Source organism: Chamaesiphon sp., assembly GCF_041737865.1.
Taxonomy (GTDB): Bacteria; Cyanobacteriota; Cyanobacteriia; order Cyanobacteriales; family Chamaesiphonaceae; genus Chamaesiphon.
On record NZ_JBGSQZ010000265.1, the window covers coordinates 1 to 57317 of the forward strand.

A 57317-nucleotide genomic window follows, 5' to 3' on the forward strand; every position below is an offset into this window, starting at 1 on the left:
ATTCTCACTCGATCGCCAGATTCAAGCGATCGAGTGCAACGGTTCTGAGCCTTTCAACGTCAAAACCTTGCACTTAATTTCTGAAAAAAGGCTCAAAACCCTTGCAGTGATTGGCTTGCTGAGATCTTCAGCAAGCCCTAAATAGACGATCCATTTTTCACGACCACAAACACTTATAGATTGTAGGCAAGAGCCATTCGATCGACAGCGAACCCGAACCGCAAGTAGGATCGCAAATCCGCTCTCCTGGCTGGGGTGCGACGAGTTCCGCCATCAATTCGACACTTCCCCAGACGTGTAAAATTCCCCCGCTTTCTTCCCCGCTCCGGCGGCGAATTTGGCAATCAGGTATTCGTAGGCGTTGCCGATGATATCCAGATTGCCGATCCGTGATGGGCGCAAATCTAGTTTAGGATTGGCAAAATCTTCGAGCAGCATCTTCAATCGCGTATTCCGCTCCCGTGTCTACCCTAGATTCGCCTCACTATTAAAATCAATATTCCGAAACACCCCCGCCAGCTTCTGTTTATTAGCCTCCTCAATCTGCTCTAATGCCTTGTTAATTACCTCGCCGAGATTAGTATCATTCCGCTTGGTATAGACATCATCAAACCGACAATCAGGCGGCAATACAAACCGCTCTCGCTCCAACCGCCGCAGAATTCGCTCCCGATCGTCGCCATACTGCTCTTGCAATTGCGCGTAATGTTCCGTCCATGAATCACTTACGTACTTAACGAACAACATCACCAGCAGATAGTTCTTGTACTCACTAGCATCGATCGTCCCCCGAAAGGTATCACAAGCCCGCCAGAGGATATTATTGCTCTCATCCTGACTGACTGCGAGAATTGGGGTTGTAGCTTTGTCCATGAAGAATCCACGCTGGCATTTCTAGCATTCTCCCACATCCCACCATGAGGATCGGGATTTTTAGGATTTGAGGATTAATAGGATTAGGTCATTTAGAGGATGCAGGAGTGGTTATAATTTCCGAACAGCGATGACCGAAGATCGCGATCGACTTTACAGCACTTCCGGCAGCTATGAGGTATAGCCTAGTTCATGAAAGCTATTCAGCAAGTAGGCTAAGGATAAAAAAGTGTACCTCCTGACAGCCGGAAGTGCTGTATGCAAGATTGAACCGAACTATTCAACTCTAGCAGCCGATCGACGCAGTTTTACCATAAAAAAGCCATCCATCTGTTGACGGTGCAGCCAGACTTTAATCCAACCGTCGCCAGTGACTAAACTAGCGAGTGGAGAATCAGTAGGTGGTAGCTCGATTTGCCAGTCGGGATGAGTTTTTAAAAACGGCAAGATAATATCCTCGTTCTCGATCGAACATACCGTACAAGTGGCATATACTAATACTCCTCCAGGTTTTACCCAAGTAGCTGTATTGGCGAGTAACTTTGCTTGTAAGATGGCTAACTCATGAATTTGGGCGGGTGTTTTTTGCCATCTGGCATCAGCCCGACGGTGGAGAGTACCCAATCCCGAACATGGTGCATCTAACAATACTCGATCGGCAGTATCAGTTAATTCACTAAATCCACAACTATCTCCAGTTAAAATTTTAACTGTATTCAATTGCAATCGATCGAGATTTTGCTGCAATTTCTTCAACCGTGAAGCTGTTTTGTCTAATGCTAAAACTTGTCCGGTATTGCCCATCAATTCAGCGATATGGGTAGTCTTTCCGCCTGGGGCAGCACAAGCATCAATGACTATTTCATGTGGCTGAGGATCGAGTAAATGAGTGACAAGTTGGGCACTACTATCTTGAATCGTCCACCATCCTTCTTGATAACCAGGTAATTGACTAATCGCCCCAGCATTTCCGACAAATCTCAATCCTTGCGGGAGATTGGGAATAGGAATAGCTTCAATTCCCACAGTTTGAAACAGTTCGATTAATTTGGTGCGGTGTTGTTGCAGTCTTTCTGTCAGCGGAGCATCTGGTAAAATGCTTTTATCGATTGTCAGTAGATTGATACGGAGATCGATACTCGGTACTTGATTAAAAGCTTGACATAATTGCTCGGTCTCGATCGCACCCAATTCTGCCAACCACTGTGCGACGAGCCAGTCAGGAAAGCTGTATAAAGTGCCCAAACGACCGATCGGATCTTCAGGTAGATTTAGTACCTCTTCCCCCCGATCTTCGAGCCGAATATATTGCCGCAAGATTCCATTTACTACTCCAGCTAAACCAGTCAGATCGTTAGCTTTGGCTAAATCTACAGTGGTATTGACAGCAGCAGAATCAGGGATGCGATCGAGATATCTGAGTTGATATAGTCCCAGTCGTAGTAATTGTCTGAGATTGGGTGGTTGACGATGAGCGGGTTGTTTGGCTAATCGATCGATAATCGCATCTAGCGATCGTTTGCGTCTGACAATGCCATTGACTAATTCTGTAAACAAATGTCGATCGACATCTGATAATTGAAACTTAGTTAATAATCGATCGACTACGATATCTGTAAAGCTACCAGTCTCCAGATCTTTGAGTGCAAATAAAGCTAGTTGGCGAGGATTCATAAAGACAAACTAAACAATCGGCTCATTTTTGGGTTGGGTGTGTAACGCACCAGGGTTCTAGTCAGGTAATGAGGATGCTAAAATTTCGATGTAACTCCATCCCAATTAAAATCATTTAATCTGAACCCGATCGAACCTAAGCCTAGAACTGGATTATAACGAATAATAAAATTATAAGTACGACGACTATATTCTAAATAATAGTCCGTACTAAGTTGTCGTCCGCTATCGAGATTGACAGATGACTGGATGCCTAATTTAAGTGGGCCGATAATTTGCTGGTTGATTCCTGCTGATAGGACACGATTGTCTACGAACCGATCGAATAGAAATGGTGAGCTACTGCCTGGAAATTGTTGGTAGTAGTTTAAATTAAACCCCGTATAGTCAAAACTCGATTTGGAGAAATTACCAAATTGTCCTTGGAGTCCAACGTTGTAACCTAAAAATGTTTGATTCTCACCATTACTATAACTATTATATCCGCCCCTAATTCCGGTATTGACCTGGAGATAGGGAACGACAGGAGTAGGACTATAGTTATAGGTTTCCTTGAGATCTGCGGGTAACGCTTTCCCCTCCCAAATTCGGAAACTTTTATTCAGATTTCCTAATGTCTGATAGCGATTTAGTGTCACCAATCCCACAGGGGTATTTGCAGCGAGCAAATTTAGTCGATCGGTATTAGCACTGATAGCTTGTGCGCCAACGAGATAATCAAAATTAACACCTGTATTGCCGACCGGAATCCGACTAGAAGTTAAGATAGCACCAAAGCTAGATTGGACATCTAGGTATCCCAAAGAACTATTAAAAACCTGTTGTCGATAGGCAGCCTGTCCGACTAGTAGATGAGGATAACCGAGTAAACTCAAATTTTGTTTGACATCAACTTGTCCCCGAAAATTATTATTAAAATTATTGAGATCGAAGCCTGATAGTGCTGCGGAAGCTTGAATATTTGTATCCTGACCGAGATTTCCGGCTAGAGTTGTAGTAACTCCAAATACTGAAGGATCGAAAAATTTCAACCCAGTAACTGCACGTTGGAGAAAGTATTGAGGGGTAATCGTCAGTTGAAATCTCGGATCGAAAACTGGGTAGAATTTATTTTGAATATAGACGCCACCACGATCGGTCGCATCAAATCCGATATTAAAAGGATTGGCATCTTTGCCAAGTTTATTGAAGACAAATCGATCGCGTGGGAACGGCAAATCTAAGTTATTTTCCACCAACACCCGTGGATTATTCAGCGTTAGCTCATTCTCTTCAGTAGTCAGGGTTTTGAACTGCGCTCGATCGGCTTTGACTTGCAGTTCTGGTGGCGAAAATGGGTCGTTGGTAATTCTAATTTTTTCAGCGATTACCCGTTCATCGCTAAAAAAGTCAACTTTCTCAGCCTGGAAGCGCAAACGGGTAATCGTACCACTAGGTTTGAGCGTTGGCTGATAGTCAATATCTCGATTGTCTGTGCTAGCACCGATACTACCAGTATTTTTGATATCGGTAAATGGTTGGTCGTTGCGTAATCGATCGCTCAATAGCGGCTCGGTAAAAGTTTTTTCGCCTGCGGTGGTGGTGGTAGGTGTAGTCGTCGTCGGGACTATATTGAGATCGGATACCAATGTGGGTTGATAAATATCTCCCCTGGCTTCTAAAATACTTCCACGATCGTCTTCAAAGTTATAGTCAAACTGCGCCCCATAGAGGATTTGTTTACCGCGTATCAGTGAGACATTACCTTCGGCGGTGGCTAGTTTGGTTTTGAGATTGACGCGCAATCGATCGGCTCTAAGTAGTGCTTTATTGAAGCGGACAACTATTTTACCGTTAGCGGTAATGACTTGAGTACTTTGGTCGAATTCTTGTTGCTCGGCATTTAGCTCGATCGTTCCAGATGGAGCCGCTATATTAGTAGTCGGCGGCTGGCTGCCATTTTGGACGACTGTATAAGTTAATGGTGCCTTCGGTGGTACTGGCGGTTGGGCTAGGACAGGACGTAGAGAAATGCCGATCGCGCAGTAGGACAATAGTAATAAATACCGAGCGAATTTCCAGGTTCGCCGACCTACATACTGACATGACTTTTTCTCCACGCTGTTACTCCCGATGTTTGGCTATATGTCTGACTATATTATTCAGACAGATCGCGGCTGTTGGGGTTCCGTGAAGGGTCATTGGATAAGAAACCAAAGATGAATACTAGCAGAAATGCTGCCACGATAATATTAACAACAATTTTTAATGTTCCCATCGATCGATTAGCTCCGTGAGTTTATATAATACTGCTCTCTATCATAACTGATGACACCCATCTTGCGATCTGTTTCCCTCGCTGTAAGGGTTTGATGTGATGATTTTGTCATTGGCGTTGCTAATTTGCAGCCGCTACCAACCATTGAGTAATCCCGTCAGCGATCGATTTCGCCATCTTCTGCTGCTCTTGGGGATTGGAGATCTGCTCAAACTCACTCGGATTGCTCATGAAACCCCACTCTAGCAACACCGAGGGAGCCGATACTGGACGCGCGAGGGCGAGGTTATCCCAAAATACACCATAAGCATTACGACCCGTATCTTTGACCACATAATTGTGGAGATACATGGCCAAACTCTGAGCTTGAGCGTGGTACCAGTAGGTAGAAAAACCTTTAGTATCGGGATTGCCACCGTCAGGAAGCGAGTTGTGATGAACCGATAGAGCGAGGGTAGGTTCTAGGTTATCAATAATTGTCTGGCGATCGCTCAGTTCGACAAATTTATCGGATTCCCGTGATAGATATACCAACGCACCGCGCATCGATAGCTCATTTGCTAGCAATTTGGCTGCGTAGAGATTAGCCTCTTTTTCGGTATAACCATTTGGCCCGACTGCACCGGAATCTTTCCCGCCATGTCCGGGATCTAGTAAAATTTTGGTGCCAGCTAGGGGTTTGCTGAAGTTACTTTTATCGAGTTTGGGGGGATGACGGAGCGACAAAACTAGGTTGCTACCTTGGTATCTGAGCTTATAACCCCACTGTTGTCTCGATTTGAGGTTAAATACATATTGCACCACTCCAGGGCTGCTCTGCTTCCAATCTAGCCGCGAAACGGTAGGGTTATCATTGAAGCGGATAATGTCTGTCTGGGCGGTGGTATTGTACAACGTTAGGGTGAGGGTATTTGTGCCTTGCTCTAGGGTAATGGGTACTGGTACTTGGAGCGGAATAATTACATCAGTAGATCCTTCCCGCTCTTTACTCATGACACTTTTAACGATCGTTGTGGGAGGTACTGTCACACCACTAGTTACCTGCACCTGACTGGCGAGAATCCAGCCACCATAATCAAGCCGTACCCAATTGGCTGGCGTGCCATTACTATTGCCTGTCTGACGAGCGGTAATCGTTGCCTTTGTGCCCTTAGGTAGCGGCGTGAGCCGACTAAAATCCGAACCTGCACCCGTGCGAGTAATACCGCTTTCGACAGTTACTTCGGCAACGTCTAAGTTCGATGGTGATAAGATCTGGACTTTTCCAGGTGCGGCTTGAGAGACAGTAATTGGGGGATTGCCCACTTCTAGTTTATAGGTAGGATTGCCCAAATCCGCAGCGGCTGAAGCGATCGCACACCCCAAATATTGCCCGGCACCATACATCGCTTGGGGTTGATTTTTATCGATTAAGGCGGCTTTATTATCAGGTAAATCTATCTGATTAATTTGTTCTTGGAGCTTGATATCTTGTCCAGCTACATTGACATTAACTTTAGCTTTAGTTGGTGCATTTGCCCCAAAACATACCAGTTCTCCAGGCATCAGCGCGATGTCTCCTTGAGGCTCTAGCGAATTTGGTGCAAAATTGTCTTTAGGGGTAGCGGTTTTAGCGGCGGAGCGAGTAACGACAATAGTTTTAGACTGTCCTTGATAATTAACCTCGAAGGTATTTTTGCCAACTTTGAGATCGAACACAGGTGCAAAATGTCCCTGTTGACTGCGAGGCACAAACTTGTTATTTACAGATACTTTGCCGACACTGGGCGCACTACCAATCAGAAAAATTCGATCGGCAGCAGTCTGATAATCGGCTGGAGGATATGAGACATATAGTGATTTTGAGGTGGCTTGTTGTGGTGAAACCAGTTGTGCGGTGACTACTAGCACCACAATCGCACATGAAACGATCGCACCACCTAAAATTCCTAAATGCGAATACTTGCCGAGCATGATTTTTGGGTAGTTTATTTGGTTGGGAATAAAACTATTTTCTAGCACCCGATCGGTGTTGATATGCCAACCGCCGATCGAGCTAGATTTATTAAGTGTTTATACTTATTCTTGAGCCAGATTATAGCATTTCTATCGATCGCCAAAATGTATTCTAGCGATCGACTACCAAGCATCTCGATCTCTAGCACTTGTAGAAAAACTAAGATCGTTGTCTCCACCAGAGATGAGCATGTTCCGCGTCTCGATCGAGCAGCTATTCACTTTGCACTTCAAATCCACTAGCCACTACAATTGCTAAAATATGCGTCACCATCCACTAATTTCATTCAGAAATTGCCTCTCTGACTACAATAACCGTGCAATCGGAACCCTGCGCGATCGCTTCGGGAATATTACCTTGGATCGTCTGTTGGAGTAAACCCTCCCGACTCGCTCCCAAGATAATCACATCACATCGTTTTTCGGCGGCAAGATCGATCGCCGTAGCAGCGACCGCATCAGAATAGAGTGCCAAAATAGTGGTAGGGATACCTAAATGCTCCCGCACAAAATTAGCGGTTGTATTCAAGTTATTCAGATCTGGTTGAGTCTGATGAGGGTCGAAAAATTGACAGAGGTAAATCTCAGGATCGCGACTGAAAGAAACTAAAGCTGGCAATAACTTTAGAGCATACTGCATGTTGGGGCCGCCAGAAATCGGCACTAACCACCGATTGAGATTAGTCAGGCGTAACAGAGCTTCTACCGCACTCTGCGGAGTTAGAAGCTCTGTTACTGATAATTGGCTGATATTTTGTAAATTTTTACCCAATTTAATTAATACTACCGGACAAGGAGCTTGTCTAATTGCCGTATCCACGGTATTCCCAAAAATCCGACCTGGAGTAGCGGTTTTACCCTGCCACCCCATGCAGAGTAGATCGATATGTCGCTCTTTAATTGTTTCTAGAATAGTGCTAGCCGGATCGTGAGCGACGCGGATTTGAGTATGTACCGGAATATCCCAGATTTTGCCTTGGGCGGTGGCTCGTTCTAACAGTTGACGACTAAATGTAATGTCTACAGCGGTTTCAGTGGGGGAACTGGCATGAGGGATGACGATCGCACAGAGGCATTCTAACTCGTAGTCGTGTTCTTTGGCGATCGCCGCAGCCAGTCGAAGTAGGCTATCGGCAGTGTGGGGATTGGTCAGGGGTACCAGTAACCGCCCCTTACCCGTAGCTGGCGATCGAGTTTGATAGACGATATAGGAGGGATTGGGCTGGGGTTTGAGGAAGTGGTTACTACTTACCCGCTCGGCTTCACAGCGAATAATATCGGCACGGGTAATGATTCCCACCAGTTTACGCCCCTCAATGACTGGTAAACGACTGACTTGATGGCAATCTAATAGATGCAAGATAGAGGTGAGCGGATCTTGGGGCGTAACCGTAATTATCCGCCTCGTCATAATTTTGCTCAAGGGGGTCTTGCGATCCCAAAGCTGGGAAGTGAGGACACCCAGATCGCTCTGAGTGAGGATGCCGACTAATATACCCCGATCTAAAATCGGAAATCCGCGATGGTGAGAACGCGCAAAGGCTTCTATGGCATCATCGATCGTCATTTGACTAGCAAGTGTCTCCACCCGTCGTTGCATGATGTCAGCGGCGATTAAACCTTCCCAGCGTCGATCTGCTAAATTTGGACGTTCGATATTAATCCCCTTGCGGGTGAGTAAATGTTGATAAATAGAGTCGGGAAATAACTGTTCGGCGACTAGATAGGCAACCACCGAGCCAATCATGAGGGGTAATATTAGATTGAACTTAGCACTCATTTCCCAGACGATCGCGACTGCTATCATCGGGCGGCGGGTAATGGCACTGAATACAGCACTCATCCCCGTTAAAGCGTACACTGTCGGCGAACTCAGAATCGGATTAAAGGGCAGTAGATCGCTGTAATAGCCACTTTGAATGCTTGTAGCTACTAAATTTCCCAAGGCGGCACCCAAAACTAAACTCGGTGATAATAACCCCCCTGGAGCCGTCGAACCAAATGCGACTAAGCACATCAAAAATTGACTCGCCAAAATCCAGGCTGCGGTTTGCCATTGGATATCACCAATCACTAAAAAATCTTTTAAATCTCTACTGCCTTGTAAGGCATCTGGTAATATAGCAGTAATAATCCCAGTCATACCGCCAGCTCCAGCGATTTTGACGGCTAACGATCGACCGTGAAATCGATCGTGATAGAACTGCAAACTTGCCAGCAAACTGCGATTGCAAATCGCGCCCACCAATCCACCCAGAATACCAACAACAATTAGTAACGGAATCTCAGCTACAGCAAACTGGAGCTGGATATTGCTCAAGTCAGGAATCATCCCGCGCCCACCCAGCCCCAAGGAAACTACCCCACCCACTACGGCAGCGATGATTGCCGTTCCCAAAGTTAGATCGGGCAAATCTTGCAAGAGTTCTTCAATGACAAACATTACCCCCGCCAGCGGCGCATTAAAACTCGCAGCTAGCCCCGCCGCCGCTCCTGCGGCAATTAATTGACGTTGATAGGTGGGAGAAGTATTCGTCCAATAGCTCAATTGAGCGGCTAGGGCTGCACCAATCTGCACTGTAGGGCCTTGTCGCCCCAAAACTAATCCAGAACCAAGCGAGAGAAAGGTACTCAGCCATTTTACCACCGCCACCCGCAGATCTAAGGCGATGGGGACATACCCCAGCGCAGCTTTGACTTGAGGTATACCACTGCCTGTCGCTTCTGGAGCGCATCTTTCCACCAGTAAGCCACTCAAACCCCCGCTAACAATCCCAATCATCGGGAGTACCAGCCAAGCCGGATAGATTTCCGTCAAACCAACCCGCCAGCCTTCCAACCACAATACCGACTGTTTGAGACTAACCGCAGCCAGAGCGGAGATTAACCCGATCGCACAGGCTTCAAAAATCGCGATTTGTTTTGGGCGTAATACTCGATCGCATTGTCGAGCCAACCAGGACATCCACATCGGGGGTAAATGCTGATAGCATAACGCGATCGAGTAATTCTTGTCTTGGAGCCAATCGATAATTGCAGTTCGCTCCTCTGGTCAACTGTCAACGGTTTACACCCGATTAGTCGATCGATAAAATGGTTTTTTGACTACTGTAGCGGGGTGAAGTTTGCCCCTGATTTCGACATCTACGACCTGCCCGATTTTAGCAAATTCTGTCGGAACATAGGCAAGCGCGATCGCTTGACCGAGTGTCGGCGACATGGTACCACTAGTGACAATTCCGGCTGCTCGACCATCGATCGCGATCGGATAATCATGCCGCGCAATGTATCTACCCTGCATATTCAGCCCGACTAATTTCCGGCTGACTCCTGCTGCTTTTTGGCGCACCAAGACATCGCGCCCGATAAAATCACCCTTCGTATCGAGATGAACGATCCACCCTAAGCCAGCTTCTAAGGGCGTAGTTGTATCGCTAATCTCTTGAGAGTACAAACACATCCCTGCTTCCAATCGGAGGGTGTCTCGCGCTCCCAAGCCGCAAGGAGTCACCCCAGATGCGAGTAGCGCATCCCATAGTTGTACTCCAATTTCGGGAGCGACCATGATTTCAAATCCATCCTCGCCAGTGTAGCCAGTCCGAGCGATAAAGGCGGGGTTTTTAAAAATAAGAGCTACGGAATGACCGAAATTGGTTAACTGAGTCAGATCGATATCGATTAAGGGCTGGAGATGGCGGACTGTTTCTGGCCCCTGAACGGCGATTAAAGCTTGCTTTGCAGATAGATCCTCAAACTCGACCCGATTTAGATCTAAATGAGCCAATAACCACTCTTTATCCTTATCTTTCGTCCCCGCATTGACAATTAAAACTACATTTCCTGCTTCCTCTTGATAAACAATGATGTCATCAATAATTCCGGCTTGCGGATTTAATAACACCGTATACTGAGCTTGCCCAGGTTGGAGCCGACTCAAATCAGACGGAACTAAACCCTGAAGTTGCTCGATCGCATCTTTACCCCGTAGCGTAAATTTACCCATATGGGAAATATCGAACATCCCCGCACCATTGCGAACAGCCTCATGTTCGGGGACAATCCCGCTAAACTGGACGGGCATTTCCCAGCCAGAGAAGGCAGTCATTCTCGCGTTGAGTGCGATCGCGCGATCGTATAAAGGCGTGCGGAGCGGGGAATTCGGTTCTAATGTAGCCACTATGTTTATTTACCGTGAATAAACAAGAATTATAGACATATATCCGATCGCGGGAGTGTCGAACTCGAAATATTTACCAATTTACATAACCCATTTGAGATCTTTGAGGCGATCTTGATGTAGGGTGTGTTAGGCTGCCGCATGAGCACCAATGTTTAATACCAAGGATTTTAGCTCGATCGTTATGTTAAACGCATTCAAAATTTAAACATTTTAAATAGAATAGCTATGAAAGAATAATCTCTGCCAAGATGTTACTCTTAAATGAATTAAGTTTCTCTTTCGATCGATTCATCAGTGGCAAAATTACCCGATCCCGCCATTGCTAATATTTTCACACTGCAACGCAGCCTAGTTGAGTGCTTGAGTGCCTTGACTCCTGCACAGCAATGGAATTTAGCTTAATTCATCAAATCGGTGAAACAGCCGAAACATTACCCGAATTAGAAGAACTCCAGAATATCCGAGAAAGGTTGGTATCATCTTGTTCTCGGCTACACAACTTGCTCATGAGAATTTACCAATCTCAACCAACTGCTCCAGATGATATACTAGAGCTAGTGTATCGATCGATCGCCCAAACTCAAGCATCGTTAAATGTGAGTATCGCTAGTTTGCTAGATATTCAACGTAATTGGAATTAGTCATGAATAACGAGTTTAAAATTCCCGATCCTGAAACTAGAGCCAGAGATATTGCTAACTTGAGAGCAGCCTGTCGTCAGTTAGATCTAACAAACTTACTGTTAGATGAGGCGATTGCCCTAGTAGATGCACACTTACTCAAACAACGCTACCCACGAATATCGTCCGAATCCAATTATCTACCCACACAGAGCCAGAGCTGACGATCGCGAGCTTACAGGTAATTTATGAGCGAAGATGTTAAGACACCAAATAATTGTGTTAAAACAGAAGTTTGCTCAATTGTGAACTACCAGCTCGATCCCTATGGCTTCAAATGACCGAGACACCATTCGCATCCGTGGTGCCAAACAGCATAATCTCAAAAATATTAGTTTAGAGCTACCGCGCGATCGATTGATTGTGTTTACGGGGGTGTCTGGTTCGGGCAAATCGTCCCTCGCCTTCGATACGATCTTTGCCGAGGGACAACGGCGGTATGTGGAGTCGCTGAGTGCCTATGCGCGGCAATTCCTGGGACAGTTGGATAAGCCGGAGGTGGATGCGATCGAGGGTTTGAGTCCAGCGATCTCGATCGATCAAAAGTCTACTTCTAATAATCCGCGATCGACTGTCGGGACTGTGACCGAAATTTATGACTATTTCCGGTTATTATATGGTCGCGCGGGTACTCCTCATTGTCCGCAGTGCGATCGATCGATCGCACCCCAAACGATCGATGAAATGAGCGACAGGATCCGCAATCTCCCCGATCGAACTAAGTTTCAGATCCTAGCACCGATCGTCCGTGGTAAAAAAGGTACTCATCAAAAAGTCTTATCCAGCCTTGCATCTGAAGGATTTGTCCGAGTCAGAATCAATGGAGAAATTCGCGAATTAGCAGATCGAATTGTCTTGGATAAAAATCAACACCATACGGTGGAAATTGTCGTCGATCGATTGGTTAATAAGGAAGGGATCGAATCTCGCTTATCAGATTCTCTCACTACTTGTTTGCGTCATGGCGATGGGATTGCCAATATTTCACTAATTACCGACGAAGGTGCAGAAGTCAATCCAGATCTACCTTCAGAATTAGTCTTTTCCGAGAAATTTGCTTGTCCCGAACACGGTGCAGTAATGGAAGAATTATCACCGCGATTATTCTCTTTCAACTCGCCCTATGGTGCTTGTACCGCTTGTCATGGGATTGGTAGTTCGCGGACATTTGACCCAACATTAATTATTCCCGATCCACAAGCTGCGGTCTATCATGCGATCGCACCTTGGTCGGAAAAAGATAATTCCTATTATTTATCCCTATTATATAGTTTAGGACAAGCCGCCGGATTTGCATTAGATACACCGTGGAATAAACTCACTCCCGAACAGGAATCATTAATTTTATTCGGTCGAGATGAACCGATTTGGATGGAAGATTTAGACCAGCATCGCAAGTTTAAGGGAGTAGTAAAAATACTCGATCGGCAGTACAATGATGCCTCAGAACTGCAAAAACAAAAGCTCGAACAATACCTCACCAATCAACCCTGCGAAGCTTGCGGCGGGAATCGCTTAAAAGCTGAAGCTCAATCGGTAAAACTCGGACAGTATGGCATCCTTGATTTTACCAGTGTAGCGATCGATGAATGTTTGGAGCGACTCGAAAAATTAGAACTCACGCCCAAGCAGACTAAAATTGGCGAATTAGTGCTCAAAGAGATCGTCGCCAGACTGCAATTTTTGCTCAATGTTGGTCTAGATTATCTCACACTCGATCGAGCCGCGATGACGCTCTCCGGTGGTGAAGCGCAACGGATTCGGCTCGCTACCCAAATCGGTTCGGGTTTGACAGGAGTATTATACGTCCTCGACGAACCGAGTATTGGCTTACATCAGCGAGACAACGGAAGGCTATTACAAACCCTTACCAAACTCCGCGACTTGGGAAATACCCTAATTGTCGTCGAACATGATGAGGATACCATTCGCGCCGCCGATCATCTCGTCGATATCGGCCCAGGTGCGGGCGTACATGGTGGTAATATCGTCGTCGAGGGAGATTTGAACGCGCTCCTGAGTGCTGAAGATTCGATTACAGGTGCGTATTTATCGGGACGCTTGGGAATTGAGACACCAGCCGAACGTCGAGAAGGAAATGGACGCAGTTTAATCCTCACAAACGCCAACCGGAATAACCTCAAACACCTTGATGTCGAGTTTCCCTTAGGCAAATTAGTCGCAATTACGGGAGTATCTGGTTCGGGAAAATCTACCCTAATTAATGAACTCCTGCACCCCGCACTCCAACACCATCTCACCAGACGAGTACCATTCCCCAAAGATGTCGATGAATTGAAAGGGATAAGTGCGATCGATAAAGTCATTATCATCGATCAATCGCCGATCGGTCGCACGCCGCGATCGAATCCCGTCACCTATACAGGCGTATTCGACACCATCCGCGAAGTCTTCACCCAAACCCTCGAAGCCAAAACACGCGGCTATAAAGCGGGACAATTTTCCTTCAACGTCAAAGGCGGACGCTGTGAAGCCTGTAGCGGACAAGGGGTAAACATCATCGAGATGAACTTCCTCCCCGATGTCTACGTCCAATGCGATGTCTGTAAAGGCGAACGCTACAACCGCGAAACCCTCCAAGTTAAATATAAGGGTAAATCGATCGCCGATGTCCTCAATATGACCGTCGAAGAAGGATTAGAATTCTTCCAAAATATCCCCCGCGCCGCCACCCGCTTGCAAACCCTCGTCGATGTCGGACTTGGCTACGTCAAACTCGGACAAACCGCCCCCACCCTCTCCGGCGGCGAAGCCCAACGCGTCAAACTCGCCACAGAACTCTCCAAACGCGCCACCGGAAAAACCTTGTATCTCATCGACGAACCGACCACCGGATTGTCATTCTACGATGTCCACAAGCTCCTCGACGTGCTGCAAAGACTAGTGGATAAGGGGAACTCTATCATCGTCATCGAACACAACCTCGACGTGATTCGCTGCTCCGACTGGACGATCGATCTCGGCCCCGAAGGTGGTAATAAAGGGGGAGAATTAGTCGCAGTGGGCACACCCGAACAAGTGGCGAAGAATCCTAAGTCTCATACTGGGAAGTATTTGAAGCAGGTGCTCAAACAACACGCTCGATCTGGAAAAAAATAGTAATCATCGATCTCGCTCCAGCATATACAAAGCAGTTGATGGATGAAAAAGCTCAATCTCTGAGCTAGGATATTAGAAACACTGGATGAATAGATATACCCATTAACTTCAGGAATGCAAATATGTTGCAATCAATCGCTGGAACTTATGAAAATGGAATTATTCAACTAACGGAAATTCCGCCAAATATTCGCTCGAGTAAAGTGATAGTTACATTCTTGGATTCCATAGAGGCCAATCCGATGAATCGATTTATCACATTAGGTATGTTCTCCGGCAAAAACCAATCTACTGCTGAAGATTTTACAATTGCTGAGTTTCACGGAGATTTAGACGATCTCGACTTGATTTGAAATGCAATACATCGTTGATACTCATGCGTTGATTTGGTTTCTAGAAGGTAATTCTCGTCTAGGCATTTCGGCAAAGCAGGTTTTGGAAAACTCAGAAAGTAAATTAATTTTACCAGCGATTGCTTTAGCCCAAGCAGCCTTTATTGTCGAACGAGGAAAAACGTCTATCCCTTCAGTCACCGCTCTACATACCGCAGTGAATGGAGATCCTCGAATTGTTGTTTATCCACTCGATCGAGCAATCGTTGAAATTACAAATACTTTGCTCAGTATCAATGAAATGCACGATCGACAGATTGTAGCTACTGCGATAATCCTGAAAAATCAGGGAGCAGAGGCTAGTGTTCTGACTTGCGATCGAAATATTACAGCATCGGGAGTAGTTCCAATTATTTGGTAATCATCTCCAATGTGACTGGACGATTACCTCCGGTAGGCTACGCCAACGATCTCGGCCCCGAAGGTGGTAATAAAGCGGAAGAATTAGTCGCTGTTGGCACACCCGAACAGGTGGCGCAAAATCCCAAGTCTCATCCAAGGAAGTATTTGAAGCAGGTGCTAAAACAACATACTCGATAGGACTACATCAGGTTCCTACTTTTCTTCAATACTTGTTTTTAGGATTTGCATTATTTTCATTCTTTGAACGAGCGAACTTTTACAAATTTCGGATCTACCCACCCAACTTTATAACTCAAATCATTCCCGTCAACGTCACGTCCGCGCAGCTCAACCTTCACCAAATTCACCTTGGTCTCCAATACATTGACAAAATATCCGCCTTGCACCATGACAGATACTCCATCGATCGTAACTGGTACTGGTGTCTCGGAGCCTGAATCATCAACGGAAAGATGAGCTAACTTAGTTAGTTTTGGTGCAGCCAACGTCTCAACACAAATAGGCTCCTTTTTGTACTGTGGTAAATCCTGACAGACGTTCAGAAGACGATTCTTCAACATTTCGGGATCGGCGGTTTTGAAAGCTTTGGGGTGCTTGACACCAGCAGCCACAAATTCATCAACCGATCGGCACAAGGTTACATACTCTTCTCCAGCAGTGAAAGCATTTCGTGTGACATTCGGATCTTTGCTACTGGCATCGATCATATACTGTTCACAGCCTTCTCCAATTTTGACTACTAAAGGACTTGGTAATTGGTTAGAAGTAGGTAAAACAGCAATTGAACTTGTTGCGGGTTGTCGGGTTTTATTCTGTGGTAACGACTTAGGTACTTCTGGATTGATTGGTGATGGGGAAACACTTACAGTACTTGATACTGGCTGATAACCACCGATCGCAGCCATCGTGATGGAGATAATCGGAAAGAGAAAAAAGGCAAATACTCTAATACCAATATTCTTTGATAGATCATATTTCATTGTCTTTTTCCAGAGCGGAGGGAAAAAGATTAACGCCCATCCAACAAAAGCCAGTGAGATAAATTTGCCAGCACCAGGAGTTGCTAATCCGGCGATCGCAATTACGAAGGATATTGAAGATAGAACCCAAGCGATGAAAACTATTATACGATTTACCACAATCTAATATTCCTCGTTAGTGTTATTTAACTAGATTCTACATCTGAAGTGCTATTGCTGTAGATAAGGAAGGTATTGTGCTGCTAGTCCAATGTTTTCTAGCTTGCCATCCCTGAATTCAAAGGAAATAACATCATCCGCATATTTATAGTGAATTTTCGTACTTAAATAACCTAGAAGACTATGTTCTATCTTTTTAAAAGGTACACCATATATTTTCGTAATCTCTCGCAGTGATGCGCCTGATGTAATGCCCTCTGCTGTTTTTACTTTTGCGGATAGCATTGCTTTAGTCGCACTCATGCGGAATATTATTCCTACGAGCACGCCATCTTTGTTTTCTGTGATCAATATCCCATCGTTAATGTAATAGTGTGTTTTTGTGTGTGCAAGAAAGCCTGTCTCAATTGTCTGACTCGTTATCTTCTCCGCTGGGCCAAAAGATTCAATAAAAGTAGCTATGGGTTGCTCTAGCTGATACATTTTCGATCCTTCCCTAAAACCTAGTCTTGGCTTCGTAACTATAGTGAATTTTTCTCCAGCAAGTGCATTCACGGGCTGTGTCAACACTTCAAGCCCAGAACTAATGCTACTTTCAATGGGCTTCGGTGATTTATCTTTCTCTGCCCTAACTGGATTAACAAGGCAAAGAACTGCTATCAAGGCAAATGGGGTTGAAGTCTTTTTCATGTGGGTTAACTTGGGAATTATCTAAATATTAGACCCAATCTGGCTAGGCTGTAAATCTGCCATTCCCGAAACTGTCATACGTTCGCTAATCGATCACCACCCCTTCAGCATCAATCAGAGTATCAATACTCCCCACTCTACAGAATAGTAATTTACTACTTATACAATTGCGACAGTAAGATTTCTCCCTGTAGGTTGGGTTGAAGCCCGCGAAACTTAGCAATTCCAGTGTTTGAGGCTCGATCGCTATTGAGGAGTATCTTTATACCCTGTCGGAATGATCGATCGATACAAATTTTGGTGTGTTAGGCACTTTTAGCCCTTGTGCGATAATTATTGTGTAATTTATGATGCTAATTTTGGCATCAGGATATAAAATCAATAATGAAGCCACTCGAATGGATCGCCAGTTCCAAAAAAGACCTCAAAGCCATGCCCGATGAAGTGCAAGATAACGTGGGTTATGCTTTACTTCTGGCTCAACTAGGTCAAAAGCATGATGACACCAAGCCTTTGAAGGGTTTTAAAGGTGCTGGGGTACTGGAAGTTATCGATGATTTTGATGGGGATACCTATCGTGCTGTCTACACTATCCGATTTGAATCTGCCGTCTACGTCCTCCACGTCTTCCAGAAGAAGTCTAAAAGCGGCATAGCGACACCCAAACAAGATATCGAGATGGTCGAACAAAGGCTCAAAGCGGCTCAAGAGCATCATCAGACTAATTATGACAACTAACCACGATCTGACTGAAGATTTAGAAAACACTGTAACTTCTAGCAGTGGCAATGTTTACGCTGATTTAGGGTATGAGAATCCAGAGGAGATGTTGCTCAAAGCGCATTTGGTAATGCGATTGAGTCAGGCGATTAAAGCCAAAGGTTTAAATCAGTATCAAGCGGCTGAAGTGTTGGGAATAGACCAGCCTAAGATATCGGCTTTGGTCAGAGGTCAATTTCGGGGGTATTCGTTAGAAAGGTTGTTTAAGTTCTTGAATGCTTTCGATCTCGATGTCGAGGTTAATGTTAAATCTAAGCCGGAGGATCGAGAGCGCAGCTACACTACAGTAGGCAGCATAAGTAACTAGATTTCTCCCTGTAGGTTGGGTTGAAGCCCTCGAAACTCAACAATTCCAGTGTTTGAGGTTCGATCGTTGGCGCAGCCTACCGGAGGTAATCGCCCTTGAGGAGCATCTTTATACCCTGTCAAAATTATCGATCGGTCGAGCGTAGTCTATTCGATCGCTTTACTGGCTAGCGTAGTCTGTCACAAGAGAGAATCGGGTAAAATTAGGAAGCTGTAGTAAATTGCGGTGTAAACTATGACAGAATTGCTTCAACAGGTAATAGCTCAAATCGAACAACTGCCAGTCGATCGACAAGATGCGTTGGCGTAGCCTCTCCATCAGGAGAATCGCGGCTCGGTTTCTGGCAGAATTAGAGGAAGAACAACAAGCTGAGAACGTATGGGTTGAAGATATCCGAACGAAAATCGATGCGGCCATTTCAGCCTCAGAGCAAACATCACCGATCGATGGCGAAACATTCGTCAATCAGATTTTAGAGCGGTTTCAGCGCGATCTGGTGTAAGAATGAGAAATGTAGGTTGGGTTGAGCCTCGATCGTTGGCGCAGCCTACCGGAGGTAATCTCCATTGAGGAGCATCTTTGTACCCTGTCAAAATTATCGATCGATCGCGTAGCGTACCGGAGACGATCGACATCAATGATATTAGATTGCGCTTCACTTTATCTAACCTACAACTGCTAATTTGAAGCTAGACGAGTTTGTCCCAATTCTTCGCGTAACACTCGTCTCAAAGTTGATTCTAGAGGCTCATGCTGCTTGTGAATATGGGTTCGCAGTGCTTCATTTATTAAGGTTTGATAGTTGCCTCCTCCTGCTTGATCAACTTGCTCCCGAAACCATTCTAAAACATCATCATCAATCCGAATCGTAATCCGCGTTTTTCCTGCACCAATAGGATCGATAGCACCTCGTTTCCCTTGGCTGAAATCGTATTCTACTTCTACAGAATCGTGTTCTACTTCCATGATTTATCCCTCTTCATACTGTCTTCGTTCTTGACGGGTCGCCGATCTAGCTGAAATCAACCTAATTTCTCGATCGCGCCAGGTATACACCACCACCAGCACTCGACCTAGTGCATCTAGCCCAATGGTAATAAATCGCTATTCCTCGAATCGTTCATCTATTGTCGCGATCGCGAGATCGTCTGAGAACACAGCAACTGCATCGGCAAAATCAATCCCGTGCTTACCCAGGTTCGTTGCTGCTTTGTTTTTGTCTCATTGATAGGCCATTCATCTATTATATGCACAATCGTACATACAATCCACATTCCACTAATTGGCTCTCAAAACTCAGCAATATTGAGGAGCATCTTTGTACCCTGTCAAGATTATCGTTCGCGTAGGTACGGTCGGTAATCGATCGCCATACCCCAACAAGCAGTAAGTTATAATTGACATACGAGACTCGGACACTACAGTATGACTAGCAGCGAAATTAGCTATACCGAAGCCCAAAGTAATTTAGACACTCTGCTCGATCGTGTAGCAGATAGTAAAGACATCATCATAGTCAAACGAGACGGCACCGATAAAAACGTCGCTCTTATTGCCGAAACAGATCTCAGCAGTCTCTTAGAAACAGTTTATCTACTGAGATCTCCAGCCAATGCAACTAGGTTGCATCGGGCGATCGACCGAGCCAAACAAAGAGATCTTCAAGGCTACAGCCATTCAGAGCCAGAGAACCCATCACAATCAATCGCTGCGTTATGTGAGGACTTGGGAATTGTCCGCTAAAAAGAAAGATAAAAATCGCTCTGAAAATTCTCAGCCAGAAATAGTCATTATTCAAAGGCAGATTATTTTTGATGAAGACTTCAGAGAAGATTTGCAATGGTGGTATAGACAAGATGTTCAAAAAGCTAACAAAATTCTCGATCTAGTAGCATCTGTTTGCATCGATCCATTTTCAGGAATTGGTAAACCAGAACCACTAAAATTCATGGAAGCAAATATATGGTCGCGAAGAATAGATTTAGAGCATCGATTAATTTATCGAGTCCAAAATGAATCTATCCAATTTTTACAAGCCCGCTATCACTATGAAAATTAAAGACAACTTTGATTAAATTGCAATAGGCGTTCTCCTGCCTCCATATTCCGCGACCCAAAAACGAGTCTCTAAATATATCCCCGTCAGATGTGGGTAATGCGATCGTTTCGTTGGGTAGAAGGGGTTTAATCGATCGAACTGAAACAGATGATGGGAAATTTTTCAGTTTGAGATCGATCGTCAAGAAATTTATCTTGCAACTTTAAATTTACCAGAGTCCATAAACTTAGCACCGAATTAGTACTATGCAAACTCATTGAGCTACTTCGATTTGTGCTTGGTGCGCCAAACTCTAAAAAGCAGTAACCTCAGATAATACGATCGCTAAAATTGGGAAAACAACTCCATTAATATTTCTTCTGGTGACACTTGCTGCATTTGTTGAAAGACAGATGGCCCTTTCATAAAGTCTTTGATTGTCATCTTTTTGTCACGAAAATCGGCTACAAACTGATGGACTTCAGCGATGATCTCGATTTGTGATTCTGTCTGGGCAACCATCTCACCGATCGGATCGATTCCAGATTTAGTAAACTTTTTATATTCAGCAACGATCGATCCTTCTGGAGTATTTTTAGTTAATTTTATTTCTTGTTTGAGGTTGGCAAATTGGCTATTGAGGAATTCATTTTCCTGTTCGATCCGCGCACATCTCCGCGCCAGATCGTCTTCACTGTCACGATCGATTATTTCGCCCATTTGATGCTGCTTTTCGATCGCGAGTAACTTCGCCAAATCTCCAGCCTGGTAAGCTTGATTGATTTCTTTCATTACTTCGGTACGGTACTCTCGATTTGCATCATCAAGTGTTTTGTCGGGGTGAAAAACATCTGCCAATCTCAAGAAAATTTGCCGAATTTTTTTTAATTCATCTCGATCGAGCGAGGAAGATTCTACCTCCGAATTAGAACTAGATTGTTGCTGACGACCGAAAAAATCCTCCGCACCCCAATCGTCTTCATCTTCTGGTTCTGGCTCGTCCGAAGTTTGACTGCGATTGGTATTGGGACTAATTAATCCTGATATCTGAAGGGTATAGTAAATTTTCTCAATATTTTTTCGAGTCTGTTTACCCAACTTTTTACCATTAAAGATCTCTGTAAACACGGCATGAATTTGTCGATCTAGTTCCAAGAGTTGTTGGAGGATCGGCGCACTCCGCTGGGCTATTTCTACCCCAATTTCTCGAATTCGCTCGTGCAAGTTTTTCAGCTCTGTCCGTCTTTTCTCGATTTGCTTGAGCAGCTTTTCGTTGTCCCGCTCTAAAAATTCTAGCCTGATCCGCAGATCTGAGATTGCTAAACCATCTGAGCTGGGTGCTCTGCTAATGGTATCATTGTGCTGACGAGTGGGTGAGGATTTAGATTTTCGAGCCATGGAACGGGTAATTTGGTTGGAAATGGCGACTAAACTATTCTAATCCAGTTAGTCGCTTGGTGCTGAGTGATGTAGAAAAGTCTTGAAATGACTGCTGCGTCATAAGAATTACGATCGAGGGAGATGAGAGATGGTAGCAAATGTATACTAGAACAGAAATTGATGTATGGCAATCTTATTTGAGTTCTAAGCGGTACCATCGACTCATCTAATTGCTAAAGTGTACACATTGAGGGGTTAAGCTACCGATCGAGGATTGATATATATCGGATAAATTCAACCATAAGCTGTCAAACATTTAAAACACTCTTTTTGTTCTCTAGAACCTTTGCTGTAAGGGATTCAGTCAAAAGATTTAGATGTAAAACAGCTTACCACTATTAATTGTAAGTTTAAAAATCTTGATTTTCTAATATATTAACTTTAAATATTTCGCTAAACACTTTAATGATTTGCTGACGTACTAAATCGAGATTAATATTTGGAATAAACTCAGCCATACTGCCAACTGAGCGATCGACAATTCCGCATGGTACAATCCGATCGAATCCACTTAGATCTGGACATACATTCAAAGCAAAACCGTGCATGGTAATCCATTTACTGACTTTGATGCCAATTGCAGCAACTTTACGACCTTCTAGCCAGACACCAGTCAACCCATTAATTCGCTCTCCAGTGAGATGATGTAGAGCTAAAACTTGGATGACAACTTCTTCTAATTGCCGTAAATACCAATGTAAGTCTTGTTGATAATAACGAAGATTGAGAATTGGATAAGCGACTATTTGTCCTGGACAATGATAAGTAACTTCGCCACCGCGCTCGACTCGATACAATTCATATTCAGTTTGGATATGGTCGAATTTCACAAACTCCAGACTAGAGCCAGTACCGAGCGTATACACAGGTGGATGTTCGAGGAGAACTAGCGCATCAGCCAAATTTGGATCGAGCATTCGTTCCTTTTGAAGAGATTTCTGCCAAATCCAAGCGACTTGGTATTCAACTTCTTGACAATTGTATAGTAGGCACTCGCGATTTTTTACAGTGTCCCTGTTAGGGTAAATTAACATTATTTTGAGATAATTTAAGATTGATTAAAGACAAAGTAAAGATGATTAAAAACAAGACCAAGCCGATCGTACAAGCATAACTGAGATCGGGATTGCTCGAACCAAAACCTTGTTGATACAGGTAATAAACAACAGTTTTAGAACTATTGCGCGGCCCACCTTGAGTCATGATATAGACTTCTTCAAAAATTTTGGTAGCAGCGATCGCTGATATGACTGCAACCAATAACATATAAGGACGCATCAAGGGAATAGTAATATCCCAATGTTTAGTATAACTATCCGAACCATCGATCGCCGCAGCTTCATACAAGTCTGCTGGAATCGATTGCAGTCCCGCTAAATAAATGGTCATATAGTAACCCAACCCTTTCCAAATGGTTACTACCATCACGCTAAATAAGGCTAAACCAGGACTAGTCAGCCAGGGAATTGCCGAAACACCAATGACTTTCAATAGTTGATTGAGTAAGCCATTCTCAGCATAGATAAACTTCCAGGCAATTCCCGCCACCACCATCGAAATAATTACAGGCACATAGTAAGCCGCTCGAAAGAAACTCATGCCTTTGAGCTTTTGGTTGACTAAAATTGCGAGTAGGAGCGGCGCAAATACCAGAATCGGTACTACTCCACACAGATAGACGATCGTATTTCTAATCGTCTGCCAAAAAACCTCATCTTTCAATAGTCGATCGAAATTAGCCCATCCTTGCCAACTTGCAGTGCCCGCGATCGGGTCATAATTGGTAAAGCTCAGGTAAAAAGCCTGCAATGCTGGTAAAAATACCGTCAAACCCAGTAACAGTAATGCAGGTGCGAGAAATAGATAAGGTGTCCAGTTAACTTGATGGGGGCGGATCATGGGGGACAAGGGGACGAGGGGAATGGGGGACGAGGGAACTAGTGCCTAAAGCTTAAAGCCTAAAGCCTAAAGCCTAAAACCTCAATAACCGATCCCTAGTCCCAATTTTGTACTATTGTGTATAAGGAACTATTTAGACATTGTTGTCATCTAACACTTCTACCCTCTGCTCAACAGGCATAACTCGTAAAATCTTCATGTTTGGTCTTATCGGTCACCTTACCAGCTTAGAACATGCCCAAGCCGTCGCTAAAGACTTAGGCTTTCCAGAATATGCCGACCAAGGGCTGGACTTTTGGTGCAGTGCCCCACCACAAACAGTAGACCACATCACAGTCACAAGTATTACCGGACAACAAATTGAAGGCTACTACGTCGAGTCATGTTTCTTGCCCGAAATGTTGGCAACCCGACGGATCAAAGCCGCCATTCGCAAGATTCTCAATGCAATGGCACACGCTCAGAAACAGGGAATCAATATCACTGCATTGGGTGGCTTTTCATCAATTATCTTTGAGGAATTTGACCTCCAGCAAAACAAGCAAGTCCGCAATGTCGAATTAGATTTCGACAAGTTTACCACCGGAAATACTCACACAGCCTACATCATCTGTCGGCAAGTAGAAGAAGGTGCAGCCAAACTTGGCATCGATCTGAGTAAATCTACCGTCGCGGTAGTCGGTGCCACAGGTGATATCGGTAGTGCTGTTTGTCGGTGGATCGATCGTCGCATGGATGTTGCCGACTTATTGTTGGTAGCCCGCAACCAAGAGCGGCTTGAGAACCTCCAATCCGAGCTAGGACGCGGCAAAATCGTTGGGCTGGAAGAGGCACTACCCCAAGCAGATATCGTCGTTTGGGTAGCAAGTATGCCCAAAGGTGTAGAAATTGATGCGTCAAAACTCAAACAGCCTTGCCTGCTAATTGATGGTGGCTATCCCAAAAATTTGGGGACTAAAATCCAGTCCCCAGGTGTATATGTGATGAATGGCGGCATTGTCGAGCATTCACTAGATATCGATTGGAAGATCATGAACATCGTCAATATGGATGCCCCAGCCCGCCAGCTTTTCGCCTGTTTTGCGGAAGCAATGCTGCTAGAGTTTGAGAAGATCCATACTAGTTTCTCGTGGGGACGCAATCAGATTACGATCGAGAAAATGGAACAAATCGGTCAAGCCTCGCTCAAGCACGGTTTTCGTCCGTTGTTGTCCTTTGTCGGGGGCTAGTCGATCCCATAAGATCTCCTGCGAAAGTCAGAGGTTAATTGTGATAAGAGGCTAGAGGGTAGAGCGTTGCGATTCGCCTTTGTTTCCCAACGAGCGCTAATCGCAACCCTCTACCCCCTAAAGCCTAAAGCCTCCCTACCCTCTACCCCCTAAAGCCTAAAGCCTAAAACCTAAAGCCTCCCTACCCCCTACCCTCTACCCCTACCCAATGGCTGGCACCGAAAAGAAGCCCTATTTATTAGAATTTGAAAAGCCGTTGGCAGAACTGCAACAACGGATCGACCAAATTCGCGAACTTGCTGAAGAAAGTAGCGTCGATGTCTCCATTCAAATCAAACAGTTGGAGACTAAATACGTGCAACTGCGCGACGAAATTTTTAGTAGTCTCACTCCATCCCAGCGGCTGCAACTAGCTCGTCATCCTCGCCGTCCGAGTACGCTCGACTATATCCAAGCAATTTGTGATGAATGGATCGAGCTACATGGAGATCGGCGTGGTAAAGACGATCCGGCTTTAGTCGGCGGTGTGGGCAAGATCGCGGATATTCCGGTAGTGTTGATGGGGCATCAAAAGGGACGGGATACCAAGGATAATGTGGCGCGTAATTTTGGGATGGCGGCACCAGGTGGCTATCGCAAGGCGATGCGGCTGATGGAACATGCCAATCGGTTTGGGATGCCAATTTTGACTTTTATCGATACTCCTGGGGCTTGGGCAGGGATAGAAGCAGAGGAATTAGGTCAGGGTGAAGCGATCGCGTATAATCTCCGTGAGATGTTTCGGCTCGATGTACCGATTATTTGTACTGTAATTGGAGAAGGTGGTTCTGGTGGCGCATTAGGGATTGGAGTGAGCGATCGATTGATGATGTTTGAACATGCCGTTTATTATGTCGCCAGTCCCGAAGCTTGTGCCTCGATCTTGTGGAAGGATGCGGGTAAGGCTCCTCAAGCTGCGGAAGTCTTAAAAATTACGTCAAAGGATTTAAAAAATTTGGGGATTCTCGACCAGATTTTACCAGAACCCCTTGGCGGCACACATGCTGATTCTATTCGTGCGGCTGAAGTCCTCAAGGATGCCATTTTGAAAAATCTCCACCAACTTCAACTACTGCCATCAACTGAATTACGCGATCTCAGATATAATAAATTCCGGCAGATGGGAGTATTTAATGAGTAGCGTGTTAGTAATGCTAATGTAGCAATTCTGGACTTATGAACTACAAAATTGTCGATTTAAGGTATGCCTCTATGCTGATTTCCTCAGCTCTCAAATCTTGTAAATATTTGTGCCGATCGGCTCAATTACTAGCTCCGATTCGTCGCCATTTGCAATCGATGTTATAATAAATCCGTAACAAAAATTTACATATTGCTCAGGCTTGAGTAAACTTCCTGGACTAGATGAATCCGATCGCAACAACTCATCGAACGGCATTGATTACAGGCGCGAGTAGTGGCATTGGCAAAGCCACGGCTCTAGCTTTTGCAAAAGCTGGGATAAATCTAGCATTAGTAGGACGATCTGAGGAAAAGTTAGCAGCAGTAGCCTCCGCCGCAATTGCCGTTGGCGTGACAGCCAAAACCTACGTGGTAGATTTGTCTAAGCTCGATCGAGTGTCAACAAAAATTGCCGCAATCGCCGCAGACTTTGACAATTTAGATATCCTGATTAACAATGCAGGGATGGCTTATACCGGAACCGTCGGGGATACTCCGCTAACTGATTGGCAGCGAGTCATCGACTTAAACTTAACTAGCGTTTTCCTGTGCATCCAGGGGATTTTACCTCAGATGCGCCGCCAAAAGTCTGGTGTAATTGTGAACATTTCTTCGATCGCTAGCAAGCAGGTATTTCCCAATTGGGGGATCTACTCTGTAAGCAAATTTGGCTTAACGGCACTCACTCAAGCCGTTGCGGGAGAAGAACGGGCAAATGGGATTCGGGTGACGACGATTTGCCCTGGCTCAGTCAATACGCCCCTATGGGATACAGACACCGTTCAAGCCGACTTCGATCGATCTGCCATGTTGACCCCCGAAATGGTTGCCGACGGCATCCTCTACGCGGTTCTAGCCCCTGCGGGTGCCGTAGTTGAAGAACTAACGATTATGCCCAGTGGTGGTGCGCTATAGTCGATCGGTTATCTACCAATTTCGGTTTCATTACTTTTATTTCTACATCTATTCAGACAAAACATGACTATTTCATCCCCCAAAGGTAGTAATTCTGCTGGCAAAGATAAGCTCGGCAAGATCGCTCCTAGACCCGATCGTAACACCCTCAATGGTGCGCCAGTAGAAATTCACGAACCCGAAGTCAGCCTCGAAGACATGATGGCATCGGTGCGTCAGATTATCCTCGGAGTAGGTGAAGATCCAGAGCGAGAAGGATTGCTCAAGACTCCCAAACGCGTAGCCGAGTCCATGCGATTTCTGACTAGTGGCTACAATCAGTCTCTAGACGACATCATCAATGGTGCTATTTTTGATGAAGGTCACAATGAGATGGTATTAGTGCGAGATATCAATTTTTTTAGTATGTGCGAGCACCACATGCTCCCATTCATGGGTAGAGCGCACGTTGCCTACATCCCCAACCAAAAAGTTGTCGGCTTGAGCAAACTCGCCCGCATCGTAGATATGTATTCACGCCGAATGCAGGTGCAAGAGCGACTTACTCGTCAAATTGCTGAGGCACTCCAAGCGGTACTAGAACCCAAAGGTGTCGCCGTAGTAATGGAAGCTAGCCACATGTGTATGGTGATGCGTGGCGTTCAGAAGCCAGGATCGTGGACTGTTACCAGCGCAATGCTAGGTGCATTTCAAGAGGATCAACGTACCAGAGAAGAGTTTCTCAATCTAATTCGTCATCAACCAGCGTTTATGTAGGGGATGGTGGATGGTGGATAGTGAATGGTGAATGGTGAAAATGGTAACGAATGAGAATTTAATAAGATACATATCTTGTAGCTCCTCTCATCCACCATTCACCATCCACCATCCACTACTCCGCCGCTGCCGATTTCCGTCTCCGACACCGATCGGAACAATATTTCACTTCATCCCAATTAGTTTCCCACTTTTTGCGCCAAGTGAAAGAAAGTTGACAGACAGGACAGATTTTAGTCGGAAGATCGGATTTCGATCGATGTCGAGGCATTGTTAGTTATTTGTAAATGGAAACCTAGTGGGTATCTCTCTTAATCATATTCGGATTGTCTTGGTAGAGCCAGCAGGTGCCCTAAATATCGGCTCGATTTCGCGGGTGATGAAAAATATGGGATTGACACAACTGGTAGTTGTCAATCCTCAATGTGATGTATATGGCGAAGAAGCCAGTAGGATGGCAGTACATGCGATCGATTTACTCCAAACCGCCCGCATCGTTCCCGATTTACCTACTGCACTCCAGGGTTGTACTAGAGTTATTGCAACTACAGCCAGAAATAGAGCCATTCCCACTCAGCTAGAGACACCCAGACAAGCCTTACCCTGGCTAGTAGAGAGTACCCAACCCACAGCCTTACTATTTGGGCGAGAAGATAGTGGCTTGACTAATGCGGAGTTGAAGTACGCCGGACGTTATGTAAGCATTCCAGTCGGCTCCGAATATAGTTCGCTAAATATCGCTCAGGCGGTAGGAGTTTGTGCATACGAGCTACAGATAGCGGCGAGTAATATCGCAACCAGTTTGCCAAATCCTCAACCGCAATCCCCAGAATTAGACATCGCACCTGTCGAGTTACTTGAAGGTTACTATCAACAGCTAGAGGTTTTACTATTAGAAATTGGTTATCTATTTCCCCATACGGCTGCTCACCGCATGGAAAAGCTGCGTCGGATCTACAATCGCAGTCAACTATCACATAATGAAGTGGCTTTGCTGCGCGGGATGCTCAGACAAGTTCGGTGGGCACTCGATACGCCTAGATCGATCGATAATAAGAATGACTAAATAAGATGTAGGATGTGTTACGCTTGCGCTAACGCATCATTCACAGTTCGAGGTTAGTTAATTTTCAAACATTATTGGTGTAGCCGCTCATCTGGAGTATCAAGTCGAGTTAATTCAGCAAAATTTGTCTGGTGAATAGGTGCAATCACAAACGGTAAGTGTGCCCCAATTAGTCCTCGTTTGATACGATCGGGTGTCTGACTAAATAATACGAATAGCGGATAAAGATGTTCGGCACCTTCACTGATGATGTGTCGATAATATTGAGGCATCATCCACTCATAGTCATGGTCTAAGACTACTTGCGTTTGTCGCCACCGAGCGAGTAAATCTGAGAGATCTTCTTCAGGACGATGGATAAAGATAAAAATCTCTCCACCCATCTTAATTTTCCACTCAGGATCGCACATTAGATAGGCAAGATCGCAGGGAAGTAAAATAGTTTTAGATGTAGCTAAAATCGGTGAAAGTTGATTTATTTGCCCTAGTAAAACTTTGTGAAGTTTGATAACAGGTAAAGGCATAGTAATCAAACTTTCTTCCGAGCGTCTAATACTCGGAATCATTTCTAGATACGGACGATACTGTTTGAGTAATTCCACTGCTTCAGTATGATTGCTATACTTGGCTAAAAGTTTTTCGTAATCTAATTTATCGATCGACATGTTTAATCAGTTGATATTTGATATAGCAATCCTAAATTATCAGCTAAGTTGATTTAGGGTGTGTTAAGCTGTCAAACATTTAAAACACTCTTTTTGTCCTCTAGAACCCTTGCTGTAAGGGATTCAGTCAAAAGATTTAGATATAAAACAGCTTAGGCGCAAGCCGTAACGCACTAATACCCGATCCTAGGGATCTGTTAACTAATTTAACCTAGTTTCTCGAATACTTTGAACATTGGTAGATACATCGAAAGCAGAATTACCGCTACCATTCCAGCCAAGAATACCATCATGATTGGTTCGAGTACACTAGTTAGAGCTTTTACTGCTTGTTCGACTTCGTCTTCATAAAAGTCAGCAACTTTCATCATCATTGTATCTAACTCTCCAGTTTCTTCACCGATGCTAATCATTTGAATCGCTAGAGATGGAAAAACTTTTTCGCGCATGAGGGCAGTACTTAGCATTCCCCCTTGTTGAACTTCCAGTTTAGACTTTTCGATCGCATTAGAAATTACTTGATTTCCCGCCGTATCGCGGACGATATCGAGTGAGTTGAGGATTGGTACACCCGATCGAGTCAACGTCCCAAAAATTCGACAAAATCTAGCAGTTGCCGATTTTTCATTCAAGTCACCCAGAATCGGCATTTTCAAGAAAAATCGATCCATCGTTAGTTTACCGATCGGAGTTTTGTAATACTGATTATAAGCAAAAATTAAGCCACCGACGACCCCGATCGGAATGATGACTATCCAGCTAGTGAGGATACCACTAATCCCCAACATAAACAGTGTCAATCCAGGTAATTCTGTCCCCAAACCTTTAAAAATACCTGCAAATACCGGAATCAAAAAAATCGTCATTCCCAAGAATACCAACAGTGCCAAGATTCCCACAGCCACAGGATAAGCCATTGCCCCTTTAACTTGATTCTTGAGGCGAGACATATCTTCTAGTACTTTAGCTAGACGATTGAGGACTTCATCGAGTACCCCACCCACCTCTCCAGCTTGTACCATACTTACATACAGCGTATCAAAACATTCTGGGTGTCGGCGCATTGCATCGGAGAGGTTAATCCCCTGCTGGACATCGATACTAACCTGGGCGAGAACTTTTCGCAGTTTAGGATTACCGCACTGCTCGGACAGGACTGTCAGACATCTCACCATCGCTACACCAGCATTTACCATCGCTGCAAATTGGCGAGAGAAGACTGCTTTGTCCCGAACAGTCACGGGATTCATCGCTGCTTCAAGATCTGATAAGTCGATCTTCGTGATATCAAAAGATTTGACTGGTCTAATATTTTGAATAAATTGATATTTCTTCTTGAGTTTTGTCCGTGCAGACGCAACAGTTTGAGCATCAACTTTTTCTTGCTTGATATTCCCTTGGGAATCACGGACTTCAGCGATAAATGTTGGCATCTTTTTTAGAGGGTAGGGGTTAGGAGGCTTTAGGCTTTAGGCTTTGGGCTAATTCCGAGTTGCCATTGGTGTAGCTCCAATCAGGCGTTGGAGTTCTTCAGGTCTGGAAGACTTAGAGATGCCAACTTCAAAGGAAATAGTCCCTTCACGAATGTGTTTGGCGAGGATCGATTCCATTGTATTCATCCCTAGTTTGGCTCCAGTTTGGATCGCACTATAGATTTGAGCGGTTTTACCTTCCCTGATGAGGTTGGAGATCGCGGGAGTGACGATCATGATTTCTTGAACTAGGACTCGTCCGTATTCGCCAGGTTTGGGTTTTTTCTTCTGGACGAGAGCTTGACTAAAGACGGCGACGAGCGAGTTAGATAACTGGGCGCGGATTTGGGGTTGTTGTTCGGGGGGGAATACATCTAGCATCCGATCGATCGTCTGAGCGGCGGAGCTAGTATGGAGAGTACCCATAACTAAGTGTCCAGTTTCGGCAGCACTAATTGCCAAACTAATGGTTTCCAAGTCTCGTAATTCTCCGACCAGAATCACGTCTGGATCTTCCCGCAAGGCGGCTCTGAGGGCATTGGAGAAGCTTTTAGTATCTTCACCCTTTTGGCGTTGGTGGACGAGGCTTTTGATGTTAGAAAATACATATTCAACCGGATCTTCGATCGTCAAAATATGTTCGGCGCGAGTCCGATTGATCAGGTCGATCATTGCCGCCATTGTCGTAGTTTTACCAGAACCAGTCGGCCCTGTGACCAGAATCAGTCCTCTCGGACGACCGCTCATTTCTCTAACGATTTCCGGTAAACCCATCTGGTCGAAGTTAGGAATTTTGGATGACAGTGCCCGTAGACAAGCAGCGTAGCAACCGCGTTCTTTGTATACATTGACTCGAAACCGAGCCAATCCTTTAACGCCATAGGAGCAGTCTATTTCCCAAGTTTGTTCGAGTTCCTTCCGCTGCGTATTATTGAGCATACTGAAGATCAGCTTTTGACAATCTTGAGGACTGAGCGGTTCTTCACCGACAGGTGCAAGTTTGCCACTGACTCGGAAATAGACAGGCGCACCTGCTTGAATGTGCATATCGGAACCGCCCATTTCGACGAGTCGTTCCATTAGGTCTTCGATCATTAGTTCAGACATAGTTCTGGGAGATGGTGGTGGATGGTGGATGGTGGATGGTGGGATAGTGATGAGTGAGTAGTAGATCGGGTTTGAGGACATTAACGTCCCTTTATTGACCATCCACCATCCACCATTCACTAATTCTCAAATCTCGGAGTCATACAATACGGACAATCGAGCCATTCCGGTTGGAGTGAGGCAGAGCAGGTGGCGCAAACCAGGGTAGTTTTGCGCTTGGCTTTGAGTTCGGCTTCCAAACCGGAATCTGTGAACGTAACTCGTTCCACTTCGGTGAGAGTGGTATGACCTTCCTGAACCATCTGGAGACTGTAAGCCAGTAGCGTTTTCATCCCCTGTTGCACGGCGGTTTCCTTGATGATGGCGGAGGGAGCGCGTTTGTTGATCAGAGTAGCTAGCTCATCGGTAATTTGCATCACTTCATAGACACCGATTCGCCCGCGATAACCAACTCCGTTACAGTTTTTGCAGAGTTCTCCGCTAGCTTTAGCAGATTCGATCGCATCGTTAGTCAGTTCGTTAGCTTTGTAAAATGTGACGACTGCATCTCCAGAGCTAGACAACCCAAACCGACTGAGTTCTTCGCGAGTGGGAGTATAGGCAATGCGACACTCAACACAAGCTTTGCGGAGTAGTCGTTGAGCGACAACACCAACTAGCGCAGCAGAAACCATGAAGGGTTCTACACCCATCTCATCTAGCCTTGCGATCGATCCTGCCGCGTCATTGGTGTGGAGGGTAGTCATGACCATGTGACCAGTTAAAGCCGCCTCCATGGAGGTTTTAGCCGTCTCTTGGTCGCGGGTTTCTCCCACCAGGATGATGTCGGGATCTTGCCGCATGAAGGCGCGGAGGATCGAGGCGAAGTTCATCCCTTTTTCGCGAATTACCTGGACTTGATTGATCCCAGGCAGGGCATACTCGATCGGATCTTCAGCCGTACTGATATTGACGCCAGGATCGTTGCGTTCCGCCAGTAGCGAATAAAGTGTAGTCGATTTACCCGAACCCGTCGGCCCCGTCACCAAAATCAATCCAAACGGACGACTACCCATCGCGCGGACGATTTCCAGTGTCGGCAGATCGCTAATTAATTTATCTAAACCGAGTTGGGTGGAAGAGTTATCCAAAATCCGCATACAGACTTTTTCCCCATATCTACTAGGGAGAGTACTCATCCGAAAGTCTACTTTCCGACCCTCAAATGTCCGGCGAATCCGACCATCTTGAGGCAACCGTCGCTCGGCGATATCCAATTCAGCGATGATTTTGAAGCGGGAGATAACTGCTGGAATGATATGTTTCGGCAGAATTGGGAAAGCCTGACGCAATACCCCATCCTTGCGAAACCGTACTCTCAAGCCCTCCTCCTGCGGCTCAATGTGGATATCCGAAACTTTTTCCATCAAACCTTTGGCGAGAATTTGATTGACCAATTTGACGACGGGAGCAGCTTCTGCGCCTTGAACGTCGATCTCATCGTCCAGTTCGGCTTCAGCATTGCCTAGCTCTGGCGTATCAAAGTTCTCAATTTCGATACTGAGATTTTTTTTAGAATTATCCGCCGCATCCTGTTGAATCCGTTCGTCTAAATAGCCATCGAGGAGTTTTTGATAGTCTTCAGGTGCGATTACCTCACTCCGCCAACCGATCCCATGCGGACGGAGAATTTTGTCCAAGTCATTTTTGGCTTGAAGATCGTTCGGCTTGACCATCGCCACTGTCAGAATTGGCGGATCTCCCTCCAGTTTACCGATCGGGAGTAATTTAAGTTGCCGACAACTATCAGCAGAGATAAAAGTATTAATTAATTCTCGAACTTGGAGCTTATTAATCTGAGCGGAGGCAATATCCACCGCATTCAAACCGTAGACAATCTTTAGTTCAAATAACTGTTGTTTTTTATATTGGTGTTGTAACTCAGCAGGCAAAGATTTGCCAGTCAGGGACTCCAAAACCTCTGTCAGTGGGTGGTTATTGACCCGACTATCAACTAATGCTTGTTTGAGTTGTTCCGCATTGACATAACCCGATTGAATCAGCTTATTGCCGAAAGGAGAAAAGTCATTACGGACGATTAGTGCCCGCTTGGGAGATGAAGATTGAGTCATAGCTGCTATTTATGGCCGAAAGCAGAAAAGTCATTGCGGACGATGAGTGTCCGCTGAGGCGAAGATTTAGTCATATCTACCGTAGTTATCTCCCTAGCTTTACAGTATGCCCACAGATAAACTAAATGTACCCATTCGATCGAATTCGATCGCTGTGTCCAGAATAAAATTTACCAACCCGATCGAAATCGAGCATCAGATCGGCGGAACGCCGCTCGATCGTCGATCGATGATACTTTCGATCGATAATTGGGCATGATGAGATGAGGGCATGTGACTTGAGCTAACAATCCAAACCGATCGGATTGCCACAGACAGATCTTGAATGTGTCAAAGATCTCATTTTCAAAAGTGTTCGATGATGTCTAACGGCTGGTTAACGTCAACAAACTAGATCGGGTTTCTACTCAAAAAGTAGATTTACCGTATTAGCCTTGCCGATCGATATATATTTAAAGTATGTATTTGAGGAGTTATTTAGACTTCCGAGTGGCTATGCCAACTCATGGCTTTGCCAATGGCGAACCGTTGTGCAAACACTCGTTCGAGTATCGTCTCCACTGGAGCATCGAATATCGAATAATAAATATTGCCTAGCAGTCTGTTAACAGAGAATGAATGAACGATGAGTGAAACCCCACAGCAGAGTAGACCAGATGATGAGATGCTCTCATCACCACTACCCCCAGTCGAATCTCCGTCCGCCACAGAGACGGTCGCCGCCTCCGCTCCCGACCCATCGCAGCCGATTAATCCGGAGGTAGTTGAGGGCATCGATCCTCATCCCGAACGTCCTACCGGATCGGTACAAACACCACCTGTCGAAGCTGAAACGCCAACTACACCCCAATCAGATCTTCAGTCGCTGACTGTGAAGTTGGCAGAGATCTCCAACCAACGAGATGCCTTTCAAAGCCAATATCTGCGGATTGCCGCCGATTTTGACAACTTCCGCAAGCGGAGTAGCAAAGAAAAAGAAGACGTCGAACTCAAGACTAAATGCGCCACCATCATCGAACTGTTGAGTGTTGTCGATAACTTTGAGCGCGCCAGAACCCAAATCAAACCCCAAAATGATGGGGAAATGGGCATTCACAAAAGCTATCAAGGCGTCTATAAACAATTGGTCGAAAGTCTCAAACGGATTGGGGTATCACCCATGAAATCAGCAGGACAACAATTCGATCCAAATCTGCATGAAGCCGTAATGCGTCAACCGACAGATGAACATCCTGAAGGCACCGTGATCGACGAGCTTCAGCGCGGTTACTACCTAGGCGATCGAATTTTACGTCACGCCTTGGTCAAAGTAGCTGCACCACCAGAACAGCTATCGTCAGAAGATGCCGCTAGTTTTGACTCATCAGTCGATAATTAACGCGGTTGAGAGCCGATCGTTGAGACATCATTACCTTCTAGCTCAATCCTCGACATCCCCCTTTTCCCGCATCCTTTTTTAAAATATTGCCTCACTCTTATGGCAAAAGTCATCGGCATCGACCTTGGTACTACGAACAGCTGCGTCTCCGTCCTCGAAGGCGGTATTCCTGTGGTCATCTCCAATGCTGAGGGTGGTCGCACCACTCCCAGTATCATTGGATTTGCCAAAGGCGGCGAACAATTAGTCGGGCAACTGGCAAAACGACAAGGCGTAACTAATGCGGAAAACACCGTATATAGTATCAAACGCTTTATCGGGCGGCGATGGGAAGACACAGAAACAGAGCGCAATCGCGTCCCTTACAGTTGTATTAAAGGACGCGATAATACTGTTGACGTGCAGATTCGCGGACGCACCTACACCCCTCAAGAGGTGTCCGCGATGATCCTGCAAAAGCTCAAAAAGGATGCCCAAAACTTTTTGGGACATCCTGTCGAGCAAGTGGTGATCACAGTTCCCGCTTATTTTACCGATGCTCAACGCCAAGCGACTAAAGATGCTGGAACGATCGCGGGATTAGAAGTATTGCGGATCATCAATGAACCCACTGCTGCGGCACTTGCCTATGGATTGGATAAAGCTGATACAGAACAAAAAATTCTGGTAGTCGATCTCGGCGGGGGGACATTTGATGTCTCGGTACTGCAATTAGGTAATGGGATCTATGAAGTCAAAGCCACCTCTGGCAATAACCATTTGGGTGGGGACGATTTTGATAATGAAATCGTGCGCTGGATGATCAAGCACTTCCGCACGACCGAAAATGTCGATTTGTTGAAAGACAAAATGGCTCTTCAACGATTGCGCGAAGCCGCCGAAAAAGCCAAAGTCGAACTCTCAACGATGATGAGTACGACGATCAACCTGCCCTTTATCGCCGCTGATGCCCAAGGTCCCAAGCATCTAGAAATAGAGCTAACTCGGACTAAATTTGAGGAAATGGTCTCAGCCCTGATCCAAGCCACACTCGAACCAGTCCAACGCGCCCTCAAAGATGCCGATCTCCAAACCAAAGATATCGATCGGATCTTACTAGTAGGCGGCTCCACCCGAATTCCCGCAGTTCAACGCGCCATTCAAGACTTATTTGGTGGTAAGGAACTCGATCGATCGGTCAACCCCGATGAAGCTGTAGCGATGGGTGCCGCCGTGCAAGCCGGAGTAGTCGGCGGCGATGTCAAAGATGTCCTCCTGCTCGATGTCACCCCCCTCTCGCTCGGAATTGAAACCCTTGGTGAAGTCTTCACCAAGATCATCGATCGTAACACCACGATTCCCACCAGCAAAGGTCAAGAATTTTCGACCGCCACCGATGGACAAACCTCCGTCGAAATCCACGTCCTCCAAGGCGAACGGGCAATGGCAAAAGATAACAAGAGCCTGGGTAGATTTCTGCTCACAGGCATCCCTCCCGCGCCCCGTGGGGTACCCAAAATCGAAGTTTCGTTCGATATCGATGTCAACGGAATTCTGAAAGTCGCCGCCCAAGATCGGGGGACGGGGCGCGAACAAACCGTCTCGATTACCAACACGGGCGGACTCAATAAAGTTGATATCGAGCGGATGCGGAAAGAAGCCGAAACTTACGCTCAAGATGACTGGCGCAGACTGCAATTGGTGGAACTCAAAAACCAAGCCGATGCCCTGTTCCATACCTACGACATCGCCATCAAAGATAACGGTCATCTCATCAATAACCATCTGCGCGAACAAGCCGAAACGACCGCTAGAGCACTCCAAATGATCCTGCTCGAACCATCAGCTAACTTGGAAAATGTCCAACAAGCGATCGATAAACTACAACAGCAGATTTTTGCAATGGGTGCGGCTGTCTACCAACAAGGCACTACTCCCAACAATACCAACTCGACCGAGCCACCCAATCCCAACGGTCGAACCAGACACGCTCCCCTCAGTCGTGCCGCAGCTCCACCACCCCCACCACCACCCCCAGCCAAAAAGGTATCGAGCACACTCACATTAGATTACGATGATGAGACAGCTACCACTGACTATGAGGTAGTAGAGTAGGGTTTAGGAAGGTTTTAGGCTTTAGGTTTTAGGAAGGCTTTAGTCAAATCGCGAATCTCTAACCTCTACCCTCTCAACACTAGTAACTTTGCTTTGATGCAAGATGTGAGTAATCCAAGATGTCAGTAATTACGGTTAATACTCCATCACTTAGACCTGATTCCTTTACAATAAGTATCACATTGTCAAATTAGTATAGACAGTTGCCTTCAGTCTCGGCGACAGCGATCGATCCGAATCGGAAAGATTGCAGCCACACCATACCAACGATTCGAGCCGCGATCTTTACGAATTAGTGTCTCCATTGCGACCTCTTTCCATCCCGCCCCCGATCCTGCTTCCGCACACTCCTTGTAAGATAGAACCTCTCTATGGCACGCGACTATTACGAAACCCTTGGCACCTCACGAGATGCCGACCAGGAAGAAATTAAACGCGCCTATCGCCGACTGGCGCGGAAATATCACCCAGATGTCAACAAAGAGCCTGGGGCAGAAGAAACTTTTAAAGAAATAAATCGCGCCAATGAAGTGCTCTCCGAACCAGAACTCCGCGCTCGTTACGATCGCTTTGGTGAAGCCGGAGTATCATCAGGGGGCGGAGCTGCACCTGGATATGGTGACGCAGGCGACATGGGTGGCTTTGCTGATATCTTTGATGCTTTCTTCAATGGCTTTGGTGGTGCGGCTGGACAACAACAAACTACTCGTCGTCGGAACGGGCCTGCACGAGGCGAAGATTTACGCCTCGATCTCAAGCTAGAGTTCCAAGAAGCCATCTTCGGTGGTGAGAAAGAAATTCGGATTCCGCATCTCGAAGCCTGTAATACCTGTAAAAGTACTGGAGCTAAACCAGGCTCTACACCTCAAACTTGTAGCACTTGTGGCGGTGCCGGACAAGTCCGTCGCAATACCCGCACTCCCTTTGGTAACTTTACTCAAGTATCTGTCTGTCCCACCTGTAATGGCGATGGTCAGGTAATTGAAGACAAATGTGAAGTGTGTAATGGCGCAGGACGCAAGCAGGAAACCAAAAAACTAAAAATCTCGATCCCCAAAGGGGTCGATAATGGTACCAAACTACGGATTGGCAAAGAAGGTGATGCTGGACTGCGCGGCGGCCCAGCAGGGGATTTGTACGTGTATTTACATGTCGAGGAAGATGCCAAATTCCGCCGCGAGGGAATCAATATTCTCTCTCAAGTCAAGATTAGTTACCTTCAGGCAATTCTCGGTAGTCACATCCAAATCGATACCGTAGATGGGCCAACCGAACTAAATATTCCCGCAGGTATCCAACCAAATACCGTCCTCAAATTAGAACAAAAAGGTGTCCCGCGTCTAGGTAATGAAGTCAGCCGAGGCGATCATTTACTTACGCTCCAAATCGATATCCCCGCCAAGGTGAGTAACGAAGAACGCGAACTGCTCGAAAAACTCGCGAAACTGCGCGGCGACAGAGTTGGTAAAGGCGGCATTGGGAGTATTTTTGGTAATGTCTTTAAATAGGGGATAGGGAATAGAAATCGGACAATAATCTGAAATTTTTTGCTCTAAAACTCCAACTCTAAAACCCTATCCCCTATCCCCTATCTCAATGACTCAACTAGACTTACGCGGGACACCATGTCCGATTAACTTTGTGCGGACAAAGATGAAGCTAGAACAGATGGCTGCTGGGGAGATATTGGAAGTATGGTTGGATGCTGGAGAACCGATCGAGCAAGTACCTGATAGTCTGAAAATGGCGGGTTACACGATCGATCGGATCGTTCCTGGCGTTGACCCTTTAACAGAAAATCATCACGAATTTTTTATGCTCCAAGTTCATAGCTAGCAAGTCAGGAATCGATCGATTACACTACTTCTCGCCGCTCCCATCTCCCCCCCTTCCTCCTCCATGAAATTTGTCTGCACTCAGCACGATCTAAATATCAACTTAGCCCTAGTCAGTCGCGCTGTCTCCACTCGTCCCACCCATCCAGTACTAGCGAATATCAAAATCGAAGCCACCGCAGATCCAGATCGAATTCGGCTGACGGGATTCGATCTGAGCTTGGGTATCCAAAGTAGCTTTATCGCTGAGGTAGGCGAGGAAGGTACACTGACACTACCTGCCAAGTTGCTCAATGATATCGTCGCCAAATTACCCAGTGGGGAAATTACCCTCGATGATGAAGCTGGCGAAAATCTCGTCACCATCACATCAGCCTCAGGTCGTTATCAGGTGCGGGGGATGAGTGCTGAAGAATTTCCCGAACTACCTTCGATCGAACAGGGCGAAACCAATCAACTCTCGGCAGCGGCATTTATCGATGGCTTAAAGGGGTCTCTGATCGCCTGTAGCCAGGACGAAAGCAAACAAGTGTTAACTGGAGTGTATCTCAAAGTCGAGCCGGAGAGACTCGAATTTGCCGCCACAGACGGGCATCGCTTGGGGATTGTCGAAGTCTACCCAACCGAGTCCGAAACAACTCAGATCGCCGCAGAGCCTGCTCAAAAGGGATCTTTTGAAGTTACTGTACCTGCCAAGGCTTTGAGAGAGCTGGAAAAAATGCTCGGTTCGATGCCAGAAGGCGACAGGTTAGGACTGCAATTAGAGCAGGGACAAGTAGTATTTGGTTGGGGCGATCGCAAATTGACGACTCGGACATTAGAAGGAAAATATCCCGACTATCGGTTACTAATTCCCAGACAGTTTCAACGACAGATTACGGTCGATCGCAAGCAACTACTTACAGCTTTAGAACGAATTGCTGTCCTATCAGACCAAAGTAATCTAGTTAAATTTAGCATCGATAGTACCCAGCAGTCGCTCGATCTCTCCGTCGAAAGCCAAGATCGTGGCAGCGGTAGAGAGTCTCTGACAGCACAGATTTCTGGCACAGACTTAGATATTGCTTTTAATATCAAATACCTGATGGATGGCTTAAAAACTCTGCCCACCCAAGAAATCACCATTAGTCTAAATGGCCCCCTCGAACCCGTCATCCTTACCCCTCTGGGTGGTGTGAAGATGACCTACCTCGTCATGCCCGTTCAACTCCGCAACTAACTTACCACCATCGACTATCCGCCTTGCAGCTTGATTTGAATTTTTGGCCCTGATGTCGCCAGCCGGATCGTCATGCCATCGATTACCTTGAGGATAGTTATCGCTTCACCATCTAGATAAGTTCCATTTGCACTAATATTAGAGATCTGCCAACCACTAGCTTCATCCCACTTTAATTCAGCATGATGTCGAGAGACAACTGCACTGAATAAAATCACCTGGTTATCTGTCGCTCGTCCAATCCGAATGACATCTCCAGTAGTAAATGTCCAACTTTGAACGGGAATGGAATTAAGCAGACTTAGGACGATCGTAGATAACATTTGGTAGTAGCTGGTGAAAATTGAACCAATGAACTCGATCGAACCCCTTACCGGAATCAAATTGAGCAGACATGAGTTGACGTGACTAGTAAGGATCGAGTTGTTCGACTCGTTCATGCTGTTGTACTAGCAAGAAACGCCTGTTTGAGTGACTATCCCTTTGCTATCGCTGCGGTGATTAAGTTAAGTCTACTTAATTCGATCGCGATCGTACAGTTACCATTTTGTAATATATTCCCTTCCCACCCAAGAAATAGACAGTCGAGATCCACTATTCACTATCCACCCCGACCCTAGATGTTTAATTCTATGCTGGGAAGGGAGTAACTATTGCCAACAGCAATATAGAAAAGAAATATCGAGATTAATTATCTTGACACGATGAATCAAATCGATTGCTACACAGAAGACTGAAACAGAAAAGTTACTAGATCTCCTTTGCCTAAACCGATCCGATCGCCAACACACAATAAATGATGATTGCCTTTTGCTAAGATATTGTGATTTATATAAGTACCATTAGCACTGCCGACATCTTCAATGTAATAGTTCTCTCCTTCTACGCGAATATTAGCATGAACTCGCGACACAACCTCCGCACAGGGAAAACTCGACACATCGATATCGGGTGCTACTAAATCATTAGGTTTACCCAAGTGAACTACTTCTAACTGCGGCGGAATATTTAGGATTGTATTCGTTTGCAGATGTAGTAATTGACGAGTCGATCGTGGTATTTGTGGTGTGGGTGCTGCGGCAGTTTCTACTGCTGGTACCTGCGGCTGGCTCATGCCCTGGGTTGGTTCTGGCGCGGTGGTTGTGGGCGATATTTCGGTGGCTACTGCCTCAACCCGCTCGATCGGAATTGCAAAAATATCGGCTTCTGGACTGGTTAATATCGTTGGGGGTAAGCCAACACTCGAAATTTCAGGGATTGTAGCTGGAGTAGCAGGTGGGGGTAATGAAATGGGGGCTTTAGACTCCGCAGACTTTAGGCTATGACCGCACTGTCCACAAAAGGTCGCGTCGAGTTGAATCGAGGCTCCACAATTCGGGCAAGCTTTAGTTGCTGGCAGTGCTGTATAACAAGCTTCGCAATTAGTCGCGCCTTCAGGATTGTCGTGCTTACAGTTCGGACAGACGATCATAAAAAATTAAATTTTAAGTTAGAAAGACTTAACAGATTTCAATTCTACCAGAATTAGGTGTAGGGCTAGGAATTTTGTGTTATGGACTAGCTTCCCACCGGATCGATCCACCATTCACCATCCACCATCCAACATTCACTCGAAGGAACTAGCCCCAACCGACTAATCGCCCTCTGATTTTAACTTTTCTCCAGCAGCAGCATCTAGCAGCCAAAGTAACTCGCCCTGCGGTGCTACAGATCGGGATGGATAAGCGGTGGAATCGCCTGTGGGTGAGAAAATTTCGGCTAGAGCAGTTTGTTTGCTAGCACCTGAGATCAGGAAGATGACACTACGTGCCTGATTGATGATGGGAAAGGTCAAAGTCAACCTTGGCTGCCCATCTTTGTCACCTAAAGTTACCAATCGATCGCGTACCGACAAAGCCGCTGTGTGCGGGAATAATGAGGCTGTATGCCCATCATCACCCATCCCCAGAAGTATAATATCGAAAACGGGAATTGACCCAGCTTCTGACCCAAAATGAGCGACGATCTGACGATCGTAATCCTCAGCCGCCAGTTGTGGTTGAGCCAAACCTGTTGGCATCGGATGGATATTCGCCGCCGGAATCGGCACTAAATCGAGCCAGACGCGTTTGGTCATGCCATAGTTACTATCGGGATCTGTCGCTGGGACGTAGCGTTCGTCACCCCAGAAGATCTGGATTTGTTGCCAGGGTAGATCGGCACCAGCCAGAGCCGCGTACAATGGTTGCGGGGTAGAACCTCCAGATAGGGCGATCGTACAAGACTGACGCTCGTTGATTGCAGTCAGAATCCGTTCGACGATTAGAGCTAACGCAGCTTCGATCAATGCCGATCGATCGGGGTAGACGAGAACTTCTGGTGTCATAAAAGTTAAAATCGCAGCTCGGATGAATAATTAGATTTTAGGCGACACTTGGGATCGATCGATGGGAACTTCCCCAAAACAAGATAATCTAGATTTGTTAGATCCTCCACAACTAATTTTATTCACATCTTGTCCTCAGTACTCAGTTCATGGTGATATTGACAAAAAGATGGGCGGTTGAGGGGTAATGGAACGAATTTTTGTAAATTTATCCCTGTTAGCCTCTTTTCCCTACTCCCAATTCACCAGCGATTTTAGATCTGATGCCGGATGTGAGCTTGCCCATCACTCACTGGTCGGGGTAAATTTCTTAACATCTCAATAATTTAGACTATGCAACCTACTGTTAGTAGTTTTCTCACCCCCCTCGCGCTCAAAACCGCAGGTGCAGTACTGATTCTATCCTCGCTAATCGATCTAGTTTTCATGCTCTGTTTCCCGCCTGAAAATTTGGTATTAGAAGGTAGTCGCTGGTGGCTGTATGCTACCAGTCAGCTAGTCGATCGCGGGCTGCTACCATTGGTGGGGATTGCTTTTGTGGTCACTGGCGATTGGATCAAAATTGTTTCGACCGAAGATGGGGGAGATCGGGGGAATACATGGAGGATTGGGACTTTTACCCTAGCTAGCCTCTTGGGATTGATCTTTATCTTGATTATTCCATTTCAAATCATGACAACCAATGATTTCAAATCTCAAGATCTCAAAAAGATCGGTGATGAAGTAACCCAACTCGAACAAGGTATCAAAAGCAATCTTCAGCAAATTAACGCTCAAAGTAAGGACAAAATCAGGGCACAAATCACTACCATTGACAACGAGCTTAAAAGTGGACAAGCTCAAGGAGAACGTCTGGCTGGTCTTCAGCTTGCCAAGTCTAAACTAGAGTTGTTACTCGCCGATCCCAAAAAATTTGCTCAGGAGTCGGAGCAAAATCTGCAACAGTTGCAAAAACAAAAACAGAAAGCTGAAACTCAAGCTAGTGAAAGGATGTTAAAAACTGGTTTCCGCACCAGTATGGCAAGTCTACTCTTAGCAATTGCTTATATCACGATCGGCTGGACGGGTTTGAGACGGGTCCTCAAGTAGTTAAAATTTGTGGAGGGGAGCGGTCATACCGATCGCCCTTTATCGACTGGTGCAAGGAGTAAGATACTTTAGTTACCCCTCCCCAGATCGGGCAAAGCTTTGTATAGTATGAGTAGGTAAGTCTAACGTTGCCAATCGTCCTAAAAGTCGGAGATTTGTGTTCCAACATTTCAAGCAGGACTTAAAAAATGATCTAATCGCTGGGTTGTTGGTAGTGATTCCACTTGCCACCACGATCTGGTTATCGATCAATGTCGCGACATGGGTAGTCAACTTTCTCACAAGTATTCCCAAGCAGATCAATCCCTTTGATGGGTTGCATCCGGCTCTAGTATCTGTATTGAACTTATTGGTGGGATTGACTGCACCCTTGCTGACAATTCTGCTGATTGGCTTGATGGCGCGGAATATTGCTGGTAAGTGGCTACTAGATTTTGGGGAAAGATTCCTCCAAGCAATTCCGCTCGCAGGTGCAGTTTACAAAACGCTCAAACAATTATTAGAAACCCTCCTCAAGGATTCGGGCAACAAATTCCGCCGAGTAGTATTGGTAGAATATCCTCGGCGGGGGATCTGGGCACTGGCATTTGTGACTGGGACAATAGACGGTGAGATTCAGTCCCAAATGCCACAGGGGATGTTAAACCTATTTATTCCGACTACGCCTAATCCCACTACTGGTTGGTATGCAGTAGTCGCCGAAAAGGATGTACTGGATTTGAAAATGTCGATCGAGGATGCTTTTAAGGTAGTTATTTCTGGCGGGATCGTCAATCCTGGTAATGTAGCGGTAGCAGCTTTGAGTTCCAACCAAAGACCTGCGGTCGATCCTCCACTGACTAGTCTAGCCCCCATTGTCGCTGAGGAGGAAAATTCATAATTCATCGTCGCTCATGGATCTCTCTCTGAAGATAGCCGCTCAGATTCACAACTTTTTTCAGCATCAGCTAAATTGTATCCCTCCAGAAATGGAGGGTAAAATTTTGCGGGTAGATGTGCAAATTCCCACCTTGGAGCCACTGAGCTGGTTAGCACAACAACAGTCAGATGTCAAGACCTATTGGGCCGATCGCCAGGGTCAGTTTACAATGGCTGGAGTGGGAACTTTAAACACGATCGCTGGCGATGTCCCGATCGATTATCCCACTATTTTTGGACAATTGAGACAAGATTTATCACCCTTATTTCCTCGGGTGCGATACTATGGTGGCATCGGCTTTAGTCAAAATCACTCGATCGATCCAAGTTGGAAATTATTTGGTAACTATCGATTTATAGTGCCGAGATTTGAAATTTGGACAGACGGAATCGATACTTTTTTTGCCTGTAATTTCAGATGTAGTCGGCTCGATCTTAGTGCCCAAAACTTGGATTCGCAGCAGGAAAAGAGCTACCATCCTGAATTAGCGACGATCTTAGCCCAATTAGAGCGACTCGACTTTACTCAATTAGAAATTAGCTCAATCCCAGCACCCGTAGTGCCAATGCTCCGCGAACGAGTAGATATACCAAATCGCCGCGATTGGCACCAAAATATTGAATTGGCACTGGCTAAATTTAGCGATTTACAGCTTGATAAAATTGTTTTAGCCAGACAGTCAACCTTGACATTTACAACTTATATCCAGCCCCAATCCCTATTACGGTTTCTCAAACCTAATAATCCTCATAGCTATCATTTTTGCTTCCAAATCGATCCCACTACCGCATTTATTGGCACCTCTCCAGAACGACTATATTACCGTCGAGATCGATTACTAAAAACTGAAGCCATCGCTGGAACTCGTCAGCGCGGTGAATCTGCCGAAATCGATCTCCAATTGAGCCATAATTTGCTCAATTCAGCTAAAGATCTCCACGAGCATCAATTAGTTGTCAATAACTTACACACGATTTTAAAAGAACTCTGTCATTCTGTCACAATCGATCGAGAATTGACAATTCTCAAGCTCAATAAAGTTCAACATTTGTACACTCAGTGTAATGGTGTATTAAATTCCGATCTAACTGATGCGGAGATCTTGCCCAAGTTACATCCTACACCTGCCGTAGGTGGCTTTCCGAGAACTCAAGCCCTCAAGTTAATTGCCGAACTAGAACCATTTGCACGCGGCTGGTATGCAGCTCCTGTCGGATGGGTGGGTTGTGATGAGACTGAGTTTGCAGTTGCCATTCGTTCGGGTTTAATCGATCGCGATCGATTATTATTATTTGCAGGTGCGGGAATAGTCACAGGCTCTCAATCGGCAGAAGAATTGGCAGAAATTGAAAATAAAATTCGCCATTTTACTGACTTATTTACCGAACTATCTTCGCAACAGATTTCTGATTTGTCATTGGCGTAGCCTCGTTAGAGAGAATCGATCGCATATTGAGCGATGAGAATTGTTAATTTTGCACGTTCCATCTCCGATAACTCTGTCCATTCTAGCGGTCTGACGATATTATCGGGATTGTCTACGCCAGGATTGCAACGCATGGCATAAGCATAAGGACGAGCCATCACCAACAGATCGTCAGTTGCCCAGTTTGATAATAAATCTTGCACCGATCTGACTAATCGATCTACAGGTTCGAGCTTGCTGTTTGCCAAATTGCTAACGTTGGTAGCAATTTGAGCTAGCCACTGCTGCGGGACTCTCGCCCCAAACTTGGTGGTAAGTGCTGCAAGTGGACTTAGCTCTGATTCAGGAATAAGTTTATCCCAACAAGACTGGATGCTAGCAAAAAAAGATTGCGACTGGTGAGTAATTTCTTCATCCGACCAATCATCGAAAGTAAAATGACGATCTGATTCGGTAAAGTATTCGGCTGCTGCTGGTTCGGCTGGATTCCAAGGATAGTTAGTGGTAGAAGATGCGAGGAGGCAATCCATTAATTCAGCTTCAGCTTCAGCTTCAGCTATCTCGTGGCGTTCGGGTTGAGAGTGGAATGACATGGGTGCGCTCCTTGCATGTACGACGGGGATTAGTAGTTAATATTTTAATTAGATCGACTTGACAATTTCTAGAAACTTTTTAGTTGTGAAGTCGAGCCAGAGATGATTAAGCTCTGTTTTTAACTACAGATTACCCATCACTAATTCCGTAAACATCAAAAAAGTGAATAGTGATGGCGATCGATATCCATCTTAGCCATTTGGGAGCCGCCGTGAATCCATCGATCGAGCGATATGTCCTCACATCCAAAAAATCGCTGAGATACTGAGATCGAGTCGCTCGATCGGTCATTTAGCTGATTTATTACCAGATCGAGCGGTAATCGCCGCAATTAGACCTAAGTATTAGTTTGCAATAATACATTGGTCGTACTTAGATAAAATTAGATTGGTTAGACTAAGTACTTAATAGCTACTTACACTACCTGATTTCTATCCCATGATTTCTAACTCCTCAAAAGATCGAGTCGAACGCAAGTGTCCCAAGTGTGGATGTTCCGAAATTGCTCGTTCGCAACGGGTCGATCTCGAAGATCGGCTGTGTTCGCTGGTAAATCTCTATCCCTATCGCTGTCAGCATCAGACCTGTAAACACCGCTTTCAAGCTTTCGGTCGGAATTAATCGGTCAACACTGGCATAGGCTTTAGGTAGGCTTTAGGTAGGCTTTGGGTAGGCTTTAGGATTTAGAATTTAGGATTTAGGATTTAGGCTTTAGGGGAAGTTTTGGACGAAAACAGTACGATCGAAGATTTTGCTTTCACTTTCGCAGGAGATCTAGCGTAGATTTCGATCGATCCGAGCCTCATCGACTCAAATAACATATAAATATCGCAAATATCTATTTATTTAATATTTGTTTAATATTTTACGGCTAGGAATTAAATCCAGAGTTATGCTAGAAGAGTTAGCCGATTGAGATCGGGGTAGTGACACCTCGAATAAGGCATGGAAATAAGTCTATCCGTAGTCAAAGAGGTATCGGTAGTGCCTCACCAGATAGAGGAACTGCACACTCTTTGCTGCGAACAGTCAATTCTACTGGATTTAGTTACAGATGCGATTTTGCTATGGTCGGTTGAGGGCGAGATAAAATATTGGAATCGAAGTGCCCACAGGATGTATGGGTGGCAATCTGAGGTGGCGATCGGCAAAAAAGTCACAGATTTGCTTTATCATCTAGAAGATCCCCATTATCAAGCAGCGATCGCCCAGACACTCGATCGAGGAGAATGGAGTGGAGAGCTTGGGCTACTAACTAGGGAAGGAAAAAGTATTACTGTTACCAGTCATTGGTACCTAGTCGCTGCAACTACGGGTACGCGATCGATTCTGACCATCGATGCGGATATTACCCCATATAAACTACTAGAACGGCAATTTCTGCACGCCCAACGCCTGGAAAATCTGGGCACACTTGCCAGTGGGATCGCCCACGATCTCAATAATATTCTCACACCGATCGTCGCTATCACCGAACTGCTACCACTGAGACTAAAAAACTTAGACGAGCGCACCGAGCGGTTACTGGCTACCCTAGCCGAAAATTCTCAACGCGGGCGGGAATTAGTCGCTCAAATTCTCACTTTTGCTAGAGGCGGAGCTGGCGAACATACAATCCTGCAACCTCGACATTTATTAGCAGAAGTATTGCAAATCGCCAGACAAACTTTTCCTAGATCGATCGAAGTTAGCCTCCAAATTGAGAGTAGCGATCTGTGGACATTATCCGCCGATGCTACCCAACTCCATCAAGTACTGATCAATTTGTGCGTCAATGCCCGCGATGCGATGCCAGAGGGGGGTGAATTGACCATCATGGCAGAAAATATCATTTTGAGTGACACGTATCCGAAACTGCCTCCCAACGCTCGTGGTGGGGCTTATGTTGCGATTACTGTAGCTGATACCGGAGTCGGAATCCAGCCGGAATTATTGGAGCGAATTTTTGAACCATTTTTCACCACCAAGGCGATTGGGAAAGGAACTGGATTGGGACTTTCGACAGTACGCACGATCGTCAATAATCACCACGGATTTGTGGATGTTTTTAGTCAAGTCGATAAAGGGACACAATTTCGATTTTATCTACCAGCAACCACACAAATGGAACCTGAGTCCGTTCACTCGATCTTACCGACACTTACAGGCAAAGGTGAATTGATTTTGATCGTGGATGACGAACCATCAATTCGCGAAATTCTTGGTACCACGCTCGAATCCTATCACTATCGGAGTATCACCGCTAGCAACAGTCAACAAGCGATCGAATTGTATGCCCAACACCATCATGAAATCCACACGATTTTGTTAGATTATATGATGCCTGGTGGCGATCCGATCGACACGATCTCTCAATTTCACTCGATCGATCCCCATGTACGGGCAATCCTCATGAGTGGACTATCCGCCCACGAAATCGCCGCCCAAAATCATGGCAAGACAATCAAAGCCTTCCTTCCCAAACCCTTCAGTACTCAAGATTTACTTCATACTCTTAAAACTGTTTTGACGTAGAAACTGGGTAGGCAATGCCCACAATCTAGGTTTCAGCTAGTGCAAAAAAATCAGGGGTCTTTAGCCCCCTCCTAAAACTTCACTGTCTATCTCACCTTCGCTCAACCTGAAGGGATCCCCCAGGTTGAGCTAAAGCGATTATCAATTATCAATTATCAATTAATTTAAGTAACCCTAACTGCTGATAAATACCCTCATCAACTTTAGCTTTAAGAGATCTACCCAACCGATTTTTTTTCTGAGCTATTTGCAAACAGCTCGCAGTCGGACACAGATAAGCCGAGCGTCCCTGAACGAGTGTGTTACCTAGCTCGATGCTAACAGTGTGCGAGGGGTGAGATCTGATTACTCGCCAAAACTCATGTCTCGGCGCAAGTTTGCGACAACTTACACATCGACGATAATCTTTAATCACTTTCCCCTCGCCATTCAAATTCAATCCGTTCCTCTGCTTGCACAAATTTTATCTCAAACAAGTCGAAGACAATCTCTCGCCCCAATAATAGCGGCACGTTAGCGATCTCTGTTAGCAGCCAAGCTATTGGAGCCTTAAAGGTACATCCATCGATGGTTAGATCGATAATTCTTTTGACATACTCGACTTCACCCCCAACGCCTTGTCCAACTGTAATCGGTTCTCCTTTAGATATCTCAAATCCTAAAGACTCACCAACTTCTCGACTAATCAGACTTAATTGAGCACCAGGATCTACCACCATCAATATCTCTTCACTATTGGCTCCGCAGGTGAGAGTAACTGGATATAAAGGTTCCCATTCATTTCCAGTAAAGCTATGGAACTTAATCCAGTAAAACTGAACATCTGCTGTCAAAGCAGGCATCCAATCAATTAAAAATGGTTCGTCCACCTTTTGGGCATCAGCTTTAACCTGATGATAGTCCGTTCCGGCTGCTAACAATCGCGTTGCACTATAAGCAACAAATTGACGGCGATAATTTTCTCCCAACATCCGCCGATTTTGATTGCCCCAGCGAATAATTTCTCTAGCTTGTTCTGGAGTGGCTGTCATAGTTTCAGTGTGAAGTGATGACTGGTGATTTCCATCCGGTGGCGTGACCGGACTAAAACTGTGGGTAAAGCGATCGCTCAAAATATTACTGATTGTAATTTTCAGAGCTCTGAATGCCCACAGTTTTAGTCTGGTCGTCCCACTACTGGCTCGACACTCCCACCCTAGAAACCCAATTATCTGCTTGGTGCAACACATGCGGAGGTTTCCTCCGCGTGATTGCATCCGCAATTATCAATTATCAATTAATAATTATCTTCCGCATATCCAGCATCTTGATAATCAGGCTGATAGCGGGATTGATATTCTGAATCAGCTCGGCGTTGGGATTCAACTTCAGCCATGGCTGCAACGGGGTCGTATTTAGCACTATCTTTGATATCAATTTTCCAGCCAGTCAACCGCGCCGCCAGCCGGACATTTTGCCCTTCTTTACCGATGGCTAGACTCAATTGATCGATAGGGACTAATACGTGTGCTTGACGACCATCTGGATTGACCAATCGTACTTCATCAATTCGGGCGGGACTAAGCGCGTTCGAGATATAAGTAGAAGGATCTGGCGACCAGCGAATCACATCGATTTTCTCGCCTTGCAATTCATTTACCACTACTTGAATCCGCGAACCGCGCGCGCCGATACAAGCACCTACGGGGTCTACGTCGCCCTCTAAGGTGTCTACAGCGATCTTTGTGCGGGGGCCGACATGACGCGAGGGAGGGCTGGCTTCTCGCGCTACAGCGACGATTCTGACTAGTTCTTCTTCGATTTCGGGGACTTCATTGGCAAAGAGTTCGACGACCAATCCGGCTGCGCCACGAGAGACGAGGAGTTGAGGGCCGCGTTGGGAGCCTTCGCGCACCTGTTTGAGGAAGACTTTAAATGTCCGGCCGATTCGGTAGTTATCGTTAGGTAGTTGCTCTTTTTGAGGAAGTTCAGCTTCGACATCTGGCTGTCCAAAACTACTACTGACAGATAAAATTACTGATTGACGTTCAAATCTGAGTACCTTTCCCATTAGAGAGGTACCTTCAAATTGCTCAAATTCTTCTTGAATGATTTTGCGTTGTTGATCTCGGAGTTTTTGGGCGAGAACTTGTTTTGCTTGAATCGCCGCCATCCGTCCGAAATCTTCGCGTTCTGGTGTAACATCCAAGACGACAGAATCGCCAATTTGGGCAAATTGTTCCTCGGATAGATCCGATGCGGATTCTTGCTGGATATTCTTGACTTCACTCAAAGAAATCTCCCGATCTTCATCGGTGACTTCTTCGACGATCGTTTTGGTAGCGACAACTTGAAAAGCCTCTTCATCGAGGTCCAAAAATACATCGAAGTTGTCGAAATGATCTTCATCAAACTGCATCTGGTCTAGATGTTGCGACCTGCGATAGCGTTCGTAACCCTTGAGTAGAGCTTCGCGTAGTGCTGTTTGGACGGCAGAACTAGGTAAGTTGCGATCCTTACTGATTTCCTCAATCATGTTTTTTAATTGAGGTAAACCAACGTTACTTTTTTTCGGCTGTTTAGATTTTGGCATAATTTTTAATTAGATAATGTTTAAATATTTTAATTCTAGCTATATGGTAAAAAATTACCTTTTAACTAAGCAGGTTGTTGGTCGTCTAAAGAAACTTTGCTGACCAATTCTCTGGGGATTTCAACTGTTCGTCCTTTTAGACTCAGATAAATTTTCGTATCGTCGCGACGAATTAATTGTCCTTGCCACTCAGTTTTTTTGTCCACGGGTTGGTGAGTAGTTACCTGTACCGCAAAGCCACTAAAAGCGTTAAACTCTCGATCGGTAGTTAGTTGTCTACTAGTACCAGGACTAGAAACCTCCAGCGCATAAGGAAAGGGAATCGTCTCACTAGTGTCGAGTGCTGCTTCTAGAGCGCGACTCATGCGTTCGCAGTCTTGGAGTCCAGTCTCAGCAGCCGGATTGCGAATATCGATCCGTAGGCATGGTGGACGTTCGTGGGTATGAAAGATGACGGCAACTACTTCTAGTCCCAATTCTGTGGCGATTGGGGTAGCAATATCGGTGATTTGGGGGATGAGGGGATGAGCCATAAGTGTGGCAAAAACTAGGAACTAGTGGCTATTTTTAGGGGTAACGATCGAATATGGGTAGTAGCTAATTTCAATATCGAGCGATCGCAAGCTGGATCGGATTGCTGGTGATTCAAGTCATTGTTTACTATTGTTTGCTGTCGATCGAGGACACCATTGCCATTCTGGTTAGAAAAAGGCGATGTCAACAGCTCGTGCTTTTGAGCGGTAACAAACAACAAAAAAAGTGGGGTTCGACCCACTCCTGGTAATTTATTATTCCAAGAAGCATAGGGGCAAATTATTTTAACTTGCCCCTACTTTTATATTAGCAGAGTTTTGATTCAAGAGTAAAATAGTAACCGTCGGTGAAACCTTTCGCTTGGATTGGAAATATGACTCTAAATCTCTACTTTCTCCGCCACGGACAAACTGCATCCAGTCGCGGCAATTTATTTTGTGGATCGATCGATCCAGCTCTGACTCCTGATGGTGAAGAAATGGCAGATATATTTGCTAAAGTGTATGCCAGCACTCCTTGGGAAGCAATTTATTGTAGTCCTAAAGAACGCGCAATTTTGACAGCAGAACCACTCGCTAACGCGCTGAAAATGGAATTACAACTGCGCGATGGATTGCAGGAGATTAATTATGGGGTGTGGGAAGGCAAAGATGTGGCTACGGTCGATCGAGATTATCATGATGACTATCTGCGCTGGTTGGCAGATCCGGCGTGGAATCCACCCACAGGCGGAGAGTCAGCAATGGCAATCGCTGCCCGCGCTCTAGCTGTAGTCGAGGAGATCAGTCAGCACCACACCACTGGCAATGTTTTGGTAGTATCCCATAAGGCGACGATTCGGATCTTGTTGTGCAGTCTGCTGGGTATCGATGCTGGGCGATTTCGCTATCGGTTGGGGATGCCAGTATGTAGCGTAAGTATTGTGGAGTTTGGGACGCATGGGCCGTTATTAAAGACACTAGCAGATCGATCGCATTTGACCGATCGATTGCGCGATTTACCTGGAACTTAGACTTTAGGTTTTAGGTTTTAGGTTTTAGGTTTTAGGCTTTAGGGGGAGAGGGTAAAGGAGATAGGATATGGAACCAGGAATAGATATCGATCCTCCCAGGTGGTAAAACGCAAGCGGTTTACCACCATCCACCATCCACCTCTATTCCTTAATCCCCGTACTGGCAACTCCTTGAATAAACTGTTTCTGTCCGAGTAGAAATAGCAACACAATTGGGACTGTAGCAATGCCAACGGCTGCCATGAGGAGTTGCCAGCTATTGGTAAATTGTTCTTGAAATTCAGCTAGAGCCAGTTGCACGGTGCGTAGTTCGGGACGAGTGGTAAAAATCAGGGGTTTGAATAAGTCGTTCCATTCACCGATGAAGGTAAATAGAAATAGTGTTACCAGCGCGGGGCGGGATAGGGGGAGGATAATCCGCCAGAGAATTTGTAACCGATTGGCACCATCTAGACTAGCCGCTTGTTCGAGTTCCACGGGGATGGTAAGGAAAAATTGACGCAGGAGGAAAATACCGAAGCCACTGGCGGCGGTGGGGAGAATCAGGCTGCTATAGGTATTGAGAAGATGCCCCCACTTGAGAATCAGGAAGATCGGAATAACCAAAAGTTGAAAGGGAATCACTAGGGTAGCTAGTACCAGCAATAGTAATGCTTGACGACCTCGAAATTTTAGCCGCGCTAGGGCGTAACCTGCTAGCGCAGATGTAAAAATCTGTGCTGCCGTCACAGCTAGGGCGACAAAAGTTGAATTGGCAAAGGCGAGGAGGAAATTACCTTGACTCCAAGCGGCTTGATAGTTGGCAAAAGTAATCTGGGTGGGCAGCTTAAAGCCAGTCGCTAGTTCGCCTACAGGGGTAATTGAGGTGATGAAAACGACTGCTAATGGAGCCATCATGATGCCAGCACCACCGAGTAGGAGTAGCCAGTTAAAAATTTGCCACCATCGAAAATAGCTGGGATTGGATAACTTGTGCACGGTTTCGTCTCCGATCGGTTAAGATAGTGAGGTTTGGAAGTAGCAATAAATCTTTAGATAAGCTGGCAAAACGTTACAATGATTGTACGTGTTCCCATGACAGGTTTTGCCACCAATCGGCTCAACGTAAAATTAAATATTATTCGGACATATTAGGAGAAATCGAACTTATGGTGCAGATTGCAGCCAGTTTGGAACTTAACTTTGCAAGCGAAACCTACAAAGATGCCTACAGTCGCATCAATGCGATCGTGATCGAAGGCGAGCAGGAAGCGCATGAAAACTATGTTACTCTGGGCGGAATGTTACCAGACTCCCAGGACGATCTAGTTAAGTTGTCCAAAATGGAGCTGCGGCACAAGAAGGGCTTTGAAGCCTGTGCGCGGAATCTATCAGTAACTCCCGATCTGGGGTTTGCTAAAGAATTTTTTGCTCAGTTGCACGAAAATTTCCAGATTGCTGCTGCTGCGGGAAATACTGTTACCTGTCTGTTGATTCAATCCTTGATTATCGAGTGTTTTGCGATCGCTGCTTACAATATCTACATTCCTGTTGCCGATAGTTTCGCCCGCAAGATTACTGAAGGCGTAGTCAAAGAGGAATATCTACACCTCAATTTTGGCGAAGTCTGGCTGCACGATAATTTTGAAGCATCCAAAACTGAACTCCAAACTGCCAATCGTCAAAATCTGCCCTTGGTTTGGAAGATGTTGAACAATGTCGCCAAAGATGCCAAGGTGTTGGGGATGGAGAAGGATGCACTGATTGAAGATTTTATGATTGCCTATGGTGAGGCTTTAAATAATATTGGTTTCAGTACTGGCGAAATCATGCGGATGTCCGCGTATGGTTTGATGGGGGCGTAGCTATTCGATCGTCTCAGAGGTTGTGTTGGTCGATAAATATTAGTCGTCGCAGATCGGCAAGCGATGGGAACTTATAGAAGCCATTTGAGATTTTCTTGTGAGACGCTAATCGGTAGGCGATGAGAATTTGTGGGATTCGGGTTTTATTTGTGTGGGCAAAAACCGGATCTGGGGGTTCCGACCCCCAGACCCCCCTTTGAGAGGCGGAACGCCGCCCCTCAAACTCCCCTGCGTATGGATGGCATGTGTGAAGCTTGGAGCGGCATTCACTTTACTCTAGATTGTAGTTGGGGGTTGCTTGACTAGAATTTAGTCCAGGCATAAATCTCATCAATATCTGTCGAAGCTTGCGCGACGACTTTCGTCGTTCGATTTCTCCTGAAAGGATCTTAAATGGGTTCTAAGTAAGGCTTGCTGAAGATCTCAGCAAGCCAATCACTGCAAGGGTTTTGAGCCTTTTTTCAGAAATTAAGTGCAAGGTTTTGACGTTGAAAGGCTTAAAACCCTTGCACTCGATCGCTTGAATCTGGCGATCGAGTGAGAATATTTGCAACAAAACCATTCTTTAGCAAGGAGTTCAGGCTTTAGAACAGCATCAGGGACTAATTCAGCAAGCCCTAAGTAGTTATCTAAATTAACATCACTAGACCTCCTGCGAAAGTAAAAACAAAATCTTTTCTAGCATTGTTTTCGTCGAGATCTTTCCCTAAAGCCTAAAGCCTAAAGCCTAACACCTGACTTTCGCAAGAAGTCTAATGTTTCCGAATAGATCGACTCGATGTGGAACTACTCTTTTGCTCCTAGTGTTTTTAGCTCATCAATCTGTGCTTTTGTCAAGCCTTCGACTCCAGTAATATTCATGCCTTCATAGGGACGACGAGCGCGACGGGTAGAGAGCAGATGATTATTAGCCAAATCCCAGACTCGCAGGGTTTCATCCTCACTAGCACTAGCCAAAAATCGACCACAACTACTCACAGCTACCGACCAGACCCAACTCTGATGTCCGATCGACGTATCGGTACAGAGTCCACTTTCCATCGACCAGACCTTAATTGTATGGTCAGAAGCACCACTAAATAGCCATTGACCATCGGGGCTATATGCGAGGGATAAAATCCAGCCATCATGTCCGGTTAGGGTATGACAGAGTGCACCAGTATCGATATTCCAGATGAGAATTTGGCTATCCATCCCACCACTAGCCAGAGTAGTATCGCGCGGGTCAAATGCTACCGCGATCGCGCGATTGGTATGCCCTGAGAGGATGTGGACTGGAGTATCATCGTGGAGATGCCAGATTCTGATAGTCCGATCTTCACTGGCAGTAGCAATCAGATCGCGAGTGGGATGATAGGCTAGACCGCCAATCCGATCGGTATGTCCAGACCGAACGTACAAGCATCGCCAACGATGAGTATCCCAGATTCTAATACTAAAGTCGCTCCCACTGCTGACTAGATATTTACCATCGGGACTATATACGAGCGTGAGGATAGCATCGATATGTCCCCGCAAAATTTGCTGACAGGTTAGAGTTTGAGCGTCCCAAA

The 57317-nt window shown here is 45.6% G+C and carries 59 protein-coding genes and 2 pseudogenes (1 of these 61 running past the window's edge); 30 read left to right on the forward strand and 31 right to left on the reverse strand.

What is annotated here, in order from left to right:
• Positions 1-196 precede the first annotated feature (196 nt).
• The 5 genes and pseudogenes from ACEW9J_RS20120 to ACEW9J_RS20140 form a co-directional block, all read right to left on the reverse strand.
• Positions 197-873 (reverse strand): annotated as a pseudogene (locus tag ACEW9J_RS20120) (type I restriction-modification system subunit M N-terminal domain-containing protein); the annotation flags it as partial.
• A gap of 276 nt (positions 874-1149) precedes the next feature.
• Complete coding sequence (locus ACEW9J_RS20125) at positions 1150-2547, reverse strand: 16S rRNA (cytosine(967)-C(5))-methyltransferase (protein WP_373546871.1); 1398 nt, start codon at positions 2545-2547, stop codon at positions 1150-1152.
• Positions 2548-2624: 77 nt separating this feature from the next.
• Positions 2625-4646, reverse strand: a complete 2022-nt coding sequence (locus tag ACEW9J_RS20130; protein WP_373546872.1) for a DUF3769 domain-containing protein — start codon at positions 4644-4646, stop codon at positions 2625-2627.
• Positions 4647-4684: 38 nt separating this feature from the next.
• Positions 4685-4804 (reverse strand): photosystem II reaction center protein I, encoded by a 120-nt coding sequence (gene psbI, locus ACEW9J_RS20135; protein ID WP_373546873.1) that lies wholly within the window; start codon positions 4802-4804, stop codon positions 4685-4687.
• Between the two features lie 120 nt (positions 4805-4924).
• Positions 4925-6805, reverse strand: a complete 1881-nt coding sequence (locus ACEW9J_RS20140) for an N-acetylmuramoyl-L-alanine amidase (RefSeq protein ID WP_373546874.1) — start codon at positions 6803-6805, stop codon at positions 4925-4927.
• Between the two features lie 15 nt (positions 6806-6820).
• Here ACEW9J_RS20140 and ACEW9J_RS20145 point away from each other — a divergent pair, with 15 nt between their 5' ends.
• Entirely contained in the window at positions 6821-7042 is a 222-nt protein-coding gene (locus ACEW9J_RS20145) for a hypothetical protein (RefSeq protein ID WP_373546875.1), read from the forward strand.
• Between the two features lie 40 nt (positions 7043-7082).
• Here ACEW9J_RS20145 and ACEW9J_RS20150 read toward each other — a convergent pair whose 3' ends face one another.
• Positions 7083-9764, reverse strand: a complete 2682-nt coding sequence (locus ACEW9J_RS20150) for a chloride channel protein (protein WP_373546876.1) — start codon at positions 9762-9764, stop codon at positions 7083-7085.
• 102 nt (positions 9765-9866) lie between these two features.
• Positions 9867-10976: a glycine cleavage system aminomethyltransferase GcvT gene (gene gcvT, locus ACEW9J_RS20155; RefSeq protein ID WP_373546877.1), complete on the reverse strand. Its 1110-nt coding sequence runs from the start codon at positions 10974-10976 to the stop codon at positions 9867-9869.
• Between the two features lie 389 nt (positions 10977-11365).
• Between gcvT and ACEW9J_RS20160 the strand changes: the two genes are divergently transcribed.
• From ACEW9J_RS20160 to ACEW9J_RS20185, 6 genes are all read left to right on the forward strand, one after another.
• Positions 11366-11620, forward strand: coding sequence for a hypothetical protein (locus ACEW9J_RS20160; RefSeq protein WP_373546878.1), 255 nt, complete (start codon positions 11366-11368; stop codon positions 11618-11620).
• A 2-nt stretch (positions 11621-11622) separates the two neighbouring features.
• Positions 11623-11823 carry a hypothetical protein gene (locus ACEW9J_RS20165; RefSeq protein ID WP_373546879.1) on the forward strand — a complete coding sequence of 67 codons (201 nt, stop codon included), beginning with the start codon at positions 11623-11625 and terminating at the stop codon, positions 11821-11823.
• 103 nt (positions 11824-11926) lie between these two features.
• Complete coding sequence (gene uvrA / locus ACEW9J_RS20170; RefSeq protein WP_373546880.1) at positions 11927-14779, forward strand: excinuclease ABC subunit UvrA; 2853 nt, start codon at positions 11927-11929, stop codon at positions 14777-14779.
• Between the two features lie 122 nt (positions 14780-14901).
• A complete protein-coding gene (locus ACEW9J_RS20175; RefSeq protein ID WP_373546881.1) occupies positions 14902-15132 on the forward strand; it encodes a hypothetical protein in 231 nt (76 codons plus the stop codon).
• A 1-nt stretch (position 15133) separates the two neighbouring features.
• Positions 15134-15532: a type II toxin-antitoxin system VapC family toxin gene (locus ACEW9J_RS20180; RefSeq protein ID WP_373546882.1), complete on the forward strand. Its 399-nt coding sequence runs from the start codon at positions 15134-15136 to the stop codon at positions 15530-15532.
• Positions 15533-15543: 11 nt separating this feature from the next.
• A complete protein-coding gene (locus ACEW9J_RS20185) occupies positions 15544-15711 on the forward strand; it encodes a hypothetical protein (RefSeq protein WP_373546883.1) in 168 nt (55 codons plus the stop codon).
• A gap of 56 nt (positions 15712-15767) precedes the next feature.
• On the opposite strand, the gene ACEW9J_RS20190 is transcribed toward ACEW9J_RS20185, so the two are convergent.
• Together ACEW9J_RS20190 and ACEW9J_RS20195 are read right to left on the reverse strand one after the other, a co-directional pair.
• The gene (locus ACEW9J_RS20190; RefSeq protein WP_373546884.1) at positions 15768-16673 is read right to left on the reverse strand and encodes a hypothetical protein; all 906 of its coding nucleotides are present in this window, start codon (positions 16671-16673) and stop codon (positions 15768-15770) included.
• Positions 16674-16724: 51 nt separating this feature from the next.
• Entirely contained in the window at positions 16725-17363 is a 639-nt protein-coding gene (locus tag ACEW9J_RS20195) for a hypothetical protein (protein ID WP_373546885.1), read from the reverse strand.
• A gap of 384 nt (positions 17364-17747) precedes the next feature.
• Between ACEW9J_RS20195 and ACEW9J_RS20200 the strand changes: the two genes are divergently transcribed.
• From ACEW9J_RS20200 to ACEW9J_RS20210, 3 genes are all read left to right on the forward strand, one after another.
• Positions 17748-18101, forward strand: coding sequence for a type II toxin-antitoxin system RelE/ParE family toxin (locus ACEW9J_RS20200; RefSeq protein WP_373546886.1), 354 nt, complete (start codon positions 17748-17750; stop codon positions 18099-18101).
• Positions 18091-18450 carry a helix-turn-helix domain-containing protein gene (locus ACEW9J_RS20205; RefSeq protein WP_373546887.1) on the forward strand — a complete coding sequence of 120 codons (360 nt, stop codon included), beginning with the start codon at positions 18091-18093 and terminating at the stop codon, positions 18448-18450. The genes ACEW9J_RS20200 and ACEW9J_RS20205 overlap by 11 nt, the downstream gene beginning before the upstream one ends.
• 295 nt (positions 18451-18745) lie before the next feature.
• The gene (locus tag ACEW9J_RS20210) at positions 18746-18952 is read left to right on the forward strand and encodes a transcriptional regulator (protein ID WP_373546888.1); all 207 of its coding nucleotides are present in this window, start codon (positions 18746-18748) and stop codon (positions 18950-18952) included.
• Positions 18953-19128: 176 nt separating this feature from the next.
• On the opposite strand, the gene ACEW9J_RS20215 is transcribed toward ACEW9J_RS20210, so the two are convergent.
• Positions 19129-19416, reverse strand: coding sequence for a BrnA antitoxin family protein (locus tag ACEW9J_RS20215; protein WP_373546889.1), 288 nt, complete (start codon positions 19414-19416; stop codon positions 19129-19131).
• Positions 19417-19419: 3 nt separating this feature from the next.
• Positions 19420-19686 (reverse strand): annotated as a pseudogene (locus ACEW9J_RS20220) (BrnT family toxin).
• A 189-nt stretch (positions 19687-19875) separates the two neighbouring features.
• On the opposite strand from ACEW9J_RS20220, the gene ACEW9J_RS20225 reads away from it, so the two are divergent.
• Together ACEW9J_RS20225 and ACEW9J_RS20230 are read left to right on the forward strand one after the other, a co-directional pair.
• On the forward strand, positions 19876-20193 hold the full coding sequence (locus ACEW9J_RS20225) for a type II toxin-antitoxin system Phd/YefM family antitoxin (protein ID WP_373546890.1): 318 nt from the start codon (positions 19876-19878) through the stop codon (positions 20191-20193).
• Positions 20183-20509: a Txe/YoeB family addiction module toxin gene (locus ACEW9J_RS20230; protein WP_373546891.1), complete on the forward strand. Its 327-nt coding sequence runs from the start codon at positions 20183-20185 to the stop codon at positions 20507-20509. The genes ACEW9J_RS20225 and ACEW9J_RS20230 overlap by 11 nt, the downstream gene beginning before the upstream one ends.
• Positions 20510-20833: 324 nt before the next feature.
• Here ACEW9J_RS20230 and ACEW9J_RS20235 read toward each other — a convergent pair whose 3' ends face one another.
• The 3 genes from ACEW9J_RS20235 to ACEW9J_RS20245 all read right to left on the reverse strand — a co-directional run bounded on the left by ACEW9J_RS20235 (position 20834) and on the right by ACEW9J_RS20245 (position 23827).
• Positions 20834-21886 carry a J domain-containing protein gene (locus ACEW9J_RS20235; RefSeq protein WP_373546892.1) on the reverse strand — a complete coding sequence of 351 codons (1053 nt, stop codon included), beginning with the start codon at positions 21884-21886 and terminating at the stop codon, positions 20834-20836.
• A 392-nt stretch (positions 21887-22278) separates the two neighbouring features.
• Positions 22279-22962, reverse strand: coding sequence for a lipoyl(octanoyl) transferase LipB (gene lipB / locus ACEW9J_RS20240; protein ID WP_373546893.1), 684 nt, complete (start codon positions 22960-22962; stop codon positions 22279-22281).
• Positions 22946-23827, reverse strand: a complete 882-nt coding sequence (locus ACEW9J_RS20245) for a carbohydrate ABC transporter permease (RefSeq protein ID WP_373546894.1) — start codon at positions 23825-23827, stop codon at positions 22946-22948. Before ACEW9J_RS20245 ends, lipB begins: the two co-directional genes overlap by 17 nt.
• A gap of 197 nt (positions 23828-24024) precedes the next feature.
• Here ACEW9J_RS20245 and ACEW9J_RS20250 point away from each other — a divergent pair, with 197 nt between their 5' ends.
• The 4 genes from ACEW9J_RS20250 to folE all read left to right on the forward strand — a co-directional run bounded on the left by ACEW9J_RS20250 (position 24025) and on the right by folE (position 27948).
• Positions 24025-25056: a long-chain acyl-[acyl-carrier-protein] reductase gene (locus ACEW9J_RS20250; RefSeq protein WP_373546895.1), complete on the forward strand. Its 1032-nt coding sequence runs from the start codon at positions 24025-24027 to the stop codon at positions 25054-25056.
• Between the two features lie 208 nt (positions 25057-25264).
• Positions 25265-26236: an acetyl-CoA carboxylase carboxyltransferase subunit alpha gene (locus ACEW9J_RS20255; RefSeq protein WP_373546896.1), complete on the forward strand. Its 972-nt coding sequence runs from the start codon at positions 25265-25267 to the stop codon at positions 26234-26236.
• A gap of 224 nt (positions 26237-26460) precedes the next feature.
• Positions 26461-27192, forward strand: coding sequence for an SDR family oxidoreductase (locus tag ACEW9J_RS20260; protein ID WP_373546897.1), 732 nt, complete (start codon positions 26461-26463; stop codon positions 27190-27192).
• Between the two features lie 63 nt (positions 27193-27255).
• Positions 27256-27948: a GTP cyclohydrolase I FolE gene (folE, locus tag ACEW9J_RS20265; RefSeq protein ID WP_373546898.1), complete on the forward strand. Its 693-nt coding sequence runs from the start codon at positions 27256-27258 to the stop codon at positions 27946-27948.
• A gap of 115 nt (positions 27949-28063) precedes the next feature.
• Here the strand turns inward: folE and ACEW9J_RS20270 are convergent, their stop codons facing one another.
• On the reverse strand, positions 28064-28219 hold the full coding sequence (locus ACEW9J_RS20270; RefSeq protein ID WP_373546899.1) for a DUF2256 domain-containing protein: 156 nt from the start codon (positions 28217-28219) through the stop codon (positions 28064-28066).
• A 27-nt stretch (positions 28220-28246) separates the two neighbouring features.
• On the opposite strand from ACEW9J_RS20270, the gene ACEW9J_RS20275 reads away from it, so the two are divergent.
• A complete protein-coding gene (locus tag ACEW9J_RS20275; protein ID WP_373546900.1) occupies positions 28247-29014 on the forward strand; it encodes an RNA methyltransferase in 768 nt (255 codons plus the stop codon).
• Positions 29015-29085: 71 nt separating this feature from the next.
• On the opposite strand, the gene ACEW9J_RS20280 is transcribed toward ACEW9J_RS20275, so the two are convergent.
• The 4 genes from ACEW9J_RS20280 to ACEW9J_RS20295 form a co-directional block, all read right to left on the reverse strand.
• Entirely contained in the window at positions 29086-29679 is a 594-nt protein-coding gene (locus ACEW9J_RS20280; protein ID WP_373546901.1) for a hypothetical protein, read from the reverse strand.
• A 206-nt stretch (positions 29680-29885) separates the two neighbouring features.
• Positions 29886-31112, reverse strand: a complete 1227-nt coding sequence (locus tag ACEW9J_RS20285; protein WP_373546902.1) for a type II secretion system F family protein — start codon at positions 31110-31112, stop codon at positions 29886-29888.
• A 48-nt stretch (positions 31113-31160) separates the two neighbouring features.
• The gene (locus tag ACEW9J_RS20290) at positions 31161-32258 is read right to left on the reverse strand and encodes a type IV pilus twitching motility protein PilT (RefSeq protein WP_373546945.1); all 1098 of its coding nucleotides are present in this window, start codon (positions 32256-32258) and stop codon (positions 31161-31163) included.
• A gap of 119 nt (positions 32259-32377) precedes the next feature.
• The gene (locus tag ACEW9J_RS20295) at positions 32378-34369 is read right to left on the reverse strand and encodes a GspE/PulE family protein (protein WP_373546903.1); all 1992 of its coding nucleotides are present in this window, start codon (positions 34367-34369) and stop codon (positions 32378-32380) included.
• A 106-nt stretch (positions 34370-34475) separates the two neighbouring features.
• Between ACEW9J_RS20295 and ACEW9J_RS20300 the strand changes: the two genes are divergently transcribed.
• The 6 genes from ACEW9J_RS20300 to dnaN all read left to right on the forward strand — a co-directional run bounded on the left by ACEW9J_RS20300 (position 34476) and on the right by dnaN (position 40895).
• Positions 34476-34628, forward strand: coding sequence for a hypothetical protein (locus tag ACEW9J_RS20300; RefSeq protein ID WP_373546904.1), 153 nt, complete (start codon positions 34476-34478; stop codon positions 34626-34628).
• Positions 34629-34994: 366 nt separating this feature from the next.
• Positions 34995-35747 (forward strand): nucleotide exchange factor GrpE, encoded by a 753-nt coding sequence (gene grpE / locus ACEW9J_RS20305; RefSeq protein ID WP_373546905.1) that lies wholly within the window; start codon positions 34995-34997, stop codon positions 35745-35747.
• Between the two features lie 99 nt (positions 35748-35846).
• A complete protein-coding gene (gene dnaK, locus ACEW9J_RS20310; RefSeq protein ID WP_373546906.1) occupies positions 35847-37841 on the forward strand; it encodes a molecular chaperone DnaK in 1995 nt (664 codons plus the stop codon).
• 371 nt (positions 37842-38212) lie between these two features.
• Complete coding sequence (gene dnaJ, locus ACEW9J_RS20315) at positions 38213-39349, forward strand: molecular chaperone DnaJ (protein ID WP_373546907.1); 1137 nt, start codon at positions 38213-38215, stop codon at positions 39347-39349.
• 88 nt (positions 39350-39437) lie between these two features.
• Positions 39438-39677, forward strand: a complete 240-nt coding sequence (locus ACEW9J_RS20320; protein ID WP_373546908.1) for a sulfurtransferase TusA family protein — start codon at positions 39438-39440, stop codon at positions 39675-39677.
• 63 nt (positions 39678-39740) lie between these two features.
• Entirely contained in the window at positions 39741-40895 is a 1155-nt protein-coding gene (gene dnaN / locus ACEW9J_RS20325) for a DNA polymerase III subunit beta (RefSeq protein ID WP_373546909.1), read from the forward strand.
• Positions 40896-40909: 14 nt separating this feature from the next.
• Here the strand turns inward: dnaN and ACEW9J_RS20330 are convergent, their stop codons facing one another.
• The 3 genes from ACEW9J_RS20330 to pgl form a co-directional block, all read right to left on the reverse strand.
• Positions 40910-41335, reverse strand: coding sequence for an FHA domain-containing protein (locus ACEW9J_RS20330; protein ID WP_373546910.1), 426 nt, complete (start codon positions 41333-41335; stop codon positions 40910-40912).
• Between the two features lie 281 nt (positions 41336-41616).
• Positions 41617-42366, reverse strand: a complete 750-nt coding sequence (locus tag ACEW9J_RS20335) for an FHA domain-containing protein (protein ID WP_373546911.1) — start codon at positions 42364-42366, stop codon at positions 41617-41619.
• Between the two features lie 162 nt (positions 42367-42528).
• Complete coding sequence (gene pgl / locus ACEW9J_RS20340; RefSeq protein ID WP_373546912.1) at positions 42529-43260, reverse strand: 6-phosphogluconolactonase; 732 nt, start codon at positions 43258-43260, stop codon at positions 42529-42531.
• Between the two features lie 333 nt (positions 43261-43593).
• Here pgl and ACEW9J_RS20345 point away from each other — a divergent pair, with 333 nt between their 5' ends.
• The 3 genes from ACEW9J_RS20345 to ACEW9J_RS20355 all read left to right on the forward strand — a co-directional run bounded on the left by ACEW9J_RS20345 (position 43594) and on the right by ACEW9J_RS20355 (position 46694).
• Positions 43594-44349 (forward strand): HpsJ family protein, encoded by a 756-nt coding sequence (locus tag ACEW9J_RS20345; RefSeq protein ID WP_373546913.1) that lies wholly within the window; start codon positions 43594-43596, stop codon positions 44347-44349.
• A gap of 157 nt (positions 44350-44506) precedes the next feature.
• Positions 44507-45229 carry a DUF502 domain-containing protein gene (locus tag ACEW9J_RS20350; RefSeq protein WP_373546914.1) on the forward strand — a complete coding sequence of 241 codons (723 nt, stop codon included), beginning with the start codon at positions 44507-44509 and terminating at the stop codon, positions 45227-45229.
• A 13-nt stretch (positions 45230-45242) separates the two neighbouring features.
• Positions 45243-46694 (forward strand): isochorismate synthase MenF, encoded by a 1452-nt coding sequence (locus ACEW9J_RS20355; RefSeq protein ID WP_373546915.1) that lies wholly within the window; start codon positions 45243-45245, stop codon positions 46692-46694.
• 5 nt (positions 46695-46699) lie between these two features.
• Here ACEW9J_RS20355 and ACEW9J_RS20360 read toward each other — a convergent pair whose 3' ends face one another.
• On the reverse strand, positions 46700-47287 hold the full coding sequence (locus ACEW9J_RS20360; protein ID WP_373546916.1) for a hypothetical protein: 588 nt from the start codon (positions 47285-47287) through the stop codon (positions 46700-46702).
• 130 nt (positions 47288-47417) lie between these two features.
• Positions 47418-47579: a hypothetical protein gene (locus tag ACEW9J_RS20365; RefSeq protein ID WP_373546917.1), complete on the reverse strand. Its 162-nt coding sequence runs from the start codon at positions 47577-47579 to the stop codon at positions 47418-47420.
• 147 nt (positions 47580-47726) lie between these two features.
• Between ACEW9J_RS20365 and ACEW9J_RS20370 the strand changes: the two genes are divergently transcribed.
• Both ACEW9J_RS20370 and ACEW9J_RS20375 read left to right on the forward strand, forming a co-directional pair.
• Positions 47727-47909 carry a hypothetical protein gene (locus tag ACEW9J_RS20370; protein WP_373546918.1) on the forward strand — a complete coding sequence of 61 codons (183 nt, stop codon included), beginning with the start codon at positions 47727-47729 and terminating at the stop codon, positions 47907-47909.
• A 324-nt stretch (positions 47910-48233) separates the two neighbouring features.
• Positions 48234-49802 (forward strand): ATP-binding protein, encoded by a 1569-nt coding sequence (locus tag ACEW9J_RS20375; RefSeq protein ID WP_373546919.1) that lies wholly within the window; start codon positions 48234-48236, stop codon positions 49800-49802.
• 148 nt (positions 49803-49950) lie between these two features.
• Here ACEW9J_RS20375 and ACEW9J_RS20380 read toward each other — a convergent pair whose 3' ends face one another.
• From ACEW9J_RS20380 to rimP, 4 genes are all read right to left on the reverse strand, one after another.
• Entirely contained in the window at positions 49951-50217 is a 267-nt protein-coding gene (locus tag ACEW9J_RS20380) for a YlxR family protein (RefSeq protein WP_373546920.1), read from the reverse strand.
• Positions 50210-51058, reverse strand: a complete 849-nt coding sequence (locus ACEW9J_RS20385) for a retropepsin-like aspartic protease (RefSeq protein ID WP_373546921.1) — start codon at positions 51056-51058, stop codon at positions 50210-50212. The genes ACEW9J_RS20380 and ACEW9J_RS20385 overlap by 8 nt, the downstream gene beginning before the upstream one ends.
• Positions 51059-51078: 20 nt before the next feature.
• A complete protein-coding gene (gene nusA, locus ACEW9J_RS20390; RefSeq protein WP_373546922.1) occupies positions 51079-52374 on the reverse strand; it encodes a transcription termination factor NusA in 1296 nt (431 codons plus the stop codon).
• Positions 52375-52439: 65 nt separating this feature from the next.
• The gene (gene rimP, locus ACEW9J_RS20395; protein ID WP_373546923.1) at positions 52440-52907 is read right to left on the reverse strand and encodes a ribosome maturation factor RimP; all 468 of its coding nucleotides are present in this window, start codon (positions 52905-52907) and stop codon (positions 52440-52442) included.
• A 374-nt stretch (positions 52908-53281) separates the two neighbouring features.
• Between rimP and ACEW9J_RS20400 the strand changes: the two genes are divergently transcribed.
• Positions 53282-53920, forward strand: coding sequence for a histidine phosphatase family protein (locus tag ACEW9J_RS20400; RefSeq protein ID WP_373546924.1), 639 nt, complete (start codon positions 53282-53284; stop codon positions 53918-53920).
• Between the two features lie 141 nt (positions 53921-54061).
• On the opposite strand, the gene ACEW9J_RS20405 is transcribed toward ACEW9J_RS20400, so the two are convergent.
• Complete coding sequence (locus tag ACEW9J_RS20405) at positions 54062-54898, reverse strand: carbohydrate ABC transporter permease (protein ID WP_373546925.1); 837 nt, start codon at positions 54896-54898, stop codon at positions 54062-54064.
• Between the two features lie 170 nt (positions 54899-55068).
• On the opposite strand from ACEW9J_RS20405, the gene ACEW9J_RS20410 reads away from it, so the two are divergent.
• Positions 55069-55764, forward strand: coding sequence for an aldehyde oxygenase (deformylating) (locus ACEW9J_RS20410; RefSeq protein WP_373546926.1), 696 nt, complete (start codon positions 55069-55071; stop codon positions 55762-55764).
• A gap of 400 nt (positions 55765-56164) precedes the next feature.
• Here ACEW9J_RS20410 and ACEW9J_RS20415 read toward each other — a convergent pair whose 3' ends face one another.
• Complete coding sequence (locus tag ACEW9J_RS20415) at positions 56165-56326, reverse strand: hypothetical protein (protein ID WP_373546927.1); 162 nt, start codon at positions 56324-56326, stop codon at positions 56165-56167.
• Between the two features lie 224 nt (positions 56327-56550).
• Positions 56551-57317, reverse strand: the 3' portion of a protein-coding gene (locus ACEW9J_RS20420) for a hypothetical protein (RefSeq protein WP_373546928.1). It continues 2947 nt past the right edge of the window; 767 of the gene's 3714 nt are visible here — the last part of the coding sequence; its start codon lies beyond the right edge, outside the window; it ends in the stop codon at positions 56551-56553.

Excerpts from the sequence above, each read along its gene's own strand:
- ACEW9J_RS20285 (WP_373546902.1), bottom strand. The coding sequence starts at position 31,112 with ATGCCAACATTTATCGCTGAAGTCCGTGATTCCCAAGGGAATATCAAG.
- rimP (WP_373546923.1), bottom strand. The coding sequence starts at position 52,907 with ATGGCTCATCCCCTCATCCCCCAAATCACCGATATTGCTACCCCAATC.
- dnaJ (WP_373546907.1), top strand. The coding sequence starts at position 38,213 with ATGGCACGCGACTATTACGAAACCCTTGGCACCTCACGAGATGCCGAC.
- lipB (WP_373546893.1), bottom strand. The coding sequence starts at position 22,962 with ATGTTAATTTACCCTAACAGGGACACTGTAAAAAATCGCGAGTGCCTA.
- ACEW9J_RS20195 (WP_373546885.1), bottom strand. The coding sequence starts at position 17,363 with ATGAAAAAGACTTCAACCCCATTTGCCTTGATAGCAGTTCTTTGCCTT.
- ACEW9J_RS20375 (WP_373546919.1), top strand. The coding sequence starts at position 48,234 with ATGGAAATAAGTCTATCCGTAGTCAAAGAGGTATCGGTAGTGCCTCAC.
- ACEW9J_RS20345 (WP_373546913.1), top strand. The coding sequence starts at position 43,594 with ATGCAACCTACTGTTAGTAGTTTTCTCACCCCCCTCGCGCTCAAAACC.
- dnaN (WP_373546909.1), top strand. The coding sequence starts at position 39,741 with ATGAAATTTGTCTGCACTCAGCACGATCTAAATATCAACTTAGCCCTA.
- ACEW9J_RS20295 (WP_373546903.1), bottom strand. The coding sequence starts at position 34,369 with ATGACTCAATCTTCATCTCCCAAGCGGGCACTAATCGTCCGTAATGAC.
- ACEW9J_RS20370 (WP_373546918.1), top strand. The coding sequence starts at position 47,727 with ATGATTTCTAACTCCTCAAAAGATCGAGTCGAACGCAAGTGTCCCAAG.
- ACEW9J_RS20125 (WP_373546871.1), bottom strand. The coding sequence starts at position 2,547 with ATGAATCCTCGCCAACTAGCTTTATTTGCACTCAAAGATCTGGAGACT.
- ACEW9J_RS20320 (WP_373546908.1), top strand. The coding sequence starts at position 39,438 with ATGACTCAACTAGACTTACGCGGGACACCATGTCCGATTAACTTTGTG.
- ACEW9J_RS20250 (WP_373546895.1), top strand. The coding sequence starts at position 24,025 with ATGTTTGGTCTTATCGGTCACCTTACCAGCTTAGAACATGCCCAAGCC.
- ACEW9J_RS20260 (WP_373546897.1), top strand. The coding sequence starts at position 26,461 with ATGAATCCGATCGCAACAACTCATCGAACGGCATTGATTACAGGCGCG.
- ACEW9J_RS20160 (WP_373546878.1), top strand. The coding sequence starts at position 11,366 with ATGGAATTTAGCTTAATTCATCAAATCGGTGAAACAGCCGAAACATTA.
- ACEW9J_RS20235 (WP_373546892.1), bottom strand. The coding sequence starts at position 21,886 with ATGGCTCGAAAATCTAAATCCTCACCCACTCGTCAGCACAATGATACC.
- ACEW9J_RS20270 (WP_373546899.1), bottom strand. The coding sequence starts at position 28,219 with ATGCCTCGACATCGATCGAAATCCGATCTTCCGACTAAAATCTGTCCT.
- ACEW9J_RS20410 (WP_373546926.1), top strand. The coding sequence starts at position 55,069 with ATGGTGCAGATTGCAGCCAGTTTGGAACTTAACTTTGCAAGCGAAACC.
- ACEW9J_RS20335 (WP_373546911.1), bottom strand. The coding sequence starts at position 42,366 with ATGATCGTCTGTCCGAACTGTAAGCACGACAATCCTGAAGGCGCGACT.
- ACEW9J_RS20330 (WP_373546910.1), bottom strand. The coding sequence starts at position 41,335 with ATGAACGAGTCGAACAACTCGATCCTTACTAGTCACGTCAACTCATGT.
- uvrA (WP_373546880.1), top strand. The coding sequence starts at position 11,927 with ATGGCTTCAAATGACCGAGACACCATTCGCATCCGTGGTGCCAAACAG.
- ACEW9J_RS20145 (WP_373546875.1), top strand. The coding sequence starts at position 6,821 with ATGCCAACCGCCGATCGAGCTAGATTTATTAAGTGTTTATACTTATTC.
- ACEW9J_RS20245 (WP_373546894.1), bottom strand. The coding sequence starts at position 23,827 with ATGATCCGCCCCCATCAAGTTAACTGGACACCTTATCTATTTCTCGCA.
- ACEW9J_RS20205 (WP_373546887.1), top strand. The coding sequence starts at position 18,091 with ATGACAACTAACCACGATCTGACTGAAGATTTAGAAAACACTGTAACT.
- ACEW9J_RS20355 (WP_373546915.1), top strand. The coding sequence starts at position 45,243 with ATGGATCTCTCTCTGAAGATAGCCGCTCAGATTCACAACTTTTTTCAG.
- ACEW9J_RS20300 (WP_373546904.1), top strand. The coding sequence starts at position 34,476 with ATGCCCACAGATAAACTAAATGTACCCATTCGATCGAATTCGATCGCT.
- ACEW9J_RS20360 (WP_373546916.1), bottom strand. The coding sequence starts at position 47,287 with ATGTCATTCCACTCTCAACCCGAACGCCACGAGATAGCTGAAGCTGAA.
- ACEW9J_RS20415 (WP_373546927.1), bottom strand. The coding sequence starts at position 56,326 with ATGGTTTTGTTGCAAATATTCTCACTCGATCGCCAGATTCAAGCGATC.
- ACEW9J_RS20175 (WP_373546881.1), top strand. The coding sequence starts at position 14,902 with ATGTTGCAATCAATCGCTGGAACTTATGAAAATGGAATTATTCAACTA.
- grpE (WP_373546905.1), top strand. The coding sequence starts at position 34,995 with ATGAGTGAAACCCCACAGCAGAGTAGACCAGATGATGAGATGCTCTCA.
- ACEW9J_RS20150 (WP_373546876.1), bottom strand. The coding sequence starts at position 9,764 with ATGTCCTGGTTGGCTCGACAATGCGATCGAGTATTACGCCCAAAACAA.
- ACEW9J_RS20215 (WP_373546889.1), bottom strand. The coding sequence starts at position 19,416 with ATGGAAGTAGAACACGATTCTGTAGAAGTAGAATACGATTTCAGCCAA.
- ACEW9J_RS20180 (WP_373546882.1), top strand. The coding sequence starts at position 15,134 with ATGCAATACATCGTTGATACTCATGCGTTGATTTGGTTTCTAGAAGGT.
- psbI (WP_373546873.1), bottom strand. The coding sequence starts at position 4,804 with ATGGGAACATTAAAAATTGTTGTTAATATTATCGTGGCAGCATTTCTG.
- folE (WP_373546898.1), top strand. The coding sequence starts at position 27,256 with ATGACTATTTCATCCCCCAAAGGTAGTAATTCTGCTGGCAAAGATAAG.
- ACEW9J_RS20400 (WP_373546924.1), top strand. The coding sequence starts at position 53,282 with ATGACTCTAAATCTCTACTTTCTCCGCCACGGACAAACTGCATCCAGT.
- ACEW9J_RS20200 (WP_373546886.1), top strand. The coding sequence starts at position 17,748 with ATGAAGCCACTCGAATGGATCGCCAGTTCCAAAAAAGACCTCAAAGCC.
- nusA (WP_373546922.1), bottom strand. The coding sequence starts at position 52,374 with ATGCCAAAATCTAAACAGCCGAAAAAAAGTAACGTTGGTTTACCTCAA.
- ACEW9J_RS20255 (WP_373546896.1), top strand. The coding sequence starts at position 25,265 with ATGGCTGGCACCGAAAAGAAGCCCTATTTATTAGAATTTGAAAAGCCG.
- pgl (WP_373546912.1), bottom strand. The coding sequence starts at position 43,260 with ATGACACCAGAAGTTCTCGTCTACCCCGATCGATCGGCATTGATCGAA.
- ACEW9J_RS20290 (WP_373546945.1), bottom strand. The coding sequence starts at position 32,258 with ATGTCTGAACTAATGATCGAAGACCTAATGGAACGACTCGTCGAAATG.
- ACEW9J_RS20225 (WP_373546890.1), top strand. The coding sequence starts at position 19,876 with ATGACTAGCAGCGAAATTAGCTATACCGAAGCCCAAAGTAATTTAGAC.
- ACEW9J_RS20165 (WP_373546879.1), top strand. The coding sequence starts at position 11,623 with ATGAATAACGAGTTTAAAATTCCCGATCCTGAAACTAGAGCCAGAGAT.
- dnaK (WP_373546906.1), top strand. The coding sequence starts at position 35,847 with ATGGCAAAAGTCATCGGCATCGACCTTGGTACTACGAACAGCTGCGTC.
- ACEW9J_RS20365 (WP_373546917.1), bottom strand. The coding sequence starts at position 47,579 with ATGACCGATCGAGCGACTCGATCTCAGTATCTCAGCGATTTTTTGGAT.
- ACEW9J_RS20210 (WP_373546888.1), top strand. The coding sequence starts at position 18,746 with ATGCGTTGGCGTAGCCTCTCCATCAGGAGAATCGCGGCTCGGTTTCTG.
- ACEW9J_RS20385 (WP_373546921.1), bottom strand. The coding sequence starts at position 51,058 with ATGCAATCACGCGGAGGAAACCTCCGCATGTGTTGCACCAAGCAGATA.
- ACEW9J_RS20280 (WP_373546901.1), bottom strand. The coding sequence starts at position 29,679 with ATGTCGATCGATAAATTAGATTACGAAAAACTTTTAGCCAAGTATAGC.